This window comes from Fibrella aestuarina BUZ 2, assembly GCF_000331105.1.
Lineage (GTDB): Bacteria > Bacteroidota > Bacteroidia > Cytophagales > Spirosomataceae > Fibrella > Fibrella aestuarina.
Map to the genome: position 1 here is coordinate 1965655 of NC_020054.1, position 57671 is coordinate 2023325.

The 57671-nt window shown below is 57.7% G+C and carries 50 protein-coding genes (2 of these 50 only partly in view); 33 read left to right on the forward strand and 17 right to left on the reverse strand.

The window, feature by feature from the left end:
- The 11 genes in view from FAES_RS07930 to asnB are tightly spaced (at most 58 nt apart) and all read left to right on the forward strand, a layout consistent with a single transcriptional unit that may run on beyond the window.
- Window positions 1–1028, forward strand: partial view of a nucleotide sugar dehydrogenase gene (locus tag FAES_RS07930; RefSeq protein ID WP_015330688.1) — the 3' portion only. Its footprint begins 253 nt before the window's first position; the window shows 1028 of its 1281 coding nt (coding positions 254–1281); its start codon lies off the left edge, out of view; its stop codon occupies window positions 1026–1028.
- 22 nt (window positions 1029–1050) lie between these two features.
- The gene (locus tag FAES_RS07935; protein ID WP_015330689.1) at window positions 1051–1863 is read left to right on the forward strand and encodes a polysaccharide biosynthesis/export family protein; all 813 of its coding nucleotides are present in this window, start codon (window positions 1051–1053) and stop codon (window positions 1861–1863) included.
- Between the two features lie 48 nt (window positions 1864–1911).
- A complete protein-coding gene (locus tag FAES_RS07940) occupies window positions 1912–4287 on the forward strand; it encodes a GumC family protein (RefSeq protein ID WP_015330690.1) in 2376 nt (791 codons plus the stop codon).
- Window positions 4288–4313: 26 nt separating this feature from the next.
- The gene (locus FAES_RS07945; protein ID WP_015330691.1) at window positions 4314–5654 is read left to right on the forward strand and encodes a DUF8712 domain-containing protein; all 1341 of its coding nucleotides are present in this window, start codon (window positions 4314–4316) and stop codon (window positions 5652–5654) included.
- Between the two features lie 58 nt (window positions 5655–5712).
- Window positions 5713–6930, forward strand: a complete 1218-nt coding sequence (locus FAES_RS07950) for a glycosyltransferase family 4 protein (RefSeq protein ID WP_015330692.1) — start codon at window positions 5713–5715, stop codon at window positions 6928–6930.
- Window positions 6927–7928: a CgeB family protein gene (locus FAES_RS07955; RefSeq protein WP_015330693.1), complete on the forward strand. Its 1002-nt coding sequence runs from the start codon at window positions 6927–6929 to the stop codon at window positions 7926–7928. The genes FAES_RS07950 and FAES_RS07955 overlap by 4 nt, the downstream gene beginning before the upstream one ends.
- Window positions 7921–9195: a lipopolysaccharide biosynthesis protein gene (locus tag FAES_RS07960; protein ID WP_015330694.1), complete on the forward strand. Its 1275-nt coding sequence runs from the start codon at window positions 7921–7923 to the stop codon at window positions 9193–9195. Before FAES_RS07955 ends, FAES_RS07960 begins: the two co-directional genes overlap by 8 nt.
- Window positions 9192–9950 (forward strand): class I SAM-dependent methyltransferase, encoded by a 759-nt coding sequence (locus FAES_RS07965; RefSeq protein ID WP_015330695.1) that lies wholly within the window; start codon window positions 9192–9194, stop codon window positions 9948–9950. Before FAES_RS07960 ends, FAES_RS07965 begins: the two co-directional genes overlap by 4 nt.
- 4 nt (window positions 9951–9954) lie before the next feature.
- Window positions 9955–10956: a glycosyltransferase family 4 protein gene (locus FAES_RS07970; protein ID WP_015330696.1), complete on the forward strand. Its 1002-nt coding sequence runs from the start codon at window positions 9955–9957 to the stop codon at window positions 10954–10956.
- Window positions 10957–10959: 3 nt separating this feature from the next.
- Window positions 10960–12093: a glycosyltransferase gene (locus FAES_RS07975; RefSeq protein ID WP_015330697.1), complete on the forward strand. Its 1134-nt coding sequence runs from the start codon at window positions 10960–10962 to the stop codon at window positions 12091–12093.
- A complete protein-coding gene (gene asnB, locus FAES_RS07980; RefSeq protein ID WP_015330698.1) occupies window positions 12081–13934 on the forward strand; it encodes an asparagine synthase (glutamine-hydrolyzing) in 1854 nt (617 codons plus the stop codon). Before FAES_RS07975 ends, asnB begins: the two co-directional genes overlap by 13 nt.
- Before the next feature lie 7 nt (window positions 13935–13941).
- On the opposite strand, the gene FAES_RS29515 is transcribed toward asnB, so the two are convergent.
- Window positions 13942–14673 carry an FkbM family methyltransferase gene (locus FAES_RS29515; RefSeq protein ID WP_015330699.1) on the reverse strand — a complete coding sequence of 244 codons (732 nt, stop codon included), beginning with the start codon at window positions 14671–14673 and terminating at the stop codon, window positions 13942–13944.
- Window positions 14674–14729: 56 nt separating this feature from the next.
- Between FAES_RS29515 and FAES_RS07990 the strand changes: the two genes are divergently transcribed.
- The 6 genes from FAES_RS07990 (at window position 14730) to FAES_RS08015 (ending at window position 22305) form a co-directional block, all read left to right on the forward strand.
- Window positions 14730–15575 carry a glycosyltransferase family 2 protein gene (locus FAES_RS07990; protein WP_015330700.1) on the forward strand — a complete coding sequence of 282 codons (846 nt, stop codon included), beginning with the start codon at window positions 14730–14732 and terminating at the stop codon, window positions 15573–15575.
- Window positions 15572–16243 (forward strand): class I SAM-dependent methyltransferase, encoded by a 672-nt coding sequence (locus tag FAES_RS07995; RefSeq protein WP_015330701.1) that lies wholly within the window; start codon window positions 15572–15574, stop codon window positions 16241–16243. The genes FAES_RS07990 and FAES_RS07995 overlap by 4 nt, the downstream gene beginning before the upstream one ends.
- Window positions 16240–17331 carry a non-hydrolyzing UDP-N-acetylglucosamine 2-epimerase gene (gene wecB / locus FAES_RS08000; RefSeq protein WP_015330702.1) on the forward strand — a complete coding sequence of 364 codons (1092 nt, stop codon included), beginning with the start codon at window positions 16240–16242 and terminating at the stop codon, window positions 17329–17331. Before FAES_RS07995 ends, wecB begins: the two co-directional genes overlap by 4 nt.
- Before the next feature lie 74 nt (window positions 17332–17405).
- Window positions 17406–19559, forward strand: a complete 2154-nt coding sequence (locus FAES_RS08005; RefSeq protein WP_015330703.1) for a bi-domain-containing oxidoreductase — start codon at window positions 17406–17408, stop codon at window positions 19557–19559.
- Window positions 19556–21097: an alginate lyase family protein gene (locus tag FAES_RS08010; RefSeq protein WP_041257658.1), complete on the forward strand. Its 1542-nt coding sequence runs from the start codon at window positions 19556–19558 to the stop codon at window positions 21095–21097. The genes FAES_RS08005 and FAES_RS08010 overlap by 4 nt, the downstream gene beginning before the upstream one ends.
- Complete coding sequence (locus tag FAES_RS08015) at window positions 21094–22305, forward strand: glycosyltransferase family 4 protein (protein WP_015330705.1); 1212 nt, start codon at window positions 21094–21096, stop codon at window positions 22303–22305. Before FAES_RS08010 ends, FAES_RS08015 begins: the two co-directional genes overlap by 4 nt.
- A 6-nt stretch (window positions 22306–22311) precedes the next feature.
- Here FAES_RS08015 and FAES_RS08020 read toward each other — a convergent pair whose 3' ends face one another.
- Both FAES_RS08020 and ald read right to left on the reverse strand, forming a co-directional pair.
- Window positions 22312–23577: a metal-dependent hydrolase family protein gene (locus FAES_RS08020; protein WP_015330706.1), complete on the reverse strand. Its 1266-nt coding sequence runs from the start codon at window positions 23575–23577 to the stop codon at window positions 22312–22314.
- A 98-nt stretch (window positions 23578–23675) separates the two neighbouring features.
- Window positions 23676–24809: an alanine dehydrogenase gene (ald, locus tag FAES_RS08025; RefSeq protein ID WP_015330707.1), complete on the reverse strand. Its 1134-nt coding sequence runs from the start codon at window positions 24807–24809 to the stop codon at window positions 23676–23678.
- A 195-nt stretch (window positions 24810–25004) separates the two neighbouring features.
- Here ald and FAES_RS08030 point away from each other — a divergent pair, with 195 nt between their 5' ends.
- Complete coding sequence (locus FAES_RS08030) at window positions 25005–25463, forward strand: Lrp/AsnC family transcriptional regulator (RefSeq protein WP_015330708.1); 459 nt, start codon at window positions 25005–25007, stop codon at window positions 25461–25463.
- Between the two features lie 23 nt (window positions 25464–25486).
- Here the strand turns inward: FAES_RS08030 and FAES_RS08035 are convergent, their stop codons facing one another.
- Window positions 25487–26611, reverse strand: a complete 1125-nt coding sequence (locus FAES_RS08035) for an NAD(P)/FAD-dependent oxidoreductase (RefSeq protein WP_015330709.1) — start codon at window positions 26609–26611, stop codon at window positions 25487–25489.
- Between the two features lie 141 nt (window positions 26612–26752).
- On the opposite strand from FAES_RS08035, the gene FAES_RS08040 reads away from it, so the two are divergent.
- Window positions 26753–27178, forward strand: a complete 426-nt coding sequence (locus tag FAES_RS08040) for a hypothetical protein (protein WP_041257659.1) — start codon at window positions 26753–26755, stop codon at window positions 27176–27178.
- 79 nt (window positions 27179–27257) lie between these two features.
- Here FAES_RS08040 and FAES_RS08045 read toward each other — a convergent pair whose 3' ends face one another.
- Window positions 27258–28229 carry a zinc-binding dehydrogenase gene (locus FAES_RS08045; RefSeq protein WP_015330710.1) on the reverse strand — a complete coding sequence of 324 codons (972 nt, stop codon included), beginning with the start codon at window positions 28227–28229 and terminating at the stop codon, window positions 27258–27260.
- Between the two features lie 203 nt (window positions 28230–28432).
- Here FAES_RS08045 and FAES_RS08050 point away from each other — a divergent pair, with 203 nt between their 5' ends.
- Both FAES_RS08050 and FAES_RS08055 read left to right on the forward strand, forming a co-directional pair.
- Complete coding sequence (locus FAES_RS08050; RefSeq protein ID WP_015330711.1) at window positions 28433–29158, forward strand: MIP/aquaporin family protein; 726 nt, start codon at window positions 28433–28435, stop codon at window positions 29156–29158.
- Between the two features lie 27 nt (window positions 29159–29185).
- Window positions 29186–29947 carry an acyl-[acyl-carrier-protein] thioesterase gene (locus FAES_RS08055; RefSeq protein ID WP_229364444.1) on the forward strand — a complete coding sequence of 254 codons (762 nt, stop codon included), beginning with the start codon at window positions 29186–29188 and terminating at the stop codon, window positions 29945–29947.
- Window positions 29948–29950: 3 nt separating this feature from the next.
- Here FAES_RS08055 and FAES_RS08060 read toward each other — a convergent pair whose 3' ends face one another.
- Together FAES_RS08060 and FAES_RS08065 are read right to left on the reverse strand one after the other, a co-directional pair.
- The gene (locus tag FAES_RS08060) at window positions 29951–31984 is read right to left on the reverse strand and encodes a ComEA family DNA-binding protein (RefSeq protein WP_015330713.1); all 2034 of its coding nucleotides are present in this window, start codon (window positions 31982–31984) and stop codon (window positions 29951–29953) included.
- A gap of 300 nt (window positions 31985–32284) precedes the next feature.
- The gene (locus FAES_RS08065) at window positions 32285–33070 is read right to left on the reverse strand and encodes a nucleotidyltransferase domain-containing protein (RefSeq protein ID WP_041257660.1); all 786 of its coding nucleotides are present in this window, start codon (window positions 33068–33070) and stop codon (window positions 32285–32287) included.
- Window positions 33071–33343: 273 nt separating this feature from the next.
- Here FAES_RS08065 and FAES_RS08070 point away from each other — a divergent pair, with 273 nt between their 5' ends.
- Window positions 33344–34552, forward strand: a complete 1209-nt coding sequence (locus FAES_RS08070) for an acetyl-CoA C-acetyltransferase (protein WP_015330714.1) — start codon at window positions 33344–33346, stop codon at window positions 34550–34552.
- Here FAES_RS08070 and FAES_RS08075 read toward each other — a convergent pair.
- Both FAES_RS08075 and FAES_RS08080 read right to left on the reverse strand, forming a co-directional pair.
- Window positions 34549–34923: a PIN domain-containing protein gene (locus FAES_RS08075; protein ID WP_015330715.1), complete on the reverse strand. Its 375-nt coding sequence runs from the start codon at window positions 34921–34923 to the stop codon at window positions 34549–34551. The genes FAES_RS08070 and FAES_RS08075 overlap by 4 nt on opposite strands.
- A 70-nt stretch (window positions 34924–34993) precedes the next feature.
- Complete coding sequence (locus FAES_RS08080; protein ID WP_015330716.1) at window positions 34994–35209, reverse strand: hypothetical protein; 216 nt, start codon at window positions 35207–35209, stop codon at window positions 34994–34996.
- A gap of 43 nt (window positions 35210–35252) precedes the next feature.
- Between FAES_RS08080 and FAES_RS08085 the strand changes: the two genes are divergently transcribed.
- From FAES_RS08085 to FAES_RS08110, 6 genes are all read left to right on the forward strand, one after another.
- Window positions 35253–37403 carry a 3-hydroxyacyl-CoA dehydrogenase NAD-binding domain-containing protein gene (locus FAES_RS08085; RefSeq protein ID WP_015330717.1) on the forward strand — a complete coding sequence of 717 codons (2151 nt, stop codon included), beginning with the start codon at window positions 35253–35255 and terminating at the stop codon, window positions 37401–37403.
- 95 nt (window positions 37404–37498) lie between these two features.
- Window positions 37499–38551 (forward strand): FHA domain-containing protein, encoded by a 1053-nt coding sequence (locus FAES_RS08090; protein WP_015330718.1) that lies wholly within the window; start codon window positions 37499–37501, stop codon window positions 38549–38551.
- A gap of 236 nt (window positions 38552–38787) precedes the next feature.
- Complete coding sequence (locus FAES_RS08095; RefSeq protein WP_015330720.1) at window positions 38788–39774, forward strand: PP2C family protein-serine/threonine phosphatase; 987 nt, start codon at window positions 38788–38790, stop codon at window positions 39772–39774.
- 50 nt (window positions 39775–39824) lie between these two features.
- Complete coding sequence (locus FAES_RS08100) at window positions 39825–41489, forward strand: serine/threonine protein kinase (protein WP_229364445.1); 1665 nt, start codon at window positions 39825–39827, stop codon at window positions 41487–41489.
- Complete coding sequence (locus FAES_RS08105) at window positions 41470–42801, forward strand: serine/threonine-protein kinase (protein WP_051054044.1); 1332 nt, start codon at window positions 41470–41472, stop codon at window positions 42799–42801. The genes FAES_RS08100 and FAES_RS08105 overlap by 20 nt, the downstream gene beginning before the upstream one ends.
- A gap of 99 nt (window positions 42802–42900) precedes the next feature.
- Window positions 42901–46914: an FtsW/RodA/SpoVE family cell cycle protein gene (locus tag FAES_RS08110; protein ID WP_041257661.1), complete on the forward strand. Its 4014-nt coding sequence runs from the start codon at window positions 42901–42903 to the stop codon at window positions 46912–46914.
- A 50-nt stretch (window positions 46915–46964) separates the two neighbouring features.
- On the opposite strand, the gene FAES_RS08115 is transcribed toward FAES_RS08110, so the two are convergent.
- Window positions 46965–48326, reverse strand: coding sequence for a hypothetical protein (locus tag FAES_RS08115; RefSeq protein WP_015330724.1), 1362 nt, complete (start codon window positions 48324–48326; stop codon window positions 46965–46967).
- Window positions 48327–48518: 192 nt separating this feature from the next.
- On the opposite strand from FAES_RS08115, the gene FAES_RS08120 reads away from it, so the two are divergent.
- Window positions 48519–49547, forward strand: a complete 1029-nt coding sequence (locus FAES_RS08120) for a nucleoside hydrolase (RefSeq protein WP_015330725.1) — start codon at window positions 48519–48521, stop codon at window positions 49545–49547.
- A 31-nt stretch (window positions 49548–49578) separates the two neighbouring features.
- Here FAES_RS08120 and FAES_RS08125 read toward each other — a convergent pair whose 3' ends face one another.
- The 7 genes from FAES_RS08125 to mltG all read right to left on the reverse strand — a co-directional run bounded on the left by FAES_RS08125 (window position 49579) and on the right by mltG (window position 54862).
- Window positions 49579–50073, reverse strand: coding sequence for a methylated-DNA--[protein]-cysteine S-methyltransferase (locus FAES_RS08125; RefSeq protein WP_015330726.1), 495 nt, complete (start codon window positions 50071–50073; stop codon window positions 49579–49581).
- Between the two features lie 96 nt (window positions 50074–50169).
- Window positions 50170–50577 carry a response regulator gene (locus tag FAES_RS08130; RefSeq protein WP_015330727.1) on the reverse strand — a complete coding sequence of 136 codons (408 nt, stop codon included), beginning with the start codon at window positions 50575–50577 and terminating at the stop codon, window positions 50170–50172.
- A 249-nt stretch (window positions 50578–50826) separates the two neighbouring features.
- A complete protein-coding gene (locus FAES_RS08135; protein WP_015330728.1) occupies window positions 50827–51018 on the reverse strand; it encodes a hypothetical protein in 192 nt (63 codons plus the stop codon).
- A 30-nt stretch (window positions 51019–51048) separates the two neighbouring features.
- The gene (locus FAES_RS08140; RefSeq protein ID WP_015330729.1) at window positions 51049–52065 is read right to left on the reverse strand and encodes a glycosyltransferase; all 1017 of its coding nucleotides are present in this window, start codon (window positions 52063–52065) and stop codon (window positions 51049–51051) included.
- 228 nt (window positions 52066–52293) lie between these two features.
- Window positions 52294–53286: a YihY/virulence factor BrkB family protein gene (locus tag FAES_RS08145; RefSeq protein WP_015330730.1), complete on the reverse strand. Its 993-nt coding sequence runs from the start codon at window positions 53284–53286 to the stop codon at window positions 52294–52296.
- A complete protein-coding gene (locus FAES_RS08150) occupies window positions 53258–53695 on the reverse strand; it encodes an acyl-CoA thioesterase (protein WP_041257662.1) in 438 nt (145 codons plus the stop codon). The genes FAES_RS08145 and FAES_RS08150 overlap by 29 nt, the downstream gene beginning before the upstream one ends.
- A gap of 111 nt (window positions 53696–53806) precedes the next feature.
- Entirely contained in the window at window positions 53807–54862 is a 1056-nt protein-coding gene (gene mltG, locus FAES_RS08155) for an endolytic transglycosylase MltG (protein ID WP_041257663.1), read from the reverse strand.
- Between the two features lie 129 nt (window positions 54863–54991).
- Here mltG and FAES_RS08160 point away from each other — a divergent pair, with 129 nt between their 5' ends.
- The 4 genes from FAES_RS08160 to FAES_RS08175 form a co-directional block, all read left to right on the forward strand.
- A complete protein-coding gene (locus FAES_RS08160; protein ID WP_041257664.1) occupies window positions 54992–55693 on the forward strand; it encodes a head GIN domain-containing protein in 702 nt (233 codons plus the stop codon).
- Window positions 55694–55708: 15 nt separating this feature from the next.
- Window positions 55709–56404 (forward strand): GIN domain-containing protein, encoded by a 696-nt coding sequence (locus FAES_RS08165; protein WP_015330734.1) that lies wholly within the window; start codon window positions 55709–55711, stop codon window positions 56402–56404.
- A 67-nt stretch (window positions 56405–56471) separates the two neighbouring features.
- A complete protein-coding gene (locus FAES_RS08170) occupies window positions 56472–57236 on the forward strand; it encodes a LytR/AlgR family response regulator transcription factor (RefSeq protein WP_015330735.1) in 765 nt (254 codons plus the stop codon).
- Between the two features lie 171 nt (window positions 57237–57407).
- A protein-coding gene (locus FAES_RS08175; protein WP_015330736.1) for an aminotransferase class IV crosses the window boundary here: on the forward strand, window positions 57408–57671 show its 5' portion. It continues 561 nt past the right edge of the window; 264 of the gene's 825 nt are visible here — the first part of the coding sequence; it begins with the start codon at window positions 57408–57410; its stop codon lies off the right edge, out of view.

The window sequence follows — 57671 nt, forward strand, 5'->3', positions numbered from 1 at the left end:
TGACGGTACCCACACCAATCGATAAGTACAAATCACCTGATCTGACCGCCCTGTTGGCTGCCTCCCGCATGGTCGGGGCGCACTTGAAACGAGGCGATCTGGTCGTCTACGAATCGACGGTTTATCCCGGCTGCACCGAGGAAGACTGCGTGCCCGTACTGGAGGCTGCGAGTGGGCTGCGTTACAACGACGATTTTTTTTGTGGGTACTCGCCCGAGCGGATCAACCCCGGCGACAAAGAGCGCAATGTATCGCAGATTCTGAAGATTACGTCCGGTTCCACGCCTGCGGCCGCCCGGTACGTTGATCAACTCTACAGCCGGATCATCAAAGCGGGCACGTACCCAGCGCCGTCGATCAAGGTGGCAGAAGCCGCCAAAGCCATCGAAAACGCGCAGCGCGACGTCAACATTTCCTTCGTTAATGAACTGGCCCTGATTTTTGACCGGCTCGGCATCGACACGATGGACGTGCTGGAAGCGGCCGCCACCAAATGGAATTTCCTAAAGTTTCGGCCCGGTCTGGTGGGGGGGCATTGCATCAGCGTCGACCCCTATTACCTGGCCCACAAAGCCCAAAGCGTCGGATACCATCCGCAGGTCATTCTGTCGGGGCGCCGTGTCAACGACGATATGCCCATCTACGTGGCCAACAAACTCGTCAAAGCCATGATCCGGGCGGGGCTGTCGATCGCAGGCTCGTCGGTGTTGCTGCTGGGCGCGACATTCAAAGAAAACTGCCCCGACATCCGCAATACTAAAGTGGTCGACATCTACCAGGAGTTAACGGGCTTCGGCATGAAAGTCGACATCTATGACCCCTGGGCCAGTGCCGACGAGGTCTATGCCGAATACGGCATCCGGCTGGTTGAGCAACCCGGTCGCTGCCGCTACGATGGCGTTATCCTGACGGTGGCCCATGATGAATTTCTGACCCTCGATTTGCAGGAACTCTGCCGCAGTGAACTGTCGATCATCTATGACTTGAAGTCGGTACTTGACCGGACGAAAGTGTCTATGCGAATCTAAGTGTTTCTAATTTACCCACTGAATGCGCCTTTTTACCCGTATCGTCCTGAACTGTCTTTTAGGCTTACTCATTGGCACCGCGATGGCTCAGCGGCAGCCGAAACGCGATGCGATGACCTATTTTCAGCCAACCGACCAGGATAGTACGGCGGCGCTTTCCGTTCGCCGACCTGCTTATGCCTACCGGCTACAGACGGGGGATATTCTGGCCATTGCCGTGTCGAGCCTGAACGCCGACGCCGACATCACGTTCAATCCGTTTAGTCGCTTTGGCGGAGTACTGGCGGGGGGCACGTCGGGCCGCGAAACGAGCAACAACCTGCCCATTGGTTACCGGGTGAGCGAGACCGGGACAATCCACTTCCCCAAACTGAATCAGGTGCCGGTAGCGGGGCGCACCCTGAGCGAACTGGAAACCCTGTTGCGCGATACGCTACAGGCCTTTCTCCGGGAGCCATACGTCTCGGTTCGGCTTCTCAATTTCAAAATTTCGGTGCTGGGTGAGGTGCAGCAACCGTCGGTATTTACGGTACAGAACGAAAAAATCACGCTGACCGAGGCTATCAGTCTGGCGGGTGATCTGACCGTCTATGGTAAACGGGAAAATGTGCTGGTCGTGCGCGAAACACCCGCCAAACGGGAGTTTATCCGCGTCGATCTGACCAACCGGTCGCTGTTCGACTCGCCGGCGTATTACCTCAAACCCAACGATATGATCTACGTGGAGGCCAAGAATAGCAAGAAAGTACAGGCCAGCAAACTCTTCCCCTACGTGCCGGTATTCGTCAGCGGCCTCACGCTCATCGCCACCGTCGTTTTGAATCTGATGCGCTAAGCCCTCTACCCGCTGACCAGCCCAGCACCACCCACCCCGAAACCTGCTATGGCAAATCAGGAAGCTGAAACGAATCAATTTGGTCAGGAATACATTAAGTTTCTGGTTACCAAGTACCTGCGCAATTGGTACTGGTTTGTCTTGGCTCTGGTGATCAGTGTCGTGGGCATGTTTGGGTACCTCACTACGCTCAAACATACGTTCAGCGCGCAAGCCAGTATCCTGATCAAAGACGAAGACAACTCAGGCGGGTCAGCCAAGCAGGATCTGATGCAGGAGCTGGACATGTTCGGGCCAAAAAAGCAGGTAGAAAACGAGATCGAAGTCCTGAAATCCTTCAAACTGGCCAAAAAAGTAGTCGAGGAGCTGGGTCTCGACATCGTCTATTCGTACAAAGACCGGTGGCGGGTACGTGACATTTACCGGGATGCCCCCATCGTGGTAAACGTGCTGAAACCGATCAACGCCGCCTACGATATCCCGTATCCGGTAACCGTCGCCGCCGACCATGCGCTCATCGACGGCGTCAACTGCCCATTTGGTAAACCCACGGCCTCGCCCCTGGGCCTGGTGATCATCAACCGGCGCGATAGTGTGACGACGCGGCACGACAGGATCACGGTGACTATGGAACACCAGGTCGATGTCATCAAGTCGTTCGTAAAACGCCTGCGGGTGTCGCAGCCCAACAAGTCGGCTTCGGTGCTATTCCTGACCATGGAGGACCACGCTCCCGACCGGGCCGAAAAATACCTCGACCGGCTGATCCATGTCTACGAACTGATGTCGTTGCAGGACAAAAACCGGGTAGCCGCCAACACGCTGCGGTTTGTCGAAGAGCGGCTGGGCATCATCTCCCGCGAACTGACCTCGGTCGAGAGCGATATTCAGCGTTACAAGACCAACTCGGGTATCGTTGATCTAAGCTCAGAATCAGCCTTGTTTTTGGATAAAGTAAAGGAAAACGATGCGCAACTGGGGCAGGTAAACATTCAACTGGGTACGTTGACCGAAGTTGAAAACTACATCGCCAGCAAACCCGGCACCCGCGTGGTAGCGCCCGCTACCGTGGGCCTCGACAACCCCACGCTGACCAGCCTGATCGGCAACCTGTTTGAGCTGGAAGGGCAACGCTCAACGCTGATTCGGACCGTGCCGGAAAAATCGATTCCCATCGAGACGATCGACGAGCAGATTCGCAGCACCAAGCGTAACATTGCCGACAACGTGCAGACGTTGCGCCGGATTTTGCTGGCTACCCGGGAGAGCCTGCAAACCAATAACAAGCGGATCGAGTCGACCATCCGCACCATCCCGCTGAAAGAACGGCAACTGCTCGATATATCCCGGCAAGCCAGTATCAAGGGCAATCTGTATACGTACCTGTTGCAGAAACGCGAAGAAACCGCCATGTCGTTTGCCTCCACAGTCTCCGACCTGCGCGTTATCGACGACGCTCAGGCCGAACCGCAGCCGGTGAAGCCCGTCAAGCGAAACTACTACCTGGTGGCTTTGCTGATCGGCCTGTTGCTGCCTGTGCTGGTGCTTTGGCTGATTGATTATTTTAACAACAAAATCAGCCGTAAAGCGCAGGTCGAAGCGGCCACCGACACGCCCATCATTGGCGAAATTATACAGTCGGAGCAGCCTCAGTCACCGCTGGTCGTCACCGCCAAAAGCCGATCGCTGCTTTCTGAGCAAATTCGGGCGTTACGGACCAACATCCAGTTTTTCAATACGGAAGGAGGCGACAAGCAGACCATTCTGGTGACGTCGAATATTAGCGGCGAAGGCAAATCGTTTATCTCGCTCAATCTGGGCGCTAGTCTGGCGATTGCCGACAAGAAGGTGGTCATGCTAGAACTGGACATGCGGAAGCCCAAACTGCATCGCTACATCAAAGACGCTACCCCCCAAGGCCTGTCGAGTTATCTGGTTGGGCAGGCGACGCTCGATGAGATCATCAAGCCGGTGGAGGCCTACCCCAACCTGTTTTTCATTCCCTGTGGCATCATTCCACCCAACCCGGCCGAGCTGATTGGCGGGGAGAAAATGCGCTATCTGTTTGACAACCTGCGCGAGCATTTCGATACGATCATTGTTGACTCACCCCCCGTTGGGCTGGTTACCGACGCCAACATGCTGGCCCGCTACGCAACCATGACGCTCTACATCGTACGGCACCTCTACACGGCTAAAGGATATCTGAAAAACATCGACACACTCTACCGGGAAAAGCGCTTTCCAAATATGTGCCTGATCATCAATGGCATCAGGACTGAGAAAGACTACGAATACAACTATGGCTATGGGTATGATGCCGGCTACGGCTATATGTACCGGGCAACGTATGGCGAAGACGCCGACAAGGTGAAAAAGGTGGCTAAAAAAGGCTTCAGCCTTCACTTCTGGAACAGAAAATAAACGGTGAACCAACCCCTGCATGCTGTATGGCGTTTGATCTGCGATTTCTTCTGGCCTCGTTGCTCTGCCTGCTGCTCCTGAGCCTCTTCTCGGAATTTACAGGGTTGGAGGCGCTGTCAGTCGGGTTCTCTTTGTACACGTTTTTGGTTTTCGTTCACAGTGTTGGCCGGACCATCGCCGTCCGTGAGTTAATGACATTTGTGGCAGCACTACAAGTGGTATTGGCCCCTTCACTGGAGTTGGCCGATGCGCCCGACAGTATGGCCTTGTCGTCGGCTGATTATTTGAGTTATGCCTTACCCGCTGTCGTTGCATTCGCTGTTGGGTTAAATCTGCCCTTACTCAAAACAAAACCACATAACGAGCTAATTGCAGCTGTTAAAGAATACGTCAAAGGAAAAGAAAGAACCAGTTTTACTTTATTAATTCTCGGGATAATCGGTTCGTTCTTTTTCAATTACGCACCTGTCCAAGTTAAAGCTTTGGTGTATTTACTGGCCGTTTGTCTGTATGCTTCTGTAATGTATGCGCATTACTCGGGTAGTGCATTTAAATACGTAACGTTGCTCACAGCCTTAGGTCTATTGTTGTACATTACCGTACGGGATGGTATGTTTGGCCATATGATTTTTTGGGTGACGTTATACGTATTAGTTGTTTTAGTTGGTACGAAGAGAGGAGGCAGTTTGGTCATAAAACTAACCTTAATTGGGTCGTGCGCTCTTTTTGTCTTATTGGCGCAGTCGGTTAAGATGGAATACCGCATAAAGACATGGGGCGATAGTCCTGAAAATCGAAAAGGTGACCTGAACCTGATGGTGGATTTATTCGCGCAAAGGATGAATGATCCTGACTTTCTGTTTGGTAAAAACCATCTATACGCCACTTACCACCGGTTAAATCAAGGGGGACTGATTGCGAAAACTATGGCCTACGTGCCCCATTATGAGCCTTTCGCGGATGGCGAATTACTAGCCCACTTCGTATACCCATTTATCCCCCGCCTTATCTGGAGTGAGAAACCGATAACAGGTGGTGCCGCCAATATAACCCGTTTTACGCCATTGACGCCAGATGGAATTACGAGCTCAAACATATCGCCTTTTGGTGAAGGGTACGCTAATTTTGGTAAAGCAGGCAGCGTAGTTTTTCTGTTTTTCTTTGGCGTTTTATTTAATTATTGTTTTCTCCGCATCATAAAAATTTCGGAAAGGCGGCCGTCTGTTTTGTTGTGGATACCCTGTTTATTTACGGGTTGCCTTTCGTTCGAAACAGATGTTTTATCGACATGGGGTAGCTTCGTGACGATGTCGATGTTTTTGATTGTTTTTTGGTTTGTTGCTAAACGCATCAACTTACAATTATAATTAGTCGTAGTCGTGCTGATGGTGAGCGCGTATTTATATTAATCGTAAAGCAATAATCGTGTATCGTAGACCAAATAGTACGACGCCTATTCGGCTGCTGATCGTCAATAGCCACCCGATTCAGTACTTCGCGCCGCTCTACCGGGAATTAGCCGCCGACGAGCAGTTCGACGTAGAGGTGTTGTATTGCTCACGGCACGGATTAGCTGGCGAAATTGATCAGCAATTCGGGCAGTCGGTGCAGTGGGATGTTCCGCTGCTTGATGGGTATGCCCACCGGTTTCTGTCAAATCAGTCGCCCAACCCGTCCATTTATTCCTTTTGGGGGCTGCTCAATTTGTCGGTTGTTAAAGCCATCTGGCAGGCGCCGCGCGGGGTAGTGATGGTGTATGGCTGGGCTTATGCCGTATGCTGGCTGGCCATTGTTGCCGCCAAACTAATGGGGCATCAGGTTTGTATGCGAGCTGAAAGTCCGTTGCGGTTTGAAACCAGCAAAAGCCCGTTCTGCCAGCAACTACGGCGCCTGGTACTCGGGCAAGGGCTGCTGAGGCTGGTCGACTATGCGCTTTACATCGGCGAGCAAAACCGGGCCTTCTACCGGCATATGGGCGTTGCCGAACAGAAGCTGATCTTCTGCCCCTACGCTGTTGACAACGCCCGCTTCCAACGGGCGGCGGCTGAACGGTTTCCCCATCGGGCCGGACTGCGCCGTCGGCTGGGCATTGACCAAACGCAGAAAGTGCTGCTCTACTGTGGCAAATACATCCCCAAAAAACGCCCGCTCGACCTGCTGAAGGCCGTTGCGAGCCTGCAACGTACCGACGTGGCGGCGGTGCTGGTGGGTGATGGTCCGCTGCGGCCTGCGCTGGAGGCGTTCTGCCGCGAGCAGCAGTTGCCCAATGTGTACCTGACCGGGTTCGTCAACCAGTCCGAAATCGTCAGCTATTACGCCCTGGCGGATGTATTTGTGCTGTGCTCCGATGAGGCCGAAACCTGGGGGCTGGTTACCAATGAAGCCATGAACGTTGGGCTGCCCGTGGTACTGTCGCAGGCTGTTGGTTGCGCCGACGATCTGGTCAAACCAGGTCAGAATGGATACCAATACCCTTGTGGCAACGTACCTGCGTTGGCTGAAGCCCTCAGAACCCTGCTCGATAGCTCCGCTGCCGACTGGGCTGCCTTCCGCGCCAGTTCGCGGTCGATCATCGATCAATACAGCTATGCACAGACAATCCAGAATTTACAGCGCGCCCTGAGCCAACCGTCCGCCACATGACAATCGTGCTGATTGGCCGCGACGGCTATGAATCGCTGGAGTGGCATTTCCGGGATACGTTCAATCGCATGGGCCATCGGGCCACGATTGTCGACATCAAAGGCGTGACTCTCCTGCCCGAGAAAGCGCAGTATTGGCTGTCGCGGTTTAGTGAACGATACGACCGATCGGTCGGCCGGAAACTGGTTGACCACATCGGCCAGCTGGCTCCCGATTTTGTGCTGGTCGTTTACCGGCATATCCACCCGTCGGTGATCATTGACCTGAAGAAGCGGCTACCCCATTGCCCCATTGCCCAGTACAACCCCGACGCCCTGACCAACCTGGAGCGGCAACAGATTCTTGCCTCGCCGTTCGATGTTTATTTCACGAAAGAGCCCTACATGGCCGACGTGTTTCGGCAGAAAGCAGGCCTCAACGTGGTTTACCTGCCCGAAGCCTTTAACCCACACGTAAACATCCGCCCGACTGGCGACCGGGCTGCGCTGGAAGCCGACACCAGGATAGATGTAATGCTGTACGGAAATCTGTATCCGTACCGAGCCCGTATGGCCGAGCGGCTTATTCAGGCCGGTGTTCGCCTGACAATCTTTGGTTTACCCGCCACGTATATACCCACCGCCGTTAAACAGGTGTTTGTTGGGCGGTACCTGACCGGCGACGAGAAGAACCGGGTTATCCACGGGGCGAAGATCGTGTTCAACAACCTGCACTACGCCGAGGTGTCGTCGGCCAATAAAAAATACTTCGAGATCAACGGGATCGGCGGCTTTCAACTGTGCGATTATAAACCCACGCTGGCTGAGTACAGTGGTGTGCCTGTTGACAAAGTAACCTTCGGCAGCATTGACGATGCCATTGATCGGATCCGGTATTACCTGGATAAACCCACCGAGCGCTACGCGCTGTCCGATCAGCAGTATGCTCATTTTCAAGTGCATCACACCTACGAAAAACGCCTTCAGCAACTGTTAAGCATCGTTTTCGACCATGCGTAGGCTCACGTTGACACCCTGGCTGCAAGGGCAGCGCGCCAGCCCGGCGGTGCAGGCACTGTCGAGCCTGCTGAGTGGGCAATTGGTCAATGCGGGTGCGGGGCTGCTGTTGGGTAAAGCCATTGCGCTCTACGTACCAGCGGCGGTTTTTGGGGACTACAGCCTGGAGTTTGCGACCATGACCCTTAGCCACAGCCTGCTGATTGCGCCCGTGCTGCAATCCCTGAAAACCGCGCAGGCTCAATACGGCTGGGCCACCGTGTTTCCGGTTTATCGCCGGGTGTTGCTGGCGCTCTATGGGCTGGGGGCAATCGGGGCGGGGCTGTACGCAAGCCTGACGGGCAACGTACCTGAGGCTGCCCTGATGCTACTGGCGCTGATGGGGCAGGGCTTCTATGCGGCCCGTAGCGAATACCTGAATCTGCAAGGCCAGTTCAGCACCTACTCGCTGGTGCAGGCTACCTATGGGCTGGCCAATCTGCTGCTGTTTCTGCTGGTGGTCGTCGGGATGGGCATTCAGACGGTTGTTGGCTTATGGCTGGTGCTGGCGCTACTCAATGGACTATTCGCCGCGCTGGTCTGGCGACTTGCCGTGCCAACGAGATCGCTCCAGAAACACGCCCCGCCGACCGACACTGCACCGGGTGCGCCCGCCCTAATCCGCGCACTACGTACCTACGCCACGCCACTGATTGGGCTGGCCGTGTGGTCGTGGCTGTGCAATTACGCCGACCGCTACCTCATCGGCTATTACCTGACCCGCGCCGATGTGGGTATCTACAGCGCTGGGTATGGATTAGGCGCTAAAATGACCTTGCTGGTTGGCCCGTTTATGCTGCACCTGAGCAGTCGTCTGTATCGCCTTCGGAGTGAGGGCGGCGATGGCAACGACGCCTGGACGTTGCAACGGCAATACATCGGCCGGTATGCTGCTGTTGGGCTGGTCGCCTGTCTGGTTTTTTTTCTTGGCCGAAACCTCATCGGGCAATGGCTGCTGTCGGAAGCCTATCAGCCCGCTTTTTTGATTGCCCCCATGGTGGCGCTCGGTTACCTGTTTCTGACGCTCATTCACCTGCACGAAATCAAGTGGTACGTCTACGGCCAGACAACGTTTATCCTGGGACATTATGCTGTCGGTGCGTTTGTCAACATTGGGCTGAACAGCCTGCTGATTCCACTATGGGGGTTGCCAGGCGCCGCTCTGTCCACCGTTTTTAGCTACCTGCTGCAATTGCTGCTGGTCATGTACCTATACCACCGTAGTCGATGAACGCTTCCCACCAACGTACCCAGAACGCCGCTAAAGACCGCCTGTATCAGGCCTATGTGCGGAGCGGACAAGCCCCCACGCTGACCACTATTGCCCCAACTGGCAGCGAGCTGTTTCGCCTCAACCGCCCGTATGTCGATAAGGTCATCCGGCCGTTACTCCCCGCGCAGACCGACGCCCGCATTGTGGACTTGGGCTGTGGCAATGGCTGTTACCTGTACCACGCCAAACAATATGGCTACACCAACCTGCTTGGCGTAGATACCTCGGCGGAGCAGGTGGCACTGGCCCATCAAATCGGCCTCACCGAAGTCCGGCAGCAAAATATCGACTCCTTTTTGGCGACGTACCGGCAACCTACGGATCTGGTGCTGCTCATGGACGTGCTCGAACACCTCACCCTCTCCGAAACCCTCGCCCTGCTCGACGCCGTCTACGCCCTGCTGAAGCCTGGCGGGCGGGTGCTGATCCACGTACCCAACGCCGAGGGCATCTTCGGGATGCGTGTTCGCTACGGCGATCTGACGCACGAGCAGTGCTTCACGCCCAGTTCGATGCGGCAACTGCTGCAAACCGTGGGCTTCCGTCAGCCGGTCTGCTACGAAGATAAGCCCGTCGTTTTTGGCCTCATGTCGCTTGTGAGACGGGTCATCTGGGAACTGACGACGCTACGCTATCGGCTGATGCTGCTGGCCGAAACCGCTACGCGAGGGGCCATTCTGTCACAAAATATGCTGGTCGTCGCCACTAAATAACGCCTTGACTATTTCGATCTTATTTCGCCAGAAAGGTGCCGGGTTTAGTATTGAAGGCGTCTTCGGCTTGCTGGCAACGTACCTGCGCACGCAGCATGCCGTTACCGTCTGCGAAACCCACGTGCCCAATATGGTTATCAGGCCGGGGGCGCTGTGGCAAAACCTGCGGGTGGCCCGCCGCCAACGGGCCGATGTTTACCACATCAGCGGCGATGTGCATTACCTGGCGTTGGCGTTACCGCCTCGCCGCACGGTGCTGACTATCCACGACTGCATCTCGCTGGATCGCGAACGGCAGCGCGGAAACCGGTGGCGCTATTACGCCCTCTGGCTATTGTTCTATTACCTACCCATGCACCGCGTAGCCCGAATTACCACGGTTTCGGACAAATCGCGGCGAGAGCTCATCCGGCATATGGGTCCACTGGCTGAGCGAGTCACGGTCATTCCGAATCCGTGCAATCCCCGCTTTCAACCCAGCCCGAACGTGTTTAACGAAACCAACCCGACGCTGCTCCATATCGAAAATGGGGAACACAAAAACCTCGCCCGGCTGGCGCTAGCGTTGCAGGGTATCAGGTGCAAACTGCTCATCATTGGGCCGTTGACACCTGAACGGGCGGCGCAGCTGGCGGCGCTTGGGATTGTCTACGAACAAAGAGTAAACCTGACCGACGAACAGATGGTAGCCGCGTATAAGGCCTGCGATATGCTTGTTTTTGTGTCGCTCTACGAAGGGTTCGGGTTACCTGTACTGGAAGCCAACGCCACCGGGCGCGTAGTGCTGACGTCGGCAATCGACCCGCTGCGGGACGTAGCTGGCGAGGCCGCGCTGCTGGTCGACCCAACCTCCGTGGCGGCGATTCGGGCGGGTGTGCAACGGTTGATGACCGATGCGGCCCTCCGGCAACGACTCATCACCGCGGGGTATCAGAACGTCGTCAGGTACAAAGCGGAAACTGTTGCCGCACACTATATGGCTGTTTATCAATCGGTTATTTCCTGAGCTATGCACGTTCTTTTTCCCATCGGTACGTTCTATCCGGCGCAATCGGGCGGGCCGAGCAACTCGGTCTATTGGCTGACTAAAGCGTTGCGGCAACAGAGCGTGCAGGTAACCGTCGTTTCCACCGATACCGATCAGCCCGTCGATACGCCGCGTAACCAATGGCTCGACACCGACGCCGGGCGGGTGCGCTACGCCCGAACCCGGCATCATCGGCTACCCATCCGGGCCATCCGTGCGGCGTTGAGCCAACTCCCCACTGCCGACGTAGTGCACCTGACCAGCCTGTTCTACACGACCTCACTGGTCGTGGGCTGGGTGGCATTACAACAGGGAAAGCGGATCGTGTGGTCACCGCGGGGCGAACTGGCCGCCGCCGCTCGTACTCAGCGGACAACCTCAAAGAGAGTAGTGCTCAACTGGCTGAAAGGCTACGCTCATCGCATCACGTTTCACGTAACTTCCGACGCCGAGGCGGCCGACGTACTGGCCGTCTTCGGGCCCACCGCTGCCGTTCTTGAATTGCCCAATTACTTCGAACTGCCACCGCTGGTAGCACGACAGGCTGGCCGCTATCTGGTGTTCTTAGGCCGCCTACACCCGATTAAAGGCTTAGAGAACCTCGTAAAGGCACTGGCTCAAAGTAAAGTGTTTGTTCAGGAAAACTGGTACCTCCGCCTTGTCGGGCCCGACTCAGATGGGTATAGCCACCACCTGCGCGAACTGGCAACGTACCTGGGCATTGCTCATCGAATACAGATCGAGGCGCCCGTAGCTGGGCTTGCCAAAGCGCACTTACTGGCCAATGCGCATGCGTTGCTGCTGCCCTCGCACAGCGAGAATTTCGGCAACGTGGTGATTGAAGCGTTGGCGCAAGGCACACCGGTCATTGCCTCGACGGGCACCCCCTGGCAGCTACTGGCCGACAGACAGGCCGGTTTCTGGGTCAGTAACCAACCCGATTCGCTGGCTGCTGCCCTCGATGCCTGCCTGTCATTACCCAGCCTTGTCTACGCTACCCACCGCCAGAATGCCCGTCGGTTGGCACAGGAGCACTTCGACAGCCGAACAAATGCCTGGCGCTGGGTCGAGGCTTACGAGCGCGTCCTCAATCCAACCTTACTATGTGCGGAATAGCTGGGTTAGTAGCTCGTCGGCAACCCCTGGCCGATCCACAACTGGTCGAGCGCATGACCGGGGCGATGCCTCACCGCGGCCCCGATGCCAGTGGCCTCTGGAGCGAAGGGCCCATTGCCCTGGGGCATCGCCGCCTGTCGATCATCGACCTCAACGAAGCGGCCAACCAGCCGCTGGCCGATGGGGCAGGGCGGTATCGGCTTGTCTTCAACGGGGAAATTTACAACTACCGCGAGCTGCGCGCTCAACTGTCTGGTTATCCGTTTCGGACGCAGTCGGATACCGAGGTGTTGCTGGCCGCTTACACGCGCTGGGGCACGGGTTGCCTTCAGCACCTGAACGGGATGTTTGCCTTTGCGCTCTGGGATCGGCAGACCCAACAACTGCTACTGGCCCGCGACCGGATGGGCAAGAAACCGCTGTACTATTACCTCGATGATCAACACCTGCTGTTCGCTTCGGAAGTGCGGGCGCTGTTGCAAACCGGCCTGGTGCCGCGTCGGCTGAACGACAGCGCGTTACCAACGTACCTGATGTACCAGACCGTGCCCAGCCCCGACACGCTGGTACAAAACGTGCGTCAGATAGAACCGGGGCATTATGCCCTGTTTGCCCGGGACCAATGGGTTGAACAACCTTACTGGGACTTGCTCCAACCAACCCCCGCCGACCCGGTGTTACTCAGCAGCGCAACGGCCGTTCGGGCCGAAGTGCGTCGGCTGATGCAGGGCGCGGTTGCCCGCCGGATGGTCAGCGATGTACCGTTTGGCGCTTTTTTGTCGGGCGGCGTCGATTCGAGTGCCGTGGTGGCCCTTATGGCTCAGCAAAGTGAACAACCCGTTAACACATTCACGATTTCGTTTGCGGAACAACAGGTCGATGAGTCGGCTCAGGCGCGGCAGCTGGCCCGGCGATTCAACACGCGCCATACTGACCTATGCTTACGCCCCACTGACCTGCTGGCCGAATTACCAAAGCTGCTGGCTAGTATGGATCAGCCCAGTGGCGATGGCCCTAACACCTACATGGTGTCGAAACTCACGAAAGAGGCGGGGATTACGGTGGCACTGACTGGCCTGGGGGGCGACGAGTTGTTTGCGGGCTACTCGACCTTCGGGCGGTATGCGCGGCTGCGGCAGTTGCGCTGGCTGTGGCAGTTGCCCGAAGGGCTGCGGCGGCCGGTGCTGAACACCGTCCTGCGGACAATTAACCCGACCAAACGGCAGGCGCTGATCCAGTTGCCATCGCTCGCTCCGCCCCGGCTATTTTCGCTTTTCCGGCAATCGTTTACCGCGTCCGAAGTAGCCACCCTACTAGGCCCGACAGGCGCGAACCCCGTGGCCGATTGGCTGACCCGGCATGACACCGACCTGCGTCGCCTCCCTACCCTGAGTCAGGTGAGTGTAAGTGAGTTGATGAGCTACGCCATGCCATTGCTGCTCCGCGACGCTGACCAGATGAGCATGGCGCACGCGCTCGAACTCCGCGTTCCCTTTTTCGATTATACGCTGATTGAGTTTTTGTTGCAGGTGCCCGATACCTACAAAGCCGCCTCACCGCCGAAGCGTCTGCTCGTCGACGCCCTTCGGCCGTTATTGCCCGAAAGTGTGTTACAGCGGCCTAAAATGGGCTTCAGCTTTCCGTGGGCATCCTGGCTGCGTGGCGACCTGCGGGCCTTTTGCCAGCAACGGCTCGCGCAACTGGCGCAGCGTGACCTGTTTCGGCCCGGTACGATCGAAGCGATGTGGGCTACCTTTTTACGGGCCGAACCGGGCAGTAGCTGGAATCAGCTCTGGCTATTAGTCACGCTCGACGATTGGCTTGAGCGGCATGGCGTCTGACCCAGTTTCAGCGCCGTAGCAACGCTACGTAGTTAGCGGCGGCCGGATAGTTTTCCAGCGAGGCCGAAAAACGACGCCCTACCGGCCATTTGCCCCAGGGCGTCAGGCGGTAGTAATCGAAGTCGCTGCCAAGCAGGTCGAACACGCCTTCGAGCGTATTGCTCGTCTGTTTCCAGAGGTAATTGTATTCAAACTGGATGGCGTGAATCTGCTTGCTTTTCAACGTCTGACTCGCCCCACGGAGCACATTCAGCTCGTGACCCTCCACGTCGATCTTTAGAAAGTCAATGGTCGTCAACTGCTGCTCGGCAACGTACCGGTCGAGGGTCGAGAGTTGAATACGTTCAGCGCGGGGTGGCGCGAGGTCGGCTACGCGTTCACCAAGCGCGTACAATGAGTTGATTCCCCACGTCTCGCCATACACATTTATCGTGGCTTCGGTGCATTGATCCGACAAGCCGAAGTTGTTCAATTTTACGGTTGTATCAATAAGATTTTTACTTAGTTCAAGAAACGTAGAATTGACAGGTTCGAAACAGTGAATACAGGCAAATTGATTGATTGTCAGTATTTTTTGGGCGTATTCGCCAATGTTGCTACCTACATCAATGATAGTAGGTTTATGCTTATATTTGACTAGCCTTGTCAAGAAGCGATACTCGCCATTTCGGGCGGGGTCCGTAAACAGATACCCTTGAAGCGCAGCCGGTAAAGCCGCTATTTTTTCCAGACGTGTCATCAAGTAGTACGGATAGGTGAGTAGGTGCCAAAAATAGTGGAATATACCTGTCGTTAATGCTGCCCGTAACCGTACTCGTATTGACCAAAAATGAAGAGCCCAACGTGTTGCATTGCCTGCGAAGTGTGGTAGGCTGGGCAGCGGCCGTTTTCGTGCTCGATTCAGGCTCAACTGACCGAACGGTTGAGCTGGCCGAGGCAGCGGGAGCAACGGTCTTTCACCGCGATTTCGACAACTACGCCGCCCAACGCAACTACGCCCTTCAGGCGCTGCCGATCGCTACTGACTGGGTGCTGTTTCTGGATGCCGACGAATACATCGATCAGGCGCTTCAACAGGAGATTGGGCATGTTATGACGCAGCCTGCCAGCCATGCAGGCTATTTCATGGCGTTCAAATTCGTGTTTATGAATCGCTGGATACGCCGGGGTGGCTACTACCCAACCTACATTTTGCGGCTGTTCAAACGGGCGGCGGTGCAGCAGATTGACCGGCTCATGGACGAGCAGATCACGGTGAACGGATCGGTGGGGTATCTGCAAACGCCGTTCATCCACCACGACCGAAAGCCGGTGCTGTTCTGGTACGAAAAACACGTCCGGTACGTGCCTTATCAACTGGCTGACCTGACCCCAAAAGAGCAATCCCTGCACTGGGCCGACGCTACGAATCAGCGGGCGCGGAAACGGTGGGTAAAAGAACAGGTCTGGGTACGTATCCCGCCCTTGCTTCGTCCGTTCCTCTACTTCGTGTATCGCTACGTATTGCTGCTAGGGTTTCTGGACGGGCGTGCGGGCTTCATCTTCCACGTCAGCCACGCGTTTCTGTATCAGTTTATGATCGCCGCCGTTTATCTCGACCAGAAAAAGCCGTCGCCTTTAGCCGTTCCTCTGCCCCAATGAACGCCGTAACCTACCATTCCGGCATTGCGCAGGCGTTTGATGAGCGCTACAAGCAGTCACCTGATTTTCAGGAACGGTATCGTGTCTGGGCGGCGCTGCTTGACCAGTATGTGCGGCCGGGCGACCGGGTGCTTGACGCTGGCTGTGGGCCGGGGGTATTCAGCCTGTATGCTGCCCAGCGCGGTGCCACCGTGACGGCCATCGATGCTTCCAACGCCATGATCGACCTGACCCGGCAGGCCGCCCGGCAGGCGCAACTGACGATATGTGCCGAGATCGATTGGCTGCCACTGACGCACGACCGGGGCTGCTTTGACCTTATCCTGTCGTCGAGCGTGCTGGAATACGTACCCAACCTGCCAGGTACGTTGGTCTCTCTCGACCGCCAGGTGGCGGCGGGCGGGCTGCTGATCGTGTCGATGCCCAATCGCCGCTCGGTGTACCGATGTCTCGAACGCATCGGCTACTGGTTCACCGGCCGCCCCGTCTACCTCCGGCACGTGTTGCACTACGCCACCCCCGCTAGGCTGCACCGGCAGCTGCCCGGCTATCAACTCATTTTCCACCAAACCTACGGCGGTACCAATGCCTGCGCACGCCTGTTGCGGTCGTGCTTGCCTGCCCTCCACTCTGACACCCTGTTCGTGGCAGTTTTCCGTAAACAATGACCATACTCAGCATCGTTGGGGCCCGGCCTAATTTCATAAAAGTAGCGCCGCTGCACCGGGCATTTCAGCAACGCTCCGGGGTCACTTCGCGGATTGTCCATACGGGGCAGCACTACGACACCCGGATGAGCGAGGTGTTTTTTCGTCAGCTAAACCTCCCGCAACCTGATTATTACCTCGACGTGGTGGGCGGCTCACCAACCCGCCAAACCGCCGATATCATGACCAAGTTTGAGGACGTGCTGCTGGCCGAAAAACCCGATTGGGTCGTGGTGGTGGGCGATGTGACGAGCACCCTGGCCTGCGCCTTGGTGGCCGTTCGGCAGGGCGTCCGGGTGGCGCACGTAGAGGCGGGGCTACGGTCGGGCGATCGGCGTATGCCGGAAGAAATCAACCGCATCCTGACCGACAGCCTGTCGGACAAGCTATTCGTGACGGAACAGGCCGGGCTCGATAACCTGCTTCGCGAGGGAGTTCCAGCCGATAGGATTCATTTCGTTGGCAACGTGATGATCGACGCGTTGCTACAGTGCCGGGCGCAGGCGAGGTCGCTGAACACGGTGGACACGTTGGGGTTGACGCCCCGACAGTATGTGCTGATGACGATGCACCGTCCCTCTAATGTTGACAGGCCGGAGGGGCTAGAAACCATTATCCGGCTTGTGGCCGATACAGCCCGGCACCAGATGGTTTTGCTGCCGCTGCACCCGCGTACCACAGCCAACCTCAACCGCTTTGGCCTGATGGATAACCTGGCGGCCATTCCAAACGTGCGGCTGCTGGAACCACAGGGCTATCTGGAATTTCTGAACCTGATGGAGCACGCCACGGCGGTGGTAACCGACTCGGGCGGCGTGCAGGAAGAGACCACGTACCTGAACGTACCCTGCTTGACGTTTCGCGACAGCACCGAGCGCCCCGCCACCGTGACCTTAGGTACCAATACCTTACTCGCCGATCTGAACCCCGATGCCGTACAGGCAGCGTTAACTGACGTCTTTACCGGAAATGCCAAACAGGGTAATGTGCCGCCGCTCTGGGACGGCTATGCAGCTAACCGTATTGCGGCTCTTCTACAAAATTCGTAGCCCGTATGCGAAACGCTGTACGCCAGCTCCAGCCCTCGGCTGATGCCCCTTTCTGTTACCTGTAATAGCCTACCATGCGCCAACTGATACAGAATTTGAAGACCGGTGAGACCACGCTCGAAACCGTGCCCGCGCCGCAGGTACGGGCCGGGCAGGTGCTGATCCGAACCCGGCGCTCGCTGGTGTCGCTGGGTACCGAGCGGATGCTGGTCGAGTTTGGCCGGGCCAGTCTGCTGAGTAAAGCCCGCCAACACCCCGACCGGGTAAAGCAGGTACTGGAAAAAATCAGCACCGATGGCCTGATGCCGACGCTCGAAGCGGTGTTTCGCAAGCTCGATCAGCCGCTGCCGCTCGGGTATTGCAACGTCGGCGAGGTGGTGGCCGTGGGCGCGGGCGTAACCGATCTGGCCGTTGGTGATCGGGTGGCGTCAAATGGCCCTCATGCCGAGGTTGTCTGCGTGCCGCGCAACCTGGTGGCCCGCATCCCCGATGGAGTAAGCGATGAGCAGGCCACGTTCACCGTAATCGGGGCCATCGGCCTTCAGGGGATCCGACTGCTCAGCCCGACATTGGGCGAAACCGTAGCGGTAATCGGGCTGGGCCTGATTGGGCTGCTAACGGCGCAGTTGCTGCGGCTCAACGGGTGCCGCGTGATTGGGCTGGACCCCGACGAAACCAAATTGACGCTGGCCCGGCAACTGGGCATCGACGCGCTGAATCCCGCCCAAACCGATGCCGTCAGCGCGGTAACCGAACTGACGGGCGGTGTTGGAGCCGATGGTGTTATCATTACAGCTTCGGCCAAGCTGAACGCAGCCCGAACCGACACGATCATGGCGCAGGCCGCCCGCATGAGCCGAAAACGCGGGCGTATCGTGCTGGTGGGTGTGGTAGGGCTGCACCTCAACCGGGCCGATTTCTACGAGAAAGAGCTGACCTTCCAGGTGTCGTGTTCCTATGGCCCCGGTCGGTACGATACAGCCTATGAACAACACGGCCACGATTACCCGCTGCCCTACGTTCGCTGGACCGAGAACCGCAACTTCCAGACGATTCTCCACCTGATCCAAACGGGTCAATTGCCCGTTGATCCGCTCATCACGGAAGTGGTGCCCCTCACCGACTACCAGCAGATCTACGGGCAGCTAGACCATCCGTCCGGCGCGTCGGCCCGCATCGCATCGTTGCTGAGCTACCCCGACGGCAGCCAGCCCTTGGGTACGTTGGTGACGTTGCGGGAATCGGCCGTTGGCCAAACGGCTGGGGTGATCGGTATGATTGGCGCGGGCAATTTTGCGGCGTCTACGCTGCTGCCCGATTTGCACAAAGCCGGCGCAACCATCCGCACCATCGCCAGCGCCAACGGCCTGAACGGAACACTGTTGGCCAAAAAATATGGTATTGACCGCAGCACCACCAACTACCACGACATGCTGACGGACCCCGCCATCGACCTGTGTGTCATTACCACCCGCCACAACAGCCACGCCCAACTGACCATCGATGCCTTACAGGCGGGGAAGCATGTGTTTGTTGAAAAACCGCTGGCGATCTACGAAGACGAACTGACCGCCATCATCGCCGCGCAGCAAACCGCTGGCCGAATGGTGCTGGTGGGGTTCAACCGTCGGTTTTCGCCAACGGCCCAAAAAGCCAAAGTCCTGCTCGGCGGCGATAACGCCGGGGCGGTGCCCATGAACGTGATTGCGACCATGAACGCCGGGGCCATACCCGCCAACGCCTGGGTGCACGACCGGGCCGTGGGCGGTGGGCGGATTCTGGGCGAAGCCTGCCATTACATCGACCTGATCACGTACCTGACCGGTAGCCGGGTGGTAAGCGTCTGCCTGAATGCGATGGGCCAGCAACCGACCGAGACGACCGACTCGGCGTCGCTGCTGCTGCGGCATGAAAATGGCGCTACTGGGGTCATCAACTACTTCGCCAACGGCAGCAAGGCCTACGCCAAAGAGCGCATCGAGGTGTATTCGCAGGAACGAACCCTGGTGCTCGACAATTTTAAATCCCTCACGGGCTACGGCTTTCAGGGCTTTTCAAGGCTATCGGGTCGGCAGGATAAGGGGCATGCTGAACAGTGTCGGCAACTGATTCAGATGTTGCGTAGCGGCGGGCCATCGCCCATTCCGTTTGGGGAGATCGTCAACACCACCCAGGCTACGCTGGCAGCGCTACGTAGCTTGCAGGAAAGCCGATGGGTGAGCGTATGATCGACATGATCGGCCGCTACTGGCGCACCATCCGGCACCTCACCGCGCGGCAATTGCTGTTTCAGGTCTGGAACCCGCTGCGCGGTCGGCCGCGGCTACGCTGGCATCATCGGGCCGCTACCAACGTACCTAGCCTGCCGCTGCCCATCACGTTCACCTTCCTGAACCAGCCGGTTACGTTCGACGCCGCGATCGACTGGAATTACGCCGCCAACGGAAAACTGTGGACCTATAACCTGAACTACTTCGCGTTTCTGGACGAAGTGTCGGAAGCGGATGGGGCGGCGCTGATACACGACTTTATCCGACAGACTAGCCAGTTGCGCGACGGACTGGAACCCTACCCAACCTCGCTGCGGCTCGTAAACTGGCGGCGATTTCTGATGCAACATCGATTGAATGATCCGCTTATCGATCAGCATCTGTATGCGCAAACGACCTTGCTAAGGTCGCGGCTCGAATACCATCTGGGGGGCAATCACCTGCTCGAAAACGCCTGTGCGCTGCTCATCATGGCCATTCACTTTCGGCAGCAGCTCTGGTATCGGCAGGCGGCCAGGTTGCTTCGGGTCGAACTGAACGAGCAGATTCTGAGCGATGGCGGGCACTACGAACGCAGCCCGGTGTATCATCAACTGCTCACCGACCGGTTGCTCGATGTGTACGAAACGCGAGGCGCCCAGCTCCATCAGATCGACCCGACGCTGATCGAACTGGTCGGGCAGAAGGTGGGCCTGATGCTCGGTTGGTTACAGGCGGTCACCTTCCGAAACGGCGACGTACCCATGGTCAACGATTCGGCTCATGGTGTAGCCCCCTCAACAGCCCAACTGCTCCAGCGGGCAACGTACCTGAACCGGCAACCAACGCCAGTCACACTGGGCGAAAGTGGCTACCGGATGCTGATGACGTCGCGCTTCGAATGCTTTATCGATGTCGGCCCAGTTGGGCCCGATCATCAGCCGGGCCACGCCCATGCCGATACGCTGTCGTTCGTGCTCTACGCCGACGGCCGACCACTCATCATTGATGTGGGTACGTCTACGTACTCGATTGGCCCACGACGCGATTGGGAACGAAGCACCGCAGCACACAACACGGTCACGGTCAACGAGCAAAACTCGTCCGAAGTTTGGGGCGGATTTCGGATAGGGCGGCGCGCGGCGGTCAAACTGCTCAGGGACACGCCAAGGCTGGTGATCGCGCAACACACTGGCTACAGACAGCCATTGGGCGCCACCCACGTTAGAACCTGGCATTTGTCCGACGACCAGACGCTCGTTATTTCAGATCGAGTCGATTTATCAAAAGGTGTAACCAAACAATGGTTTTATTTTGATAAATCAATATATTTAATTCCGCTAGCCGATGGCGTACAGACAGATCAATTCAGGCTCAACGTGTCCTCGGAATCTGATTTTGAGGTGAGCACAAGTGTATGTGAACGGGCTAGTGGTTTCAATCAACGTCGGCCCGCGTCCTGCCTAACGATTCGCTTTGACCAGTCGGTTACCACCACCATCCGTATCATCCCGTGACTGTACTTTTACTGAGTTACTACTTTGAGCCGGATTTAAGTGCCGGCTCGTTCCGCAATACGTCCCTGGCCCATGCGTTGGCCTGTCAGCTTGGCGACGCGGGCAGGGTACACGTCATCACCACCCAACCCAATCGCTACCAGTCGTTTCGGGCCGAAGCCAGCGCCGACGAACAGCACGGTAATCTACGCATCAGCCGAATCGCGGTGCCCAATCACAGCAGTGGGTTTGTCGATCAGATCCGTTCCTACAGCCACTTTTACCGGAGCGCGCTGACCCTGACCCGGCATCAGCCCTACGACCTGATCATTGCCTCGTCGTCGCGCCTGTTTTCGGCGTTTCTGGGCGCCTATCTGGCTCGTCAACAGCAGGTACCGCTCGTGCTCGACATTCGTGATCTGTTTCGGGAAAATATTCTCGAGTTACTCCGCAACCCGGTTGTCAGGCTGGGATTGGGGCCGGTGCTGACCTGGGTCGAACAGTACACCTTTGGCACCGCCCGGCACATCAACCTGGTGTCGGCTGGCTTTGCCGATTATTTCAGCCGGTATCAGCAGGCTACCTACAGCTTCTTCACCAACGGCATCGACGATCCTTTCCTGGATTTTCCTGCCACGCCAACTCGATTGGCTGCCCGGCCGCGCGTTATCCTGTACGCGGGTAACATCGGCGAAGGGCAGGGGCTGGAAAAGATCATTCCCGCCGCGGCGCAGCAGCTAGGAAGTGCTTACCGGTTTGTGGTGATTGGCGACGGTGGCACCAGAGCCCGGCTTCAGCAGGCGGTGCATGAGGCGCAACTGACCAACGTGACCATACACCCACCCATGAGCCGGCACGCCTTACTGGCCGATTATGAACAGGCCGATTACCTGTTTATGCACCTCAACGACCTGAAAGCGTTTGAGCGCTGCCTGCCCTCCAAACTGTTTGAATACGGCGCTACCGACAAACCGCTCATTGCGGGCGTGGCGGGCTATGCTGCTCAGTTTGTTCGGCAATACGTACCAAACAGCCTTGTGTTTGCGCCCGGCGACGTAGCTGCCCTGGTTGAACTACTGCGCCACACGCCTTACCGAAACGAGGTGCGTACGGCGTTCATCGAGCAGTTTCGCCGCCAGACGATCAGCCAGGGGTTGGCAAACCGGGCGCTGGAGGTGGCGGGCTTACCACGGAGCGCCAGGCTGGCAAAGGCCGACGTCGTTTCCTGAATGCCACTAGTTGACCCGCTGCCCGCCTTTCATCACCAGCTTCACATGTCGAATGGTGTTGATCTGTTTGGTCGGATCACCTTCCACGGCAATCAGGTCGGCCAGCAAACCGGCTTTCACGCGGCCCCGGTCGGCCAGGTGAAACACATCGGCGTTGGTAGCGGTGGCCGATCGCAGTACGTCAGTGGGTGTCATGCCGTAGTCGACCATCATCTCGAGTTCGCGGGCATTGTCGCCGTGTGAAAAGACCCCCACGTCGCCCCCAGCGCAGATGATAACGCCCGCCTGCAATGCCTGCCGGAAAGTCTGCCGTTTCTGGCTGATGCGCTCCGGCTCCGGCGTCCCTTTTTTCCAGCCCCGGTACTGGGCAATCGCGTCGCCCGCCGCGAGGGTGGGGCAGAGGGCCGCGCCATGCTGTTTCATCAGCGCAAAAATATCGGGTGTGCCTGCGTCGCCGTGTTCCAGGGTTTCGCACCCGGCCAGAATCGCCCGGCGCATCCCTTCGGCGGTGCTGGCGTGCGCCACCACGCCGCGCCCGCTGCTTTTAGCCACCTCCACAATCGTTTTCAACTCCTCGATGGTGAAAGTCGGGCGGGCTTCGGCCATCAGGCCCCAGCGGTAATCGGCATAGACCTTGATCACGTCGGCCCCTTTGCCAATCTGGCGCCGCACAGCCATGATGAGCCGGTCGTGACCGTCGGCTTCTTCGGCGCCCTGCGGTACGTCGATATCGGGGCTGAACCCTTTGGGTGCGTAGCTGCCCGTGGCGATCAGGGCCCGCGTGGCAATCACCATGCGTGGGCCGGGGATAATGCCCTGGTTGATCGCCTGTTTCAAACCAACGTCATCGTAATCGGCCCCTTCGGTGCCCAGGTCGCGCACGGTGGTAAACCCCGCCCGAAGTGTCTTCTCGGCATGCACTGTTGCCCGCGCGACCCGCAGCGACCGCGCTTCGCGCAGCACCTGATCGTCCCAGGGCGTTTCGTTATACGGATGCAGCAGCAGGTGCGAATGCCCTTCGATCAGGCCGGGCAGTAGGGTGGTATTGGGCAGGTCGATGACCGTCTCAGGTACGTTGGTGAGCTTGGGCAGCGTGGTTGGCAGCCCGACTGCCTCAATCCGCTCGCCACGTACCCGCACCACCCAGCCTTCGTGTAGTTGCTCACCATCGAATACGCGGGCCGGGCGGAGCAGGGTGGTGGGCTGAGCCTGTAGCAGCGAACAGCAGGCCATAAAGAGGGTGCCGTGAAGCAAGCGGTAGACAGCGGTCATAGACGGAAAGCCGGGGGAACATCGTGTGGTTAAACATACAAAAAAAGGCCGCTCTCAAGAGAAAGCGGCCCCGTTTGTCGATGAATGGGTAATATCGGTTAGTTGGCTACTGCCTCTTCGGTCATCACGTCGTCGACGGTGGTGAGGGGCAGGCCAAACGCATCGGCAACACCTTTGTAAACAATTTTTCCGCCCACCACATTCAGGCCTAGCCGAAGCTCGGCGTTGTCGCGGCACGCCTGCTGCCAGCCTTTGTTGGCCAGTTGAAGCGCGTAGGGTAGGGTTGCGTTGGTGAGGGCGACGGTGCTGGTGTAGGGCACGGCACCGGGCATGTTAGCTACGCAGTAGTGTACCACGTCGTCAATAACGTACGTGGGGTCTTCGTGGGTCGTGGGGCGGCAGGTTTCGATGCAACCACCCTGATCAACCGCCACGTCGACGAGCACCGTACCGGGCCGCATCAGCTTCAGCATGTCGCGGGTAACGAGGTGCGGCGCTTTGGCACCGGGAATCAGCACGGCTCCCACGATTAGGTCGGCCTGCTGCACTTCTTCCCGGATGTTATAATCGTTCGACATCATCGTGTCGACGTTGGCGGGCATCACGTCGGCGAGGTAACGCAGGCGGGGCAGGCTGATGTCCATCAGTGTCACATGGGCGCCCAAACCAGCAGCCATGCGGGCGGCTTGCGTGCCCACAATCCCGCCGCCGAGCACGAGCACTTTCGCGGGTTTTACGCCCGGAACGCCGCCCAGCAGGATCCCCCGACCTTTTTGGGGTTTCTCGAGGTATTTAGCTCCTTCCTGAATCGCCATCCGGCCGGCTACTTCCGACATCGGCACCAGCAACGGCAGGCTCCGATCCGTTTTTTCGACCGTTTCGTAAGCCAGGCAAATCGCCTTGCGCTCGATCATGGCGTGGGTCAGTTCCTCCGACGAAGCAAAGTGGAAATACGTGAACAGCAGTTGGTTCTCCTTGATGAGGTTGTACTCCTGCGCGATGGGTTCCTTCACCTTCATGATCATCTCGGCGATGCCGTAGACGTCTTCGATGGTAGGGAGCATCTGCGCACCTGCTGCAATGTATTCGCCGTCTTCAAACCCGCTGCCGACTCCGGCGTTGACCTGTACGTAGACCGTATGACCGTGCTTACGCAGTTCAGCAACACCCGCGGGCGTAAGGGCTACGCGGTTCTCGTTGTTTTTAATCTCTTTGGGAACACCAATGACCATGATGATATGGCTGATTCGTTTGTTGGGAACAAGAAGTAGTACAAAAGTAGGGGGTTAGAATAGAAGGATTGTGTTTGCCTGAAATTTGGGACAAACGCCATTATTCGATTGTTTTGTCAGGAATTTGTTCTGAAAACGGTAAGTTGAACGGCTGTTCGCAGAACAGTTTTCTTTCGGCCCCAGCGGCGGCAGTTTATGGAACTTGATAAAATCGATCGGGCTATTTTGGCCTTGTTACAGGCAAACGCCCAACTCACCATTCAGGAGATCGGGCAGCAGATCAACCTGTCGAAGACGCCCGTGCATGAACGCATCAAACGGCTTGAGCGCGAAGGGATTATCGATCGCTACGTGACGGTGTTGAATAAAAAGAAGCTGGGCAACCGGTTGCAGATTTACTGCCAGGTCACGCTCGACAAACAGAACCGCGACAGCTTCGACGCCTTTGACGTAGCGATTGCCACGCTACCCGAGGTGCTCGACTGCTGCCGGGTATCGGGGGCGTTCGATTACCTGATCAAGTTGATCGTAATGGATATGGATGACTACAACCGCTTTTATCAGGACCAGTTTTCGGTCATTCCGGGTATCGTCCACATCAGTAGTTTCTTCGTGATGGCCGAGGTAAAAAACACAACCGTCGTGCCGGTTTGACGGAGTTCATAGTAAACAGCGCACTACTTTACGGCTATCACCTCCCCGTGTGTCTGTTTCATGACCGTGCGCAGGGCGGGTTTGAGCAACCCGAAGGTAGCGACGGCGGCCTCGCTCAGCCAGGCCCGGCCGAAGAGTTGCTGCACCGTGCGCCCCACCCACAGCCGCCGCCCAAACAACCGCGACCAGTCGGTTTGGTAGGTACGTTCGAGGGTGGGCCGATCCAGTTCGTTTCGTAGAAAGCGCGCCGAAAGGCCGCTTACCAGCTTGGCGCCGTGAATGGCCATCGCCATACCATTGCCGCAGAGCGGCGTAATCAGCCCGGCGGCATCGCCCGCCATTAGTATGTGGTTTTCAACGGCCTGTTTCGGCGCAAACGACACTTCGTTGATTACTTCGGGCCGGTCGTAAAGAAAGGTGGCCTGTTCAAAAACGGCCCGCAGGTGCGGGTTTTGGCACAAGACAGCCTGTTCCATCGCATCGATGCTGCCATGGGTGCGCACGTTGGTGCGGGTCGTCAGGTAGCAAAGGCAGTACTTGTCGTCTTCGATCGCCGACATGCCGCAGTAGCCATCCGGGAAGTTGTGGAGTGCAATCACATCTTTCGGGAAATCAATGCCGCTGATGTGGTATTTCACCCCCACGTAGGGCGACGGGGCCTGCATAAACGCCCGGTCGAGGGTTTTATCGAGTTTGGTTCGTTTGCCGAACGTACCCAGCACGAGTCGGGCAGTGCTTATTTCGCCGTTACCCAGCAATACCGTGAATTGGTCGTCGGCAAACTGCACGTCGGTGACGGTTTGCGCCAGCCGAAACTGCACACCCGCCGCGAGCCCCAGGTGATAGAGTTCATCATCAAGCGTGTAGCGGCTGATGCCAAATCCGCCCAGATCGAGCGGCGCCGTGAGCACCCGCCCCGACGGTGCCGACAGCCAGAACTGACTGATGCGGGCGGCACCCAGCGCGTCGAGATCAATACCCAGCGCCGTTAGGTAAGGCCGCACTTCGTTGGAGACATATTCGCCGCAGACTTTGTGAAAGGGGTAGGTTTTGCGCTCGATCAGCAGCACATCGAAGCCCGCCCGCCTCAGTTCGAGCGCGCCAACCAGTCCCGCCAACCCACCACCAATGATGATCACGTCGTGCATATGCAATAGTAAACGGGAAGTGAGCAAAAGGGTTACGGCGAGATGTGAAAAGGTGCTTATGGGGCCAGTTAATCAATTAGCTGTAATGTATCCTATATCCACAGCTACCTTGGAGAAGCAACGCTAAAATCAGATGTGACTATGAAAAAAATACTATACGTAGCTATAGTAGTGCTCATTGCAGCATGCGGCAAGAAAAATGACACCGTGGCCCCCGATGCAGCGGCTAAAATTGCGGGTACGTATACGGTCTCTCGCTTTGCCTTGTCGGGGTCAGGCGCTAATGACTTCGACGCGACGTTGCCTCGTTCAGGTACGATAAACGGTGTAAACGTTACCCAGTCGGGTCAATTGGTGATAACACGACAGAACGAATCAAGCGTTTCGCTGTCGTTAACGGTCAAAACGACTGGCCAAGCCGATGACACTACCGACCTTGGCACTGCCGAGGTGAAAGGGTCAGACCTCTATGACGGCGCAACAAAAATCGGAACGGCTGACGGGACGAATTTGAGCATCGATGCAACAGACAACGGCGTGCGGGTAATTATTACGGCTAAGAAATAGGCTCGCTTAGTTTCCAACCAACAGGAAAGCCCGCTATAGCTATAGCGGGCTTTCCTGTTGGTTGGAAGGCGTAATTCTGCTACGGCTTCACCAAAATCTTACCCCAGCGACCGGGTGCGTCGGCATGTCCGACAGCCTTTTTGATGTCGTCCAGGCCGTAGCTGGCTTCGACGGGCAGTTGAATTTTTCCCGACGAAAGCGCTTCAATGACTTCACGACTTACCCGTTGACGGGCTTCGGGGGTGGCGCGGCGCATCCAGTCGGTGAGCCAGAAACCTTTGATCGTCAGTTCGCGGAAAATCATCAGGCCGGCGTTGAGCATCGGGTCTTGCCGGCTCAGCAGGCCGTAGATGAGCATCGTGCCCCCTCGGCCCAGGCATTTCATGGCTTCGGTAGCTGTGTGGCCGCCTACCGCATCGAGTACGCACAGCACGCCCTGCCCGTCGGTAATCTGTTTGACGCGGGTCGCCATGTCGTCGGTTTCGGTGTTGATTACCTCCGTCAGGCCGAGTTTTTTAAGTTCGTCGTTCAGGTCGTCGCGCCGCACCGTACCGATGGTTTTGATGCCCCGTTGCTGGCAAAGCTGGATGACCATTTTTCCGAAAGCCGAACCCGCGGCGGTAAGCATCAGCCAACCGTCGGCCTGCACGCCTGAGGCTTCCACCATCGCGAAGGCCGTGAACGGATTAACGAAGAGCTGGGCGGCCACTTCATCAGGAATGGCGTCGGGAACGGGGATCAACCCCTTATGATGAGCGATGGCGTATTCGCTCCACGTACCCACGCCCGTAAAGCTAACGCGCTGACCCACTGGCAGGGTAACGCCGTCGCCTACCGCGTCGATCACGCCCATGCCCTCGAAACCGGCACCCGACGGGAGCTGGGGGCGGATTCCGTACAGGTTCTGCACGAACATGATGTCGGACGGATTGATGGGGCTGGCAATGACTTTGATACGTACCTCACCCGGGCCGGGTTGTGGCAGGTCTTTCTCGACAACGGCGAGGATATCGGCGGGTTTGCCGGTTCGGTCAAACTGAATAGTTTTCATGATAAACAGGACAACGCACGGGTCAGAGCGCGTTGGTTGATAGAAGATGGTCTGGGCCGAATGGCGGTGGTTGTTCCCATAGCAACCCACGACGGGTGACTATGTTTGTCGGGAAATTGCACGAATATTTGTTACAATTGACAAATTGAATCCCCCTACCCGGTCGCTCGTGACGTGCGGCTTTCCTAAACTCGTTCATTTACATGCAAACCTCTCCATTCTTAGGTGAACTTATTGGTACTATGGTGCTGCTGCTACTCGGCGACGGCGTTGTGGCCAACGTGGTACTGAAGCAAACAAAAGGCAATAGCGGCGGCTGGATCGTCATCACCACGGGCTGGGCTTTCGCGGTGACCATCGCCATTTTTGTGGCCAAAGCCTTTGGCAGTATCGACGCCCATCTGAACCCGGCCGTCACGCTGGCGTTTGCCGTTGCCACCAATGATTACAGCCATGTCATTCCTTTTTTTACGGCTCAGATGCTGGGTGGCGTGCTGGGCGGCATACTGGTGTGGCTGCTCTACCTGCCGCACTGGGCCGTCACGCCCGATCCGGGCGATAAGCTGGCCGTTTTCTGCAACAGCCCCGCCATCCGCAAAACGGGGCCTAACCTGCTGAGTGAAGCCATCGCCACGACGGTGTTTATTCTGGGTTTGTCGGGCATCTCGTCCAAAGCGCTGGGTGTGTTGGCAACGGGCGTTGGCCCCTACCTGGTGGGGGTACTGGTCTGGAGCATCGGCTTGTCGCTGGGTGGCCCCACGGGCTACGCCATCAACCCGGCCCGTGATTTGGGGCCGCGCGTGGCGCATGCGTTGTTACCCATCCCGGGCAAAGGATCGTCGGACTGGGCCTATGCCTGGATACCCGTAGCCGGTCCGCTGATTGGTGCGGCGGTGGGGGGCGTGCTGATTCAGCTGTTTGCCTTATAAACGTACTTGGCGGCATTCCCGAACGCATTGCGCCGTAAGTTTGCGGGCATGGCTTTTATCCAGACAGACGCCTATACGCTGCGTAACTACGAGTGCGACGCCGCCGGCCGACTGAGCATCCCCGCGCTGATGAACCTGATGCAGGAATCGGCCAATCGCAACGCCTACGATTACGGAATCGATAGCGAAACCCTGCAAGCCAACGGGCTGGGCTGGATGCTGATGCGCTTTGGGCTGGTGATGCACCACTACCCGCGCAGTGGGCAGACGATCCGGATTGTAACGTACCCAACGGGTGTGGAGAAGTTCTTTGTCTATCGCGATTTTCGGGTATATGCCGATGCGGTGTTATTGGCCGAAGCGACCAGCACCTGGCTGGTGTTCGATAGCCATAAGCGCACGATGGTACCCACGCCCGATTTTATCCGTTCACTGGTTTGCCCCGACGTCGACCAGCCATCGCCGCGCTTACCGCTCAAGCCCAATTATCCATCGGTTGAGGTTGCAGAGGAAGCTCAGGCCGTTACGGTGGGCTGGTTTGACATCGACAGTAATCAGCACGTCAACAATGTCGTCTACATCCGGTGGCTGCTCGAACAATTGCCAGATGCCGTGCTGCAAACGCAGGAACTGGCCGAACTCGATGTGGTATACCGCAACGAAACTCACTGGCACGAACGGGTGCTGGTGCAGCATCAGGCCGACGACGCAGGTACGTTCCATCACCGCCTCGCGCTGGCCGAAACCGGCAAAGATGTGTTGCTGGCCAGAACCCGCTGGCGTCGCTGAAAATTAGAATCGCCAGCGGGCCTGTAGTTTCAGTTCGGTTTTGTGGGGTGCGGAAATCAGGTCGAGGTCAGAGCCGATGTCGGGCTGGTTGGTCAGATCGGTTCGGGCGTAGCGAAACCAGAGGTCGAGGTGTTTGCTGGCCGTGTAGCGGGCGAGGAGGTAATGTCGGATGCCCCGATCGAAATAGGCCGGAAACGAAAACGCATACAGCACATCGCGCTCATATACGTACTGGCGACTGTCGTAATCGTCGGTGCCGAACAGAGCTATGCGCCCGCTCAGGCTCCAGCGGCCGCGTTCGTAGGTGGCGTCCTGCACTAGCGCAAAGCCCCGTGAACTGCTGGCTGCCGACGCATACCCAAACGTACCCGCCTGTAGCCGAGACCGCATCGTCAGGTAAGGCATTAGGCTGTAGTCGGCCGTTAGGGCCAGATTGCGGCGGGTAGTTTCGGTCAGAGCCTTCGGTGAGGTTTTGCTATCGGGGCTGTTTTTCTGTTTGTGTTCGTCATGGAAAATAAGCGCCAATCGGGTTTGCCGATTGGGGGCATACGTGGCCGATAGCAGGTAATCGAACCCACCCGACGGTCCATCGACAAGGTATTTCCACCACGGAAACCGGAACCCATCGAAGAAACCACTGAGCGTCAGTTTCCGGTAGACGCTGTACTTGAACCCGCCATACAGGCCTGTTTCGTTGATGGGTCGGCTGCTTTCGCTGAATGAATTGGCGTAAAAACTGTGAAAATTCCGGTCGTAGTGCCGCGCCAGTACGGCCAGGTCGAGGCGTCGGCTGATGCCCACCAACGTACCCAGCACGGCGCCCAGCCCGCCACTGTCGGTGAGGGAGCCGCTGCTGTAGGCCATTTCGCTAAACAGATTGACGTTGCGCCAGACGTACCCACCATGTAGCCCAACGAGGCGGTTCTGCGTGCCGCTGAACTCATAGTTGTTGTAGGGTAAATCGCGCTTCTGAATGGGTTTGTCGAACGTCGTTTGTAGGTACGTCAGGCCCAGTTGCAAGCTGTTTCGCTGGAAGTGCAGGTGCCCGCCCAGATTGGTTTCCGCCACCGCCCGCAGATCGAGCAGATCGCCCGACGTTTGGTGCAGACCCGACGTCAGAAATGACGTAACCACATCGGCATCAGTCGGCGTTTTACCCAGTGCTACGTTGGCATCCCGCCGGTTGCGGGCCGCAAAGAGCGTCAGGTCGAGGTATGGGGTTAGCGCGTAAGTTGCCGACAAGCCCCGCAGATAACCGTACTCACTCAGCGAGGTGTATGGCCTGGCCCCCAGCGTGGGCCGCCGCACGGTCAGGATTGTTTCGGCGTTTTTGCCCAGCGAAAACCCCGCCGACAGCATCAGGCCCTGCCCAATCTGCTGCTGGAAATCACCGAGAATGATATTCTTCCAACGCCCCCGACGCTGAATCTGCGCATGAAACGAAACAAAGTCGGGACCGTATTGGCGCATGGCCGGGCTCCAGCGAAACACCTCGCCGGGATCCTGTTCCAGCGTTAGTCCGATGCTGTAGGTGCCGGGGCGGCTGTTTCGGTAGCGCGCATACCACCCGCCGGGACTGCCCAGGTAGCGCGTCGGCAGCGTGCCGTTCTTGCTGGGTATGGCTTCCGAAAAGCCTTTCTGCGTTTCCAGGACACGCTCGTAGCGGGTCAGTACGTAGTGATCCGACGGGCTGGGTAGGTTAGCGATGAGCGTCGCCGTGCGCACCGTCACGAACGCCCGTATCCGCTGAATGGTAGATACGTCGAAATCAGGTATGGTCTGTAGCTCGGCTATGTCGAGCAGCGGCCCATTGGCGGCGCGGTAGGTGAGCAGGCTGGTAAGTTGGCGCTCGCTAAGCAGGTACGTGGCTGCCAGTTCATCGCGGGTGGCCGTGTTCAGGTCGAGGGGATTGCTGTAGAGCTGCGCCAGATTGTCGAACAGCGTTTGGTAATCGATGCCCTCGGCCTGCGTCGGAAATAACTCCTGAAAAAGCTGATTCAGCGCATCGTCAGTACGAGCCGGCGTCAGGGGAACCATCGGTCTGGGAGTGGATGCCTGCGCGACAACAGCAACGGGCAGCAAACACCCCACTAAGGCGGGTAGATAATGGCGTAAAGTCAAGATATGTAGCGGTCGGTGGGAGCGCGAAAGCTACTGGCCATCTCACTAAAAATCAAGGCAAACGGTGACTTGTGCTGTTTTTAGTTGATTGATACTGTACGGTCTGCCTAATGTGGGCGAATTTAGATCATTGATATCCCGGTGGATCTTGACGATGAAAAGCTCAGCCGTAGAATGTCGCTTACGAACCTCTGGACTGTCTATTGCAGATTAAGTTTAGCAACTGTCATCATTGCCCCAAGCTTCATAAAGGGTTTCCTTGAACAATTTGTTGAGTCGAGTTGTATCTGGTTGTTCAACAGGACCTAGTGATTTAATGCATTGATTGTAGAATATAATTTTCTCCTCTAGAAAATCATTGAGCAATTGGTTTTTGGGCTCTTCGCCAAGCTCTTCACCCGCCATCTTTCTTGTCAATAATTCCTGAATTAAGGTTTTTATGGATGCATCTGCTACCTGACTGTCTACGAGCCTATGAAATTCCATTGGGGCCATTGTGTTCGTGTGCCAAATCCAGTCGCAGGCAAGTAGAGGGCGTAGCACGTAGAAGTACTTTTTGACTCTTACTCGTTCTTTGAGCAAATAGGCTTGAAAGTTCCGTTCTGCCATATGTAGGTAGTGATGCAAACAAGCTCTAGGGCTGAAATATTCCTCTACTAAATCACGCAGCTTGTCGGCCGTTGAAGATTGCTGCAAATAGACCAATGGGCTTCGGAGCCATTCCAGCATCGGCGGATTTGACTTCCTGAAAAGGCGCAGGGCTTTTTTCAATTCCCAGCCTGCTAGATCGATGTCGTTAGGCAGAATTTCTTCCTGGTTATCTCGCTTACTGTCAATTTCCAGATACCAGTCTAATTTGTGTACATAGATGTAGCGAACATCCCAGTCGCTGTCGGTTGATGCAAAACCCCAGGCACGACTCCCGCTTTCAACGGCGTACAAAATTTTGATATCGTGCTGCTTTTCGAGCCTCGACAGTTCTCGTTTTATTTCTTCTTTCATGACTTCAATGGGAGGTTGTGGGTAGAGAAGGCTTAAAAAAACTGCTAGAGATAATCAGGCTGTCAATGGCAAGTTAACGCATTCCTATATCACCTGTAGGCAATCTATCGGATTAGATATACTTGCTTGCTCATGTGTTGGCTAACGGGCACCTATCGCCCCACCGTACAACTTTATCCCGCCTTGCTTACATTTGTTGGATCGTATGCATGCATACTAATTTAATTTGCGCAGCCACGCCAAACCTCAAAAACGCCAAACCTCAAACTAAATATGGCTAACGCCTTCATCTACGACGCCGTCAGAACCCCACGCGGGCGCGGCAAAAGCGACGGGTCGCTCCACGACATGCAACCGATCACGTTGCTGACCAGCGTGCTGAAAAACCTGCGCGACCGCAATAACCTCGATACCCGCCTGGTCGACGACGTGATTATGGGTTGCGTAACGCCCATTGGCGAACAGGGAGCCGACATAGCCCGCACGGCGGTGTTGGAAGCGGGTTATGCTGAGTCGGTGGCGGGTGTGCAACTCAACCGGTTCTGTTCGTCGGGGCTGGAGGCCATCAATCAAGCGGCGGCGTACGTGATGTCGGGGCAGGTTGATGCGGTCATTGCGGGCGGCGTGGAGTCGATGTCGCGGGTGCCGATGGGCTCCGATGGCGGCGCGCTTTTCATGAACCCGCAGATTGTGGCGCAGCACAACATCGTGCCGCAGGGCATTTCGGCCGACCTGATCGCCACCCGGCAGGGTTACAGCCGGAGCGACGTCGATGCCTTCGCGGCCGAATCGTACCGGCGGGCGGAAGTGGCGCAGCGCGAAAACCGGTTCCAGAAAACGCTGGTGCCGCTGAAAGACGATATCGGCGTGACCGTGCTCGACCGCGACGAAGGCGTTCGGCCCGGCACTACCGCCGAGAGTCTGGGTAAACTGAAACCCGCTTTTGAAGCGATGGGGCAGATGGGCCTCGACGCGCTGGCGCTGCTCAAATACGCCCATGTTAGCCAGATCAATCACGTGCACCATGCCGGGAATTCGTCGCAGATTGTCGACGGGGCGGCGGGTGTGCTGGTGGGCAGCGAGGCCTTCGGGCAGGCGGCGGGCCTTAAACCCCGCGCCCGCATCGTGGCTTTCGCCATCGTGGGCTCAGAGCCGACGATCATGCTGACGGGGCCTGTACCAGCCACCCACAAGGTGCTGAAAAAAGCGGGTATGCAAATCAGCGACATCGACCTGTTTGAAGTGAATGAAGCGTTTGCCGCCGTGCCGATGCTGTTTATGGACGAGTTTGGCGTCGACCACAGTCAGGTCAACGTGAGCGGTGGGGCTATTGCGCTGGGTCATCCGCTGGGCGCAACGGGTGCCATCATTTCGGCCACGCTGCTTGACGAACTGGAACGCACCAACAAGCAATTTGGCTTGTCGACGCTCTGCATCGGGGGCGGCATGGGCATCGCCACCATCTTCGAGCGGCTGAACTAGGCGGTCAGATCGGCGATCTGCTGGATGAGTTGAATGCCCTCACCCGCACAGGCTGTGCCGAAGTCGGCGTCGTAGCTGGCAAGTCGGCTGATGCGGTGCAGTTTGCAGGTCGCCAGGATGAGCGCATCGTTGGGCAACAGGTTGTACTGCTGCATGTAGCGAAGGTAAAGCGGAACGATGGTTGGGCTGCTGGCCAGAAAAGTCAGCTGGTCGAGAATTGGTCTCGGACTGTAGGTCGTAAGTATTGATCCAATGGTGCCATCTCGTTTGAGCGTAGCAGGGGCCTTCTCGCCAGCAATAGCTATCCAGTAAAAAGCAAATTCGCTGAGGACCGTTTCACTGACGCACATCTCGATGGTCTGGTTATCCATCAGGTGATCAAACAAGTCGATTTTAGCTTTTTTAGCCTATTCGATCAGGATAGAACTGTCGATAAATAGCCTATTGCTCGTAAACATTCAATTGGTTCCAATCAAGATTAGGAGTGGGGTTTGGCAAACGTTGAAGCAGTTCACGTGAGCGCTCGGGAAGAGCCATTTCCTGCGCTTCGCTGGCCGGGCGAAAATCAATAACAATTGTTTCGTCCCGCATCTCCTCAGGTACGTCGAAGATGATCTTGCCGTCTACTGGCTTTTGAATCAATCGAATAGCTGTCATTGTGTACCCCGTTTTTTGGTAAATCTACTAAACGAATTTTCTAATGATTAACTACACGGTCGAGCAAAACGTTGCGGTCATCCGCTGGAACCTCACCAGCAGCCCGATGAACGTGCTGAACGACGAATCGATCCCGCAATTCGAGGAAGCCCTCAACCGCGCCTACGCCGACGAGGCCGTCAAAGGCATCATTATCACCAGCGACAAACCGGAGTTCGTCGCTGGTGCCGATCTGAAAATGATCCTGCGCAACAACGATAAAGATCCCGCTGAGATGCTAAAGGTATCGGCGGAACTGAACCGGATTTTCCGTGGCATCGAAACAAGCGGCAAACCCGCCGTGGCGGCCATCAACGGTACGGCGCTGGGCGGCGGTTATGAGATTTGCCTGGCCTGCCACTACCGCGTCGCACTCAACAACCCCAAAACCCAGATCGGGCTGGTCGAGGTGACGATCGGGCTGCTGCCGGGTGCGGGCGGCACCCAACGCCTGCCGCGCATGATCGGGATGCAGGCCGCGTTGCCGTTACTGGTAGAAGGCAAAAAGCTGAACGTGCAGGATGCGCTGAAAGCCGGCCTGGTCGATGATATTGCCGAAACGCCCACGACGATGATGGACAAGGCTCGCGCTTGGATACTGGCCAATCCGCAGCCCGTCAAACCGTGGGATCAGATCGATAAGAAAACGGGCAGGATCGCGGCCCGCGATAATTTCAAAGTGCCGGGGGGCAACGTGCAAAGTCCGGTGGGGGCGCAGACCTTCGCGGCGGGCACGGCCATGCTGATGGACAAAACCAAAGGCAATTACCCCGCCCCGCTCGAAATTATGGCCTGCGTGTACGAAGGTTTGCAAGTCAACATCGACCGGGCACTGGCCATCGAAGCGCGGCATTTTGTGAAAGTAGCGACCTCGAAAGTGGCCAAGAACCTGATCGGGACGATGTTCCTGGGCATGAACGAGGCCAACAAAGGCGCAAGCCGCCCCAAAGACGTTCTGAGAACCGACGTGAAGAAACTCGGTATCCTGGGCGCGGGCATGATGGGCGCGGGCATCGCCTACGTGTCGGCGCTGGCGGGAATCGAGGTGGTGCTGAAAGATGTGTCGGTCGAGGCGGCGGAGAAGGGGAAAGACTATTCGCGGAACCTACTGAAGAAAGGCGTCGAGCGCGGCAAAGTCGATCCGTTGAGCGTCGACGCCACGTTGAACCGCATCAAACCCTCCGCCGATTACGCCGACATGCAGGGGTGCGACCTGATCATCGAGGCCGTCTTCGAAAACCGCGACCTGAAAGCCACCGTCACGAAAGAAGCCGAGCCGATGCTGGCCGACAACAGCGTTTTTGGCTCTAATACATCCACGCTACCCATTACCGGCCTGGCCGAGGCGTCGCAGAACCCGGCCAACTTCATAGGCATCCACTTCTTCTCGCCCGTCGACAAGATGATGCTGGTGGAGATCATCGTGGGCAAACAAACGTCGGAGTACGCGCTGGCCGTGGCGATGGACTACACGCGCAAAATCCGCAAAACGCCTATCGTCGTCAATGACAGTCGGGGTTTCTACACGTCGCGCTGTTTTGGTACCTACACGGCTGAAGGTATGGAACTGCTGCGCGATGGTGTCAACCCGATCCTGATCGAAAACGCGGGCAAAGCCGCCGGGATGCCCGTGGGTCCGCTGGCCGTGACCGACGAAGTGGCGCTCGATCTGGTGTACAAGATTTCGGGACAAAGCATCAAGGACGGCGTCCTGAGCGAGACCGATACAAGCTATCAGGTCGCTAAACAGTTTGTCGGGTTGGGCCGACTGGGTAAAAAGGCTAAAGCTGGTTTTTACGACTACCCCGACGATGGCAGCCCCAAACAACTCTGGCCGGACCTGGCCAAACTGTTCCCGCTGGCCGACCAACAACCGAGTCTCGACGAGGTGAAGACCCGGCTGCTCTATCGGCAGGCCATTGAGGCGGTACGTTGCTACGAGGAAGGCGTGATACGTACCCAACTCGATGCCAACCTCGGCTCCATTCTAGCGTGGGGGTTCCCGGCGTATACGGGTGGGGCGTTGGCGTTTGTCGACTTCGTGGGCGTAGGTACGTTCGTTAGTACGCTCGACCGCCTGGCCGATCAGTACGGCGAGCGCTTCCGGCCTACTGAAAAGCTGCGCGAACGAGCTGGTGTGAAAGCCACTGCCTGATTTGGCAATGGCCCGCTCCATTGACACACTTTAACTCAACATCTGGCAAGGAATGGCGTTATTGTTGCGAAAAGCGCCATTCCTTTCTCTTGTTGATGGATAAACCGAACCGGTTTTTACAAAAATTAAATAACCTGCTTGTTCCCAAAGCTGTCGATGACGACGAAGCCAAACCGGTGTCGAGCGAACAGATTTTGCACGCGCTACTGGCCTCATTCGATGCGTCATTGGAGCGTGAAAGCATCGGCAACAAGCTGCTGTTCAACGCGCACTACCTGATTGTGCTGCACCCCACGGCCTACGAACAACGGCTGGCCGCGCTACCCGCTATTGTCGATGAAGCCGTGCGGTTGTTTATCGATCACCTTCGGCAGCGCAAAGGACCGCACGATCAGGTGATGCCCGTGTCGTCGCACTGGTTTTTCAAATTCGGCCCCGGCACTGAATACAATGGCGAAGCCATCGGCGTCGGTGACCTGAAAGTGGTCGGGTCGCTGTCGGGGCAATCGGTGGGGGAGAGTCCGCGTCCGGTAGCGCAGCGGGGTGGCAACAAGGTGACGCGCAAAGTGCAGAACACCAATGTGTTCGATACGCTTGACACTAACCGGCAGGCGTTTAGCCATATCGATTTTCGGGAGTCAGGCGCGTTTGCCGTCGATATTGATCTGAGCCAGTTTGCGCCGCCCGTGCCCCAACCCGCCGCACAGCCTCAGGCTCCGGCCAACGTACCAGCCGCGCCGATGCCGGCCTCACCACAAAGCCGACCGGCCCCGGGCCCACAACCCCAGGCTTTTGCCCGGATCGACTGCTACATGGCCGATTTGAACACGGAAGAAACCTACTGGATGCAGGACCGCGAGGTGGTATTGGCCCGCCGGGAGCCCGACAACGAAGCGTTTCCCAACTACATCCGCCTCAACTCGCCCTACGTGTCGAATCCGCACGCCCGGATTCGGTTCAACGACACCACCCAGTCGTTTGAACTGGCGTCGTTCAGTCGCAACGAGACGCGCATTAATGAGCAGGTCGTTGCCCGCAGCGATCCGGGACAGCCGCAGTGGGTGCCCCTGCCGAGCCCGTCGCAGATCCTGCTCAACGGCGTCGTAACGCTTCAGTTCAGTGCACAGGAAGGAATGGCTAATGAATGATGGATAATGTATAATGGACGCTGCGTAATGCTCACGTCATTCACCAGTCCATCGTACATCATTCATTATACATTGTACATTATACATTAATTCTATGGATGCTATTCTCGCGTTTGTTCTCTTTGGATTTGTCGGGCTGTTGCTGGTTCGGCACTTTCAACATTTGCCACGATAGACAGGATGTCGGCGGGGTCGGGTTGGTGTGGACCAACGCCCGCGCTGCGTAACAACAACGAATGGAAACACTTCGTATCGCCGGGCAAACCGACGTAGGGCGGCAACGGCGCGACAATCAAGACGCATTTATCTGTGAACCCATCTGGACCGACGACACGGCGCTGCTGGCCGTTATCGACGGCGTGGGTGGTTATGCAGGTGGTGACATCGCCGCCAACATCGCCCGTGACGCGATCCGCCACTACATGACTGAACCCACCGGCGACCCGCTGACGATGCTGCGCGAAGCCGTCGTGTATGCCAATAATCAGATCGATCAGCGCCGCCGGTCCGATCCGGGTTTGTCGATGATGTGCTGCGTGCTGACGGCCGCTATTGCCGACGTTCGCCAGCAAAAGGTGTGGTTTGCGCATGTCGGCGACACGCGGCTGTACCGAATCCGCCTCGATACGGGTCATCTGCAAAAGCTGACGAGCGACCATTCGGTGGTGGGCGTGCGCGAAGATGCCAATCAACTGACCGAGGCGCAGGCCATGCGACACCCCCGCCGCAACGAGGTGCTGCGAACAGTGGGTTCGGCGCTGCATCGGGTCGACGACGCCGATTTCCTGGAATCGGGTGAGTCGGATTTTGGGGCGGGCGAGGGGCTGCTGCTCTGTAGCGATGGCCTCACCGACATGCTAACATCGGCCGAGGTCGTGACCGTATTGAACACCGAAACACCGCCTGACGAACAGATTACCGAACTGATCCGGCAAGCCAACGACGTGGGCGGTCAGGATAATATAACGGTTGTTCTGGCGTTACATACCGCCGATTCGGCTGCCAGTGACGTTATTAGCGTAGAACCCGTGACGGTGGAGCCCGTCGAGGCTGTCTATAAAGCGACGCCGACAGGCCCGCTGCCGCCATTGGTTACGCCAATAAGCCCGCCGCCAGCAATGCCCGAGCCTGTAGTTTCCGGGCAGGTGGGTAATCGGTGGTGGCTGCTGATCGTGCTGGCGCTGGCTTTGGGTCTGATCATCTATTGGCTGAGTGGCCTATAAAGTTAAATGCAGGATGACGAGCGTAGCGCTGCCATAAAGAGCGCTGGGTTTTGTCTGAACAACAATACGTTATCGAAGAACGCGCGTACATGGCGACCGTCAGTTTCAATACACATTTTCCGGGGTATACCGTGCTGGGCGAGCTGGGGCGGGGCAACGCGCGGGTGCTGAAAGCCCGTCACGACGCCACGGGCGAGCTGGTGGCGATCAAACACTTTGCCCTGAACACCGACGCGCAAACCCTGCACCGATTCCAGCAGGAGTCGGAAATTATGACCCGCCTGCGCCACCCAAACATTGTGCAGGTGCGCGAGATCCGGCTCGATGCGCCGCTGCCTTACCTGGTGATGGAGCTGGTAGAAGGCGGTAGCGTGCGGCAACTGCTCAACGAGCAAAAAACGCTGCCCATCGCCCAAACGGTCCGGCTCGGTTTGCAGATGATCGAAGCCTTTCGGGTCATCCACGGGCAGGAGGTGGTGCATCGCGATGTCAAGCCCGAAAACATCCTGTATCGCCAGCTACCCAGCGGTGAGCTGCATTTTTTGCTAACGGATTTTGGCATCGCCCGCCTGCGCGAACAGCCCGCCACCGTAACGGGGCAGTCGCTGATGACCTATGAATATGCCTCGCCGGAGCAGTTTGAAAACCCCCGTAACGTCGACGCCGCGACCGATTATTATTCGCTGGGCGTGGTGCTGTTTGAATGCCTGAGTGGTCACGTTCCGTTTGCGATGAACGAAGGCGTGGGCATTGTGACGTTCATGAACACGGTACTGAACGCCTCTCCCGCCGAAGCGGTGGCCACGCTGGGTATGTCGATTCCGAAGAGTCTGGGTACGTTGCTGACGGGTCTATTGACCAAAAACGCCCCCGAGCGCATCCGCCAGCCCGACGCCGTAAAAGTGGCCCTGAAGCAGGCCGAACTGGAGCAGTTGCTGGCCGAGCAGGTAAACCCGGCCGCCACGCAGGCGGTCGTGCAAACCGACCCGGCCACACCGCCTTCGCCCGCCAGCCGGCGCACCGCTGCCCGCCCGGCACCGACCCAGGCCTATACGGCGCCCGTTGTTGAGCCCTCACCGGACCGGCCGTCGAGCCGACGTACCTGGACGATCGTGCTGGCTTCGTTGGTGGTGGCGGCACTGGTTGGGGCGGCGTTGATTGTCTGGGACCGGCAAAGTAGCCCACCCAAACCCGTTGCGACGGGGCAACAACCAGCACCGGAGCCCCCCTCAGTATTGGAGCAGTTGATGGGCGTCGACGAAGAAGACTCAACAGCGGTCGATTCCGCCACGATCAAACCCGTCCGTCGCGATTCAACCGAGGCTGAGCGCCAACTGGCTGCTGCGAAGGCCGCCGAACAGCGTCGGCAGGAGAACGTGAAGGCTGCCAAACTGCTCAACGCGCAGGTGATGGGGTTCAAGACTGGCCTGTTTGGCGGGATCAGCGACCTGAAAATCCGGGTCGAAAACCCAACGACGCTGACGTTTACACGGGTACGCGTCGTGGTTACCTACATTAAGGAGGGTGGCGGCGTTTTTAAAGAAGAAACTATGTATTTCGCTAATATGGGGCCTTACTCGGAGCTTATCCGAAGGGCACCTGATACCTCTCGAGGCACTAAAGTGCGCGTAAAAATTACCGCCTACGACTCGCCCGATATCCCTGATCTTCATCCACCGACTACCCCAGATGCCGATGTCGACAGTCAGCTTTAACGTCAATTTCCCCGACTACGAAATCATCAGCGAACTGGGGCGGGGCAACGCCCGCGTGTTGAAAGCCCGCCACCGCCCCACGGGCGATCTGGTGGCCATCAAACAGTTTGCGCTCAACACCGATCCCGATACGCTCCGCCGGTTTGCCCGCGAATCCGACATCATGACGGGTATCGAGCATCCCAACATTGTGCGGGTGCGCGAGATTCAACTGGAAGCGGCTATGCCCTACCTGGTGATGGAGTTTGTGGAAGGCGGCGACCTGCGCGGGCTGTTGCGTGCGGAAGGTCGGCTGACGCTCACCACGCTCATTCGGCTGGGGTTGCAGATGGCCGAGGCCTTCAAGGTGATCCACAGCCGGGGAGTTGTACACCGTGACATCAAGCCCGAAAATATCCTGTACCGGCGCCTCGTCAGCGGCGAACTGCACTTTCTGCTGACCGACTTCGGCATCGCCAAAATCCGGGCCGACGAAAGCACCCGGACGCGTACCGGGCAGTCGTTGATGACCTACGAATACGCCGCTCCTGAGCAGTTCGACGATCCTCGGCAGGTAAACGTCGCGACCGATTTCTATGGCCTGGGCGTGGTGCTCTACGAAGCCCTGACGGGGCAGGTGCCGTTTGTGTTGCACAACGACGCCGGGCTGGCGCAGTTCATGAATCAAGTGCTGACGGCCCCGCCCGCACCTCCTTACCTGCCCGACGGCCAGTATGTACCGCCCAGCCTGACGGAAGCGCTTCGGCAGATGCTGGCGAAGAACCCGGCGCAACGGCTCGACCGGGCCGATGAACTGGAATTGCTGCTCGAGCAGGCCAAAGTCGAACTGTTGCGGGCCAACAACGCGCAGTTTAGTCGCCCGGCCGCTGCTCCTCCGGCGGCTACGCTGGGTACGTCGCCCGGCTGGGCTGTGGCGACCCCGCCGCCTGCCCCACCGATTTACGACGAAACGCCCGCACCGATTTATGAAGACGAGGAGTCGCCCGACCGCACTACCTGGTGGTTTTTGGGTGGCGTTGGCGTGGTAGCGATCGGTGTACTGATGTTCGTGTTGATCAACCAGAATCGACCAACAGATCCGTTCCCGACCAAAACCGATTCGACGGCGGTAACGACACCCATCGATTCCTCGATGCTGTTCCGGCCCACCCAGACCGTACCAGACACCAGCGCAACCGAATCGGAATCGACCGAACCGGAGGCGTCAACGATGGTGGAGGAAGAAACCGTATCGCCCACCCCGCAGCAAACGCCCACCGTCACGCCCGAACTCGATTCGGCGGCTACGATGGGGGCCGACTCAACGGAATAGTGCCCGGCCGTAGAGACGCAACCGCAGCGTTCCGCGCCCAACGGCAGACTAGTCTCTATAGCGGGGCGTTGTCTGCTCGCTTATTCAATGCCATTCTCTATGAAAAATCCCTCTTTTCACCACGAACGCGTTTACCTGCTGGCGGCGACCCTGTTGCTGCTGGTGCTGTTTATACGACTTTTTTTTAACCTGCAACCGACGCTCAACCAGACTGCCGATGCGTATACCAACGGCTCGGCGCTCAATTTGCGGGCGGGGGTGAAAAGCGGGCCTATCCGTAGCCTGCTCACGTCGGGGCGCTATTATGCCGACCCCCGCGACGTGGAGCTGATCGCCGATTCGCTTCCAGCCAAGCTGCAACAGGCCCAACGCGAAGGTACCGACCGGCTCGACAACGTGGGCGCCATCAACAAGCGCGGTTTTGCCATTGCCGTGCCCCGCGCCTGGCAGTCACCCATCGGCGGCACCGATTTTAACAGTCGGCTGCGGCTGTCGCGTTATCAGATGGGCTTCGATTCGGTATTGTACGTAACCGAACTGCGCCGCCCCAAGCCCTACGCATCAACGGTCGGAACGGGTGGCCTGACGCTGTCGGGCATCGTGCAGGATAACGCCGACGAGCCCCGCCCGATGGCCGATGTGCTGGTGCAACTGCGGCGGCATCGGCCGGGCGACAGTAACGCCGACCCAACGGCGGAAGAAGTCGACCGCGACGAACGTACCTACGCCCGTACCGACGCCAACGGCCGCTTTAGTTTCGGTGGGCTGGCCCCCGGCTCGGGCTACAGTGTGCTGCCGCTGCGGCCCGGCTTTGAGTTTGGCGCCCGCCGAGGCTCGCCCAACCTGACCGGTTCTACGGAGTTTACGTTTACGGGACGTACCCACACGCTGCGGCCAATCGGGGCGGTGGTGTATGGACAACTGAAAGAAGACCACGCCTTCACGGTGCGGACGCCGGGCGAGTTCCGGCTGTTTTTCTGGGGTGTCGTTGGGGCGTTTCTGGTGTCGTTCTGGCTCGTTCATTTCTTCTGGACCTACCGCCGCTTTCACCCCGACGCGCTATTGCTGCCCGTTTTGCTGCTACTGACGGGCATCTCGGTGCTGACGCTGCTCTCGATTCAGGACCCATTGCAGGACACCTTCTACGGAGCCGAAGCCGTGCAGGGTGTCGCGCTGGGTTTGCTCGGGCTGGCCTTTTTGTCGCAACTCAACGTAGGGAAACTGTATACCAAATGGTGGTTCGATCCGCTCGTGACCTTCCGCAGTCGGGCCACCTTCCGCCTCACGGGCTGGACCTGGCTCATTGTGGGGGTGGGGCTGGCGCTGGTGGTGCTGGCCATTGGTACCGGGCCGGAAGGGAGCGGCGTCCGGGTCAATCTGCGCATTGGGGGGCTGCTCTTCCAGCCGTCGGAACTGATCAAATACGTGATTATCCTGTTCCTGGCGGGCTTCTTCGCGGCGCACGAAGAGCAGCTTCGTAACCTGCCCGACATCCGCTGGCGGTTCCGGGTCAATGTCGGCGCGTTTCTGGCGACAGGTACATTGATGGCGATTTATTTGCTGCTGGGCGACATGGGCCCGGCGCTGGTGGTGGGTTTCACCTTTCTGCTCTTTTATACCATTGCCCGGAACACGCTGGGTATTACCCTGGTCACTGGCGCGGCCTACGGGCTGGCGCTGGCGTTTCTGCCGGGCGCACTGGCTACGCTGGTGGGTATTGTGGTGGCACTGGCCTTGCTCATCTGGCAGGGACACGCCCGCTCGACGACGGCGCTCGGCTGGCTGGCCTTGTTGGCCGAGGGGCCGATGCTGCTCATTCTGGTCATTGCGGCCTTTGCTTTTGGTGATCTGTTGCCAGTGGTGGGCGACCGCCTGGCCGACCGGAAAGCCATGTGGCTCAGCCCCTGGAACAACGACGTCTACGGTGGCGATCACCTGGCGCACAGCTTCTGGACAATGGCCACCGGTGGCTGGACCGGGCAGGGGATGGGGCGGGGTTATGCCAACGCGATGCCCGCCGCCCATACCGACATGATTCTGCCCTCGCTGGCCGAAGAGATGGGTTGGGCGGGGCTGGTATCGGTCTGCCTGCTGCTGTTCGTGCTGCTCCACCGCACGTTGCTGCACGCCCGCCGGGCCGGGCAGCCGTTCAGTTTTTATTTGGCCGCCGGTATCGCGCTGGCTACGGGCGTGCAGTTTCTGATCATCGCGGGTGGGTCGCTGGGCCTGCTGCCCCTGACGGGCATTTCGGTGCCGTTTCTGAGCTACGGCAAGGTGTCGATGATCATCAACCTGACGGCGATGGGCGTGGTGTTTGCCATTGCCAGCCGGCCGGGGCAGGCGCTGCAACACGCGTATCTTGAGCAACATTACGACCCCGTGCTGGCTACGGGGATCGCGGGTTTTCTGGCGGGTACGTTGGTGCTGGCTGGCAAAGCGGCCGACGTGGCGCTCATCCGCTGGGACAACTACATTGTTCGGCCCGCGCGCGTGGTGGGGCGCAATGGTCTGCCAGTGTACAGCTACAACCCGCGCATTGGGCGGCTCACCGATGCGCTGGCGGCGGGTACGTTGTATGACCGGAAAGGGCTGGTCCTGGCTACGAGTTCGCCCGATACGGTGCAGCGCAATCTGCCCAAACTCCGGCAGGTGGGGCTCGACACGCGCCGCATGACGATGCTCTCCAACCGGCGCGCCGAACGCTATTATCCGTTTGGCAACCACATGTTTTTCTGGGTGGGCGATGCCAACACGAAATTGTTCTGGGGGCAGCAGAACGGCTTTTTTGCCGAAGCCAGCCATCTTAGTGACCTGCGTGGTTTCGACAACCGCCCGCGTAAAATGCCGCTGCTGACCACCGACTACCGCGCCGACCGGTTTACGCCCGCCGTGCCGCGTCAGCTCACCCTGCCCCTCTACGACTACAGCGAGCTGGCTCCGGCCATTCGGGGTGGGCTGGAAAGCCGCGAAGTGGCCGAGCGGCGGGCCCGCAACCGCGATCTGTACCTGAGCGTCGACGCAAGCTTGCAGGTCGAATTGCAGAAGGCACTCGCCGAATCGAAGTACAATGGCCATCGGCTGTCGGTGGTGGTGATGGACAGCAAATCAGGCGAAGTGCTGGCCTCGGCCCTACACCCGCTCCCCGACCTGACGCGCCCCGAAGAGATGAGCCTACCCGACCGTGACCGGCTACAGCTGCCCTATCTGGTGACGGAGCGCGACCTGGCCATGACGTACCCAACGGCTCCCGGTTCAACGGCCAAGATACTGACGGCCACCGCGGGACTCAACCGGCTGGGTATCGACGGCGTACAAACCAAATTTGCCATTAGCTGCGGCGAAATCATCCGGCGGGGTGTGGCCGAAAGCGAGCCCTGCGGTGGGTACGTCGACATGCGCACGGCCATCGTCCGGTCGAGCAACGTGTACTTCATCCGGCTGGCCAACGAACTGGGCCTGGATAACGAAATGGCTGATCTGTACCTGGCTACCGGTATGAACGTCGACTACGTGGGGGGCTATTCGTTTACAGACCCGCATACCGCCACCGAACGGAAAGAAATCCTCAAGCACTGGCACGATTCGTCGTTTGTGGTGCGGCGCAAACTGTATCAGCAGATTCGGTATCCGCGCCGCTATCGGGGCGAATTTTCGGGACTGGCCTGGGGGCAGGGGCAACTCACCAGCACCCCGATGGCGCTGGCGCGGATGGCCGGTGCCATTGCCAACGGCGGTGTCATGCAGCCGTCGAAATACGTGGTAAAACGGGCGGGGCGCAACGTACCTGCCGAAGCAGGCGTGGCCATCGCCAAACAGCCGAGCTACGCCGAAACCTTGCAGGCGTTCATGATCGAGCAGTCGAACCCCGGCGGGCGGGCCAAAATCACCGACGCTAAAGTGGCGGGCAAGACGGGTACGCCCGAGCGTATTCTGCTGGGCGAGAAGATCAACGACGGCTGGTATGTCTTCTTCGCCCCCACACCCGATGGTAAGTCGAAAACCGTCACTTGCGTGCGGATCGAGATCACCAAGTCATCGGCCAACGCCGTCGAACTGGCCAACACGGTGGTGGCACCCATCCTGAAAAAGCGGGGCTATCTGGGTACGTTCTGAACACAAGTACGTTGGCAGGTACGTGTCCGACACGTACCTGCCAACGTCAACTACTTCGTTCGGGTAACGCGGAAAAATCCCTCGATATGGGCTGTTCCGCTGAAGTCTTCGCCAGGGCGCATAATACCCGCTTTGGCCAGATCAAATTTACCCGTCACCAGCTTGCCAACCTGGCCAAACTGACTAAGGGTGAGGTGGCCAGGGCTGGGATAGGCGTTTCTACCGACGCGGTAATAGTGCACGTATACCAACGCCCCACCCTGGGCGGATAGCTGGAACACAGGCCCGGTATCGTCGGTGCGCCATGCCTGGCTGACACCACCAGTTAGTACAAAGTCAAGGTCGTGACTTTTGTCGAAGGGCGGATTGTGCTGCGTGATGGTGACACCTACGGGATTTCCATTGTCTATGCCCCCGCCCGTCATCATAAACATCGTTCCTTTCGCCGGCTCTTTGGGATCAGACAGGAGCTGGCCTCCCTGCGACACTTTCACGTTGACCCAGGGACCGCCATTAATGCGGTAGGTAATACCCTCATCGCCGATGTAGATGTTCGATACCAGCCAGAGTTCTTTATACATATTGCCATCATCGCCGACCGTCGGCCCCTTGAGTTTGACCGTCACGGCAACGGGGTTCCGGGCTGGAGGCGTAGAGGGCGCATAGTACAGCGCTTCCCACTTAAGCGGGTTCAACAGCCCTGCCCCAACAAGTTTCCAGCTGTTATAATCAATAACACTTGAGAGCGGTTCAAAAGGCTCAGGTACGTCGGTATCCTGAACCGGCGGTATCGTAACGGCCGCATCAAGCAAACTTACCTCTAGCCTCAGGTTATCACCCGGTTTCACAAAACCGACGTTGGGCGTCAGCAACGCCCGTTCCAGTAACGCCCAATCGCTGAAGTGGGTCGTTTCAACGCTCACCGTATGGGTAACCGTATCCACCTTGCTTTTAGCGGCCAGTCGCCAGATGCCTTTATCGCTTTGATAAGCCAGCGCCAACGCTTCGGCAACGGTGCCATCCAGGGTTTCGGGATCATAACGAACACGGATCGTAACGGGCTTTTTGAACGTGATGCCGTGCGGTGCCAGCCGGAAACCCGTGCCCAGCCCTTGCGGGCCGGTATTGGTGATTGGCTGGGCACTAAACGCCTGACTACGTTCGACAGCCCCCGCCGGGACGTTGATGGTCAGGCGTTCGTCAGGGGAGGTCAGGTTGCCACCCGCCGGGCCGATGGTGGCAGTGGTGGCTTCGCCCAGCAACGTACCCACGGGGCACACTTTGCCGGGGCGCGTTTGGGGCTGTTCCGGTACGTTGGGTACGTCGGGAGCGACGACGTCGGCCTCTTTTTTACAACCTACCGACAGGGCAGTAAGCAGCAGTCCGAACAGCAGGGCATACAACTTGGTCATGGTTCATTCGTCGTTGTTGGTTACGCTGCCAAAGTTGCCGGGTGGCGGTTGCGTAGGGAATGACAAATGCCATGAAACGGAAAAAGTCGCCGTCGAAACGACTGGCTGTAGCGCAGAAGTACCGAGACGAATAGGGTAGACGCTCTGGCCACCCGTATTTTCTGCTAGTAGCCAGAAACGACCCGTTTTAAGATGCCAACCCTGTCCCGTTTTATCAGTTGTTTTTGTTTCATTATAGCCGTTGGCCTAAGCGCGGCCGCCCAACCAACGGCCCCCAAAAGCGCCGTCGTGCCCAGAATGCGGGTGATCGTCGATAATGATTTCAGCGGTGATCCAGATGGCCTGTTTCAATTGGCCCATCTGTTGCTGTCGCCCTCGGTTGACATACGAGGTATCATCGGCTCTCATCTGAAGGTGGGTGATGGCTTCGATAGGTCGACTACGCAGGCCGACAATGCGGCTCGCAAAGCGGGCGAACTCATCCAACTACTGGGCGTGAAAAGCACGATACCCGTGCTGGCTGGCTCCAATACGGCCTTGCCCAACGACAGTACGCCTATCCGAAACGAAGCGGTTGAACTGATTCTCCGGGAGGCCGCGCGAACCGACACCAAGCAGCCGCTGTATGTGTTGTGCGGAGCGGGGCTTACCGAAATCGCCTCGGCCATGCTGGTTAACCCGCAACTGGCCAGCAAATTGACGTTGATCTGGATCGGTGGTCCCGAATACGCTGATCTGGCTCTGCCGCCGCCCAACTATTCCGACCCGGAGTATAACCTGAACATCGACATAGCGGCGGCCCGCGTAATTTTCAACCGCTCTACCATACCGCTATGGCAGGTGCCCCGGAACGCCTACCGGCAGTGTCTGGTGTCATATGCGCAGTTGCTGACAAAGGTGAAGCCGATGGGCCCCGTTGGTCAGTACCTCACGACTGCGCTGGAGGAGCTGATGCGCCGGATCCAGCCGTTTTACAACATCGGCGAAACCTACGTGCTGGGCGACAGCCCGCTGGTGCTGCTGACCGCGCTGCAATCATCGTTCGAGGCCGATCCGGCGTCCAGTGACTACGTCGTCAAACAGGCACCCGGCATCAGCCCGGCGGGGGGCTACGTCTATAATCAGCGGGGGCGTTCGATCCGCGTCTATACCCGCCTCGACACTCGCTTGTTGTTTGATGATTTCTTTGCAAAGCTCGAACTGATGCCCCGTGCGCGCTGAACTGATCGGCCTGGAAACTGGCACGTTGGGGTCAAAAGAGGCTTAACTGGCCTTCGGTGGGATTTCGGCGCGATCCTTCGTGCTCCAGAAGCCATTGCTTGCGCCAGAGGCCGCCCGCGTAGCCCGTGAGGTTGCCGTTGGTCCCGATGATCCGGTGGCAGGGTACGACCACCCACAGCGGATTGCGTCCGTTGGCGGCGGCTACAGCCCGAATGGCCTTTTCGTCGCCCAACTGCCGGGACAGGGCCAGATACGACATGGTTTGGCCGTAGGGAACCTCGCGCAGAGCATCCCAGACCCGTCGCTGAAACTCCGTACCGATCGGATTGATGACAAAGTCGAATGATTGGCGCTCACCGTTGAAATAGGCTGTGAGCTGATCGTAGGCCGCCTGAAGCGGGTCGGGTAAGTTCCTGACCAGCGGCAAATCAGGCAGGGGCTCGTCGAGAACAGAGATCGCCGTGACGCCTGATTTATCGCCGGTTATACGGGCCGTACCGATGGGAGTGGACAGAAAAATGTGCATGACGAAGCCAGTTTAACAGGCTTGCCGACGCTGCCTCGCCAGCCCGTTCTACGAACGGATCAGGCCTGAGCGCCAACTGTTGACTGGCAACCTAAATTACGCAAAATGCTGCTCCAGTACATCTTCGAGCATCGCTTTCGTCAGGGGTTTGTTTCGGTAACCCGTTACTTCGTTGTATTGCCCCGCCCGGTTCACGTCGGCCGGGTTAAGCGATGTAGTCAGCATCATCACTACCACGTTGCTTTTCAGGTTTTCGGGCAGCTGATGGTATTCTTCCAAAAACTCAAACCCATTCATGCCGGGCATATTGATGTCGAGCAGAATCACTTCGGGACGGATGTAGTCGGGCGATGCTGTGTTGTTGAGATAAGCCAGCGCGTCGGGGCCACTTTCGGCCACACGGACGGCATCGCAACGCCCCCAGTCGTTAATGACTAGTTGGTGAATATAATTATCGTCGGGATCGTCGTCGATCAATAAAACGCAGGACAGTTTTTTCTCCATAGGTAGTTGAGCCAATGCTTTGTCAGTTACCGGTTTCGCCTATCCCGATGAGGAGGTAACTAGGCCGGGAGATAACCCCCGGTGCGAGCCGGTTTAGGTGAAACGAACGAAAGGCAAATGTTTCCCAAAAAATGAGTTATCGACCGACAAGATAGTGGGAGGCTCGTGTACTTGACCGCTTTCTTTCTAAAGAGAGCGTCTTTCGAGCGACTGACCGGGAGACCAACTCCTAAGTAGCTCGGAAGACGGTTAACCTTGGTGGTTTTCGTTGCGCTCGCGGATACGCTGCGCTACGTCATCGGCATCGGGGAGATCGAGGCCGGGAGTCTCGGGGAGGGGCGTGGGGCCATTTTGGCCGTCAGGCCCGGCGCCGGTACTGGTTGTGCCGCCCAGCGTGTTGCTATCGGGCAGGTCTTGTTCGGTTTCTTCGGTTGGCTTCATGACGTTGACTACAAGCGGATTAGTTAACGATTAGGACTCAAAAGCCAGCCGATACCGGCGATAAACCGTGTTGAGCGGCAGGCGAAGCCGGCACAACAGCAACAAGCCTTTGGTGAGGTAATCGAGGGGTTCAATTTGCGCTAGTAGTCTACCGAAACGCCGGGCCAGCTCGTATTGTTCAGCGTAAAAACTTTTCCGAATGAACTGCCGAATCCGGCTGGCCAACGCCGCCAGTTCATCCGACGACCGGCACAGGCCCAGCGCTTTCTGGCAAACCCGGTAGGTCGATTCGAGCAGTTGATTGCCCCGTTTGGTCACCTGTGCGCCGAGCGAATTGGGCAGGCGGCGCTTGTAAGTCAGCACTTCGTCGAGGTAGGCGTACCGGTGCGTCCGGGCCGAACGTACCCAGAAATCGAAATCTTCGTAGGCCAGTGACTCGTCATACCCACCCAGGGTCGTCAGCAAATCGCGGCGCATCATCATGGTGGGCGTGTTGATGAAATAGCGGCTCAATACCTCCCGGAACACGTCGCCCGTAGGCACAAATTGCGTGGTATGCCCATCTGGCCCAACGGGAAAATGGAGCCCGGTTTGCCTGCCCTGCTCGTCGATGTAGGCCGCGTTTGAAAACACAACGCCATAGTAATCGGGCAGGGATCGAAACTGCTCGACCTGCTTGGCAACCCGATCGGGCAGAAGCACGTCGTCGGCAGCTAGATCGATAATAAACTGCCCCGTCGACCGGCGCAGCCCCTGATTAAACGCCTGGCACAAGCCCCGATTGCTGGTGTTCTGGATAAAGTGTGCGCGGGGATATTGCTTGCAGAAATTCCGGATAACAGCCCCTGAGCCGTCTGAACTGCCGTTGTCGATGATAATTAACTCCAGATTGGCGTAGGTCTGCGCGGCGACCGATTGCAGGCAGTCGTTGACATAATTGACGTGGTTGTAACAGGTGCAAATGACACTGACCCACGGCATATGCTGATTCAGAAACGTCGCCATCGGGATAGCGACAGCCGGTTCGGAAAGACGTTGAGGCGTCATAGAAAGTAGGGCGCACTGTTGATTACGTATACATAAATCTAGCGGCCTACCGGGTTATATGAAGGTATTTTTGAGCAACCGGAAAATTTTACCCCTTTTTCGGAGGGCTACTCATAATTGGCCCAGTTTTTGGTTATTCAGCTACCCAGGAAGCGGGCAGGATAGCCAGTCCGGTTTCCGGCCTAGCTCCTATTTCACATTTATGGGTTAGGGTTTGCAAACGCCACTTCACGAGTTGGAGGTGGCGTTTGTTGTTTTCTGCGTCACAGAGGGGTTTCGGTCGCCTTCCAGGTCATACAGACAAACGTTGATTTCAAACCCGATAATCAGCAGCAGCGACACCAGGTTGATCCAGATCATCAGGGCGATGAGCGTGCCAATGGAACCGTACACCTTGTTGTATGACCCAAAATTGGAAACGTAATAGGAAAAGCCGAGCGTCGTCAGCACGATCAGCACCGAGGCGGTAACGGAGCCGGGTGTGATAAAGGCCCACTTCATGTGCACGTCGGGGCCATACCGATAGATGATCAGCAATACGCCCACGAACACGGCAAACACCAGCAGGTAGCGGGCGATTTTGAGCACGAAATACACGATCTCGTTGCTGAAAAAACCGTACTGAGCCAGGTATTCGATGATGACCCCGCCCACGACCAGCAGCGTAATGGCCAGAAACAGGGCCAGAGCGAGCGTGATGGTGAGCCCAACAGCCACGAGCCGCTTGCTCAGGAAGGTGCGCTCCTCGTCGATTTCATGCGATGAGTTGAAGGCGTTCATAAGCGCCACCATGCCACTGGTAGCCGAATACAACGCCAGCAGAAAGCCAAACGACAGCACGCCGCTGCGGGGGCGGCTGATGATGTCTTGGATGGTAGCGCCTACGGTGTCGAACGTACCCCCCGGCAGCACTTCCGCGAAGAAATCCATGATCTCCTGCTCATTGATGCTGGGCATGTAGGGGATCAGCGTAAACAGAAAAATAAACGTCGGAAAGACGGCGAGCATCAGGTTGAAGGCCACCGAAGAGGCCCGCTCGGCCGTATCGTTATCCAGGATTTTGTCGACCAGCCGGCACAGGAACTCGTACCAGCTGTTTTTAGAATTCAGGGCGGTGCTGTTTTTCAGCCGGGTGCGGGTTCCTTTCAACGCCGACAGGCTCATCAGCTGCTCAAACAGGTTGGGAGCAGCGCTAGGTCTGTGCCGCTTGATTAATTTCATGCTCGAAAAACGGTTTCAGGTGTTCGAGCAGGCCCGGCGGGGCGGCACACAGGCGCCCGGTATCGGCCCGCTGAAACACCAGGGTGGTCTGTCCAGTATGTAACAATTCGCCGGCCTCATTGCGGATGGCGTACTGAAAAATAATGCGGGCGCGGGGCAATTCGGGGATGGTCACCTCCACCGTCAGCAGGTCGTCGTACCGGGCGGGCTTCAGGTAGCGCGAGGTGTTTTCGTATACCGGCATCAGTACGCCCGTGGCTTCAAGTGCCTTGTAGGCAAACCCCAGACTACGCAGCGCCTCGACCCGGCCGATCTCGTAAAAACGGGCATAGTTGCCGTAATACACGTACCCCATCTGGTCGGTATCGGCATAACGTACCCGAAACGGTGGAACAAGGAACGTGAACATGGGGGAGAGGGGGAAAGGAGAATAGGGAGGAATGGTAGAAAGGAGGAGAGGGAGGAAGGGGGCAGGTAATTCCTTCTCCATCCTCCCTCTCTTCCTTTCTACCATTCCTCCCTATTTCATGATTTTTCGTTGGTTCAGCGCTTGCTGGTAGATGCGGGCGTTGGCCAGGTGCTCGGTCATGTTGCGCGAGAACGTGTGGTAGCCTGAGAAATCAGCTTTGGCGACGAAAAACAGGTAATCGTGCTTTTCGGGATTCAGTACCGCGTCGATGGCGCTGGGCGGCGGCAGGTTAATCGGGCCCGGCGGCAAACCTGCGTAACGGTACGTATTGTAGGGGCTGTCGAAGGCCAGGTGCTTGTTGAGCACACGACGGATGGTAAAATCATTGTTGGCAAAGACAACGGTAGGGTCCGCTTCGAGCTTGATTCCGCGTTCCAGCCGGTTGAGGTACACGCCCGCCACGCGCGGCTGCTCGTCGGACTTGATGGTCTCGGCCCGCACAATCGACGCCAGCGTCTGCACCTGCGTTTGCGACAGCCCCAGGGCGGCGGCTTTGGCTTTCCGGTCGGCCGTCCAGAATTTTTTGTATTCGGTCGCCATCCGATCCATAAACGCGGCTGGTTTCACCGTCCAGAACAGTTCATACGAATTCGGGATGAACAGACAGACGATGGTGGTGGTATCGAACCCGTATTTCTGGCACGAATCGGCATTGTTCAGAATCGGGCGGAGGCCTTCGGGACCAAAGGCAAACCGGCTGCCGACTTTTTCTATCAGGTCATTCTTCAGGCGGATATTGTTGAACGTCAAGGTGATAGGGTCCTGGCTGCCGCTGCGAAGTTTGGCAATGGCGTCGTAGTTGCCCATATCCGGTCTGATGCGGTAATGGCCTGCTTTGACCCGCTCGGGGTATTTCATCAGCTTCGCCACAAACCGAAACGACATTTCGTTGTCGAGCATCTTGTGCGCCTTCAGCGAGTCGATCACCGATTCGTAGATGGCCCCTTTCGGAATATAAAGCGAGAACGACTCGGCCGCGCTGTCTTTGTCGGCGCGGGTGTTCAGGTTCGGCGTTTTGATGAGCTGCCAGGTGTAGAACGAAAACGAAACGAAAAGTACCGTGAAAGCTACGTAAAGACCGATTTTGGTATTTCGGGAAAGCGTCATGATCGATAAGGATGGCTCGGCAGGATGGTCGAATGCCACTACAAAGGTACAGCCTTGCCAGAAACCGTTTATCACTATCTCATGCAACCTTTTACCCAACCGCTGCATCTTGTGCGTAATCAGACTGCTATGAAAACACTACTCACTCTTTTGACCATCAGCCTGGCCACAGCTCCCCTGTTGGCCCAAAGCTGGAAACAGAACCGGCCCGTCGCCAACATCAGCAGCCTGCGCGCGAGTGCGGGCGTCGACGTGTTCCTGCGGCAGGGCAACACCGAATCCCTGACGCTCGACGTGAAAGGGTTCGACGAAGACGAGGTGATTGCCGAGGTGCGCGACGGACAACTCAACCTAAGCCGGCGGCAGCGGAGCGGCATAAACGGGTTCAGCTTCGGCCGGAGTCAATACATCAAAGCCTATGTAACGGTGCGCCAACTGGCCAACATCGAGCTATCATCGGGCTCGGATCTGGAAGGCGAGACCGACCTGCGCGCCGATAACCTGACGGTTAAGGTGAGCAGCGGCGCCGACATGACCCTGCGGGTAAACGCCCAAACCCTGACGATAACGGTCAGCAGCGGGGCCGATGCCAACCTGAGTGGTTCGGTGGGCAAGCTAACGGCTGCCGCCTCGGGTGGGGCCGACCTCAAGGCCGATCAGCTCCGGGCCGACATTTGTTACGCCGAAGCATCGGGTGGGGCCGATGCCCGGGTCTATGGCGCCAAAGAGCTCTACCTGCGCGCCTCGGGTGGCGGCGACGTCACCTACCGGGGGCCGGGCCGCGTGATGGCCCGGAAAGAATCGGGCGGCGGTGATATCAACGAAGACTAACGACACAAACAGGTTATGAAACAACTCCTCATCTACATAAGCGCGCTGGGCACGTTGCTGCTGGCACAGGCCGCCGTTGCCCAGGATGTAAAGAAAACCCGTACCATCTCGGGTATCACCCGGCTGCGGGCCAGCATGGGTATCGAAACCGTAGTGCGGCTGGGCGAAACCGAATCGCTGCACATCGAAGCCCGAAACATTCCCGAAGACAAAATCCTGATCGAGCAGGACGGCGACGAACTGATTCTGAAGCTCGGTCTCGAAGCGTCACTCGACAAAAAAGTGCGCCGTTCCGTGAAAGCTTACCTCACCGTTCGTCAACTGCGGGGCGTTTCGGCGTCGGCGGGGGCCACCGTGAAAGGCGAAAGCACGTTTGAGGCCGACCGGTTCGAGCTGAGCAGCAAGGCCGGGGCCACGGTTGCGCTGGCGCTCAACGTGCGCGATCTGACGGTCAACACCAACAGCGGGGCCACCATCGACCTGTCGGGAACGGCGCGGTCGGTCAGTATTTCGGCGGGGTCGGGTGCCAGCGTCAACGCGGGCGATCTGGTGGCGGACGTGGTTGATGCGGATGCCGGCAGCGGCGCGAGTGTGCGGGTCAACGCCCAGAAAGAACTGTTCGGGAAGGCATCGGTGGGCGGTAGCGTGTCGAACAAAGGGCCGGGTCGGACCGTCAGCAAGCGGACGTCGCTCGGCGGCAGCGTGAACTAGGAAAGGGGCCGCGCCATTAGGAAATCGGTACGGCGCCGTTTCTTTGCTGACTACCGACCGATCGCTGATGACGAATGAACCTAAACTGCGCTGCCTGGCCGTCGACGACGAGCCGTTTGCGCTCGAATTGCTGGCCGACGATATTCAGAAAGTGCCTTTCCTGGACCTGATTGGGCAGGTGAGCAACCCGATCGACGCCTACGACCCCGTCCGGCGCGGGCAGGTTGATCTGCTGTTTCTGGACATTCAGATGCCCACGCTGTCGGGGCTGCAATTCCTGCAAACGCTCAAGCAGCCACCAATGGTGATCCTGACTACCGCCTACGACCAGTATGCGCTCGACGGCTACGCGTTTGATGTGGTCGATTACCTGCTCAAGCCTATTCCGTTCGACCGGTTCCTGAAAGCCGTCACCAAAGCCTACGACCTGTTTCTGCTGCGGCAGGGACGCCTGACCCCGACCGAAGCCCGGCCGGGGTTAGTTGCGCCCGAGCCAGTAGAAGCCGAGCCGCAACGTACCTACTTCTTCGTGTTTTCGGAATACCAGGAAATCCGCATCGAGTACGACGAAGTGCTCTACATCGAAGGGCTGAAAGATTACGTCAAAATCTACACCACCCGGCAGGCCCGGCCTATCCTGAGCCGACTTACGCTTAAAGCCATCGAAGACAAATTACCCGCTGCCTTGTTCAGCCGGATTCATAAGTCGTTCATCGTATCGCTGGGCAAAATCACCTCGTTTCAACGTACCCGGCTGATGGTGGGGAAGCAGGAACTTCCGATCGGAAACAGCTACGTCGATCAGTTCATGCAGCAGTATGGCGCCGGTTGAAAAGCCTCCGTTTGGCTGGCCAGATGCTAAGCAAATGCCCGTAAATGCGAATTTCCCGGCGATTAGTGCCCGCAACATAAGCCCGATGTTCGTAGCTTGACGGCTGCGTTTGTTTGCCCTCACTGTAAGGCAACGAAATATCAATCCCGGTAAACCATTATACTGCATTTTATGCCTTACTATGGCTATTTCAACGGTACTATCCAACCCGTAGAACAGATTGGCGTGGGCGTTACTGATCTGGCCCTGCTGCGTGGATTCGGGTTATTCGACTATTTTCTGACCTACAACGGACGGCCCTTTCAGTGGGACGGGTACTGGGAGCGCTTCGCTAATTCGGCCCGGCGCATGACCCTGCAACTGCCCATCGGGAAAGACGAAGTGTATGCCATTCTGATGGACCTGATCCGCCGCTCAGGGCAGCCCGATGTAGCT

Coding starts and splice junctions, on each gene's coding strand:
- FAES_RS08120 (WP_015330725.1), top strand. CDS start 48,519: ATGCCAACCCTGTCCCGTTTTATCAGTTGTTTTTGTTTCATTATAGCC.
- wecB (WP_015330702.1), top strand. CDS start 16,240: ATGACCATACTCAGCATCGTTGGGGCCCGGCCTAATTTCATAAAAGTA.
- FAES_RS08045 (WP_015330710.1), bottom strand. CDS start 28,229: ATGAAAACTATTCAGTTTGACCGAACCGGCAAACCCGCCGATATCCTC.
- FAES_RS08170 (WP_015330735.1), top strand. CDS start 56,472: ATGACGAATGAACCTAAACTGCGCTGCCTGGCCGTCGACGACGAGCCG.
- FAES_RS08135 (WP_015330728.1), bottom strand. CDS start 51,018: ATGAAGCCAACCGAAGAAACCGAACAAGACCTGCCCGATAGCAACACG.
- FAES_RS07945 (WP_015330691.1), top strand. CDS start 4,314: ATGGCGTTTGATCTGCGATTTCTTCTGGCCTCGTTGCTCTGCCTGCTG.
- FAES_RS08030 (WP_015330708.1), top strand. CDS start 25,005: ATGGAACTTGATAAAATCGATCGGGCTATTTTGGCCTTGTTACAGGCA.
- FAES_RS08010 (WP_041257658.1), top strand. CDS start 19,556: ATGATCGACATGATCGGCCGCTACTGGCGCACCATCCGGCACCTCACC.
- FAES_RS08005 (WP_015330703.1), top strand. CDS start 17,406: ATGCGCCAACTGATACAGAATTTGAAGACCGGTGAGACCACGCTCGAA.
- FAES_RS08070 (WP_015330714.1), top strand. CDS start 33,344: ATGGCTAACGCCTTCATCTACGACGCCGTCAGAACCCCACGCGGGCGC.
- FAES_RS08125 (WP_015330726.1), bottom strand. CDS start 50,073: ATGCACATTTTTCTGTCCACTCCCATCGGTACGGCCCGTATAACCGGC.
- FAES_RS08115 (WP_015330724.1), bottom strand. CDS start 48,326: ATGACCAAGTTGTATGCCCTGCTGTTCGGACTGCTGCTTACTGCCCTG.
- FAES_RS07960 (WP_015330694.1), top strand. CDS start 7,921: ATGCGTAGGCTCACGTTGACACCCTGGCTGCAAGGGCAGCGCGCCAGC.
- FAES_RS08165 (WP_015330734.1), top strand. CDS start 55,709: ATGAAACAACTCCTCATCTACATAAGCGCGCTGGGCACGTTGCTGCTG.
- FAES_RS08150 (WP_041257662.1), bottom strand. CDS start 53,695: ATGTTCACGTTCCTTGTTCCACCGTTTCGGGTACGTTATGCCGATACC.
- FAES_RS08110 (WP_041257661.1), top strand. CDS start 42,901: ATGAAAAATCCCTCTTTTCACCACGAACGCGTTTACCTGCTGGCGGCG.
- FAES_RS08140 (WP_015330729.1), bottom strand. CDS start 52,065: ATGACGCCTCAACGTCTTTCCGAACCGGCTGTCGCTATCCCGATGGCG.
- ald (WP_015330707.1), bottom strand. CDS start 24,809: ATGGTCATTGGTGTTCCCAAAGAGATTAAAAACAACGAGAACCGCGTA.
- FAES_RS07975 (WP_015330697.1), top strand. CDS start 10,960: ATGCACGTTCTTTTTCCCATCGGTACGTTCTATCCGGCGCAATCGGGC.
- FAES_RS08105 (WP_051054044.1), top strand. CDS start 41,470: ATGTCGACAGTCAGCTTTAACGTCAATTTCCCCGACTACGAAATCATC.
- FAES_RS08145 (WP_015330730.1), bottom strand. CDS start 53,286: ATGAAATTAATCAAGCGGCACAGACCTAGCGCTGCTCCCAACCTGTTT.
- FAES_RS08035 (WP_015330709.1), bottom strand. CDS start 26,611: ATGCACGACGTGATCATCATTGGTGGTGGGTTGGCGGGACTGGTTGGC.
- FAES_RS08040 (WP_041257659.1), top strand. CDS start 26,753: ATGAAAAAAATACTATACGTAGCTATAGTAGTGCTCATTGCAGCATGC.
- FAES_RS08080 (WP_015330716.1), bottom strand. CDS start 35,209: ATGACAGCTATTCGATTGATTCAAAAGCCAGTAGACGGCAAGATCATC.
- FAES_RS08090 (WP_015330718.1), top strand. CDS start 37,499: ATGGATAAACCGAACCGGTTTTTACAAAAATTAAATAACCTGCTTGTT.
- FAES_RS08065 (WP_041257660.1), bottom strand. CDS start 33,070: ATGAAAGAAGAAATAAAACGAGAACTGTCGAGGCTCGAAAAGCAGCAC.
- FAES_RS07995 (WP_015330701.1), top strand. CDS start 15,572: ATGAACGCCGTAACCTACCATTCCGGCATTGCGCAGGCGTTTGATGAG.
- FAES_RS29515 (WP_015330699.1), bottom strand. CDS start 14,673: ATGACACGTCTGGAAAAAATAGCGGCTTTACCGGCTGCGCTTCAAGGG.
- FAES_RS07965 (WP_015330695.1), top strand. CDS start 9,192: ATGAACGCTTCCCACCAACGTACCCAGAACGCCGCTAAAGACCGCCTG.
- asnB (WP_015330698.1), top strand. CDS start 12,081: ATGTGCGGAATAGCTGGGTTAGTAGCTCGTCGGCAACCCCTGGCCGAT.
- FAES_RS08075 (WP_015330715.1), bottom strand. CDS start 34,923: ATGGATAACCAGACCATCGAGATGTGCGTCAGTGAAACGGTCCTCAGC.
- FAES_RS08095 (WP_015330720.1), top strand. CDS start 38,788: ATGGAAACACTTCGTATCGCCGGGCAAACCGACGTAGGGCGGCAACGG.
- FAES_RS08160 (WP_041257664.1), top strand. CDS start 54,992: ATGAAAACACTACTCACTCTTTTGACCATCAGCCTGGCCACAGCTCCC.
- FAES_RS07940 (WP_015330690.1), top strand. CDS start 1,912: ATGGCAAATCAGGAAGCTGAAACGAATCAATTTGGTCAGGAATACATT.
- FAES_RS07935 (WP_015330689.1), top strand. CDS start 1,051: ATGCGCCTTTTTACCCGTATCGTCCTGAACTGTCTTTTAGGCTTACTC.
- mltG (WP_041257663.1), bottom strand. CDS start 54,862: ATGACGCTTTCCCGAAATACCAAAATCGGTCTTTACGTAGCTTTCACG.
- FAES_RS08085 (WP_015330717.1), top strand. CDS start 35,253: ATGATTAACTACACGGTCGAGCAAAACGTTGCGGTCATCCGCTGGAAC.
- FAES_RS07990 (WP_015330700.1), top strand. CDS start 14,730: ATGCTGCCCGTAACCGTACTCGTATTGACCAAAAATGAAGAGCCCAAC.
- FAES_RS08060 (WP_015330713.1), bottom strand. CDS start 31,984: ATGGTTCCCCTGACGCCGGCTCGTACTGACGATGCGCTGAATCAGCTT.
- FAES_RS08020 (WP_015330706.1), bottom strand. CDS start 23,577: ATGACCGCTGTCTACCGCTTGCTTCACGGCACCCTCTTTATGGCCTGC.
- FAES_RS08050 (WP_015330711.1), top strand. CDS start 28,433: ATGCAAACCTCTCCATTCTTAGGTGAACTTATTGGTACTATGGTGCTG.
- FAES_RS08130 (WP_015330727.1), bottom strand. CDS start 50,577: ATGGAGAAAAAACTGTCCTGCGTTTTATTGATCGACGACGATCCCGAC.
- FAES_RS07955 (WP_015330693.1), top strand. CDS start 6,927: ATGACAATCGTGCTGATTGGCCGCGACGGCTATGAATCGCTGGAGTGG.